The 57,010-nt window shown below is 49.9% G+C and carries 59 protein-coding genes, 1 rRNA gene, 1 pseudogene and 1 riboswitch (1 of these 62 cut by a window edge); of the genes and pseudogenes, 14 read left to right on the forward strand and 47 right to left on the reverse strand.

All coding sequences use genetic code 11. The features are described from left to right. From ACZYR9_RS06185 to ACZYR9_RS06200, 4 genes are all read right to left on the reverse strand, one after another. A 16S ribosomal RNA gene (locus tag ACZYR9_RS06185) occupies window positions 1-125 on the reverse strand; the annotation flags it as partial. A gap of 375 nt (window positions 126-500) precedes the next feature. Continuing rightward, on the reverse strand, window positions 501-1,274 hold the full coding sequence (locus ACZYR9_RS06190) for a thiazole synthase (RefSeq protein ID WP_488977602.1): 774 nt from the start codon (window positions 1,272-1,274) through the stop codon (window positions 501-503). Between the two features lie 32 nt (window positions 1,275-1,306). Further along, window positions 1,307-1,507 carry a sulfur carrier protein ThiS gene (gene thiS, locus ACZYR9_RS06195; protein WP_488977603.1) on the reverse strand — a complete coding sequence of 67 codons (201 nt, stop codon included), beginning with the start codon at window positions 1,505-1,507 and terminating at the stop codon, window positions 1,307-1,309. Window positions 1,508-1,765: 258 nt separating this feature from the next. Then, entirely contained in the window at window positions 1,766-2,641 is an 876-nt protein-coding gene (locus ACZYR9_RS06200; RefSeq protein WP_488977604.1) for a nucleotidyltransferase-like protein, read from the reverse strand. A gap of 137 nt (window positions 2,642-2,778) precedes the next feature. On the opposite strand from ACZYR9_RS06200, the gene ACZYR9_RS06205 reads away from it, so the two are divergent. After that, a complete protein-coding gene (locus ACZYR9_RS06205; RefSeq protein ID WP_488977605.1) occupies window positions 2,779-3,174 on the forward strand; it encodes a DUF2614 family zinc ribbon-containing protein in 396 nt (131 codons plus the stop codon). 76 nt (window positions 3,175-3,250) lie between these two features. On the opposite strand, the gene ACZYR9_RS06210 is transcribed toward ACZYR9_RS06205, so the two are convergent. From ACZYR9_RS06210 to gatC, 8 genes are all read right to left on the reverse strand, one after another. Beyond that, entirely contained in the window at window positions 3,251-4,969 is a 1,719-nt protein-coding gene (locus tag ACZYR9_RS06210) for a glycosyl hydrolase family 18 protein (protein WP_488977606.1), read from the reverse strand. A 112-nt stretch (window positions 4,970-5,081) separates the two neighbouring features. Beyond that, window positions 5,082-5,513 (reverse strand): Fur family transcriptional regulator, encoded by a 432-nt coding sequence (locus tag ACZYR9_RS06215; protein ID WP_488977607.1) that lies wholly within the window; start codon window positions 5,511-5,513, stop codon window positions 5,082-5,084. A 291-nt stretch (window positions 5,514-5,804) separates the two neighbouring features. Continuing rightward, window positions 5,805-6,455, reverse strand: coding sequence for a hypothetical protein (locus ACZYR9_RS06220; RefSeq protein WP_488977608.1), 651 nt, complete (start codon window positions 6,453-6,455; stop codon window positions 5,805-5,807). A gap of 109 nt (window positions 6,456-6,564) precedes the next feature. Next, window positions 6,565-7,257, reverse strand: a complete 693-nt coding sequence (locus ACZYR9_RS06225) for an MgtC/SapB family protein (protein ID WP_488977609.1) — start codon at window positions 7,255-7,257, stop codon at window positions 6,565-6,567. Between the two features lie 259 nt (window positions 7,258-7,516). Continuing rightward, the gene (locus ACZYR9_RS06230; protein ID WP_488977610.1) at window positions 7,517-7,966 is read right to left on the reverse strand and encodes a GNAT family N-acetyltransferase; all 450 of its coding nucleotides are present in this window, start codon (window positions 7,964-7,966) and stop codon (window positions 7,517-7,519) included. A gap of 98 nt (window positions 7,967-8,064) precedes the next feature. Next, window positions 8,065-9,513 carry an Asp-tRNA(Asn)/Glu-tRNA(Gln) amidotransferase subunit GatB gene (gene gatB / locus ACZYR9_RS06235; RefSeq protein WP_488977611.1) on the reverse strand — a complete coding sequence of 483 codons (1,449 nt, stop codon included), beginning with the start codon at window positions 9,511-9,513 and terminating at the stop codon, window positions 8,065-8,067. Between the two features lie 19 nt (window positions 9,514-9,532). Beyond that, window positions 9,533-10,990: an Asp-tRNA(Asn)/Glu-tRNA(Gln) amidotransferase subunit GatA gene (gene gatA / locus ACZYR9_RS06240; RefSeq protein ID WP_488977612.1), complete on the reverse strand. Its 1,458-nt coding sequence runs from the start codon at window positions 10,988-10,990 to the stop codon at window positions 9,533-9,535. Window positions 10,991-11,019: 29 nt separating this feature from the next. Continuing rightward, on the reverse strand, window positions 11,020-11,307 hold the full coding sequence (gene gatC, locus ACZYR9_RS06245; protein WP_488977613.1) for an Asp-tRNA(Asn)/Glu-tRNA(Gln) amidotransferase subunit GatC: 288 nt from the start codon (window positions 11,305-11,307) through the stop codon (window positions 11,020-11,022). 183 nt (window positions 11,308-11,490) lie between these two features. Between gatC and ACZYR9_RS06250 the strand changes: the two genes are divergently transcribed. Beyond that, on the forward strand, window positions 11,491-12,549 hold the full coding sequence (locus ACZYR9_RS06250) for an EAL domain-containing protein (RefSeq protein ID WP_488977614.1): 1,059 nt from the start codon (window positions 11,491-11,493) through the stop codon (window positions 12,547-12,549). Between the two features lie 77 nt (window positions 12,550-12,626). Here the strand turns inward: ACZYR9_RS06250 and ACZYR9_RS06255 are convergent, their stop codons facing one another. The 11 genes from ACZYR9_RS06255 to ACZYR9_RS06305 form a co-directional block, all read right to left on the reverse strand. Beyond that, complete coding sequence (locus ACZYR9_RS06255) at window positions 12,627-13,004, reverse strand: ATPase (RefSeq protein ID WP_488977615.1); 378 nt, start codon at window positions 13,002-13,004, stop codon at window positions 12,627-12,629. 307 nt (window positions 13,005-13,311) lie between these two features. Then, on the reverse strand, window positions 13,312-19,710 hold the full coding sequence (locus ACZYR9_RS06260) for a glycoside hydrolase family 78 protein (protein WP_488977616.1): 6,399 nt from the start codon (window positions 19,708-19,710) through the stop codon (window positions 13,312-13,314). A gap of 12 nt (window positions 19,711-19,722) precedes the next feature. Further along, window positions 19,723-20,829, reverse strand: coding sequence for an S-layer homology domain-containing protein (locus ACZYR9_RS06265; RefSeq protein ID WP_488977617.1), 1,107 nt, complete (start codon window positions 20,827-20,829; stop codon window positions 19,723-19,725). A gap of 148 nt (window positions 20,830-20,977) precedes the next feature. After that, window positions 20,978-21,523, reverse strand: a complete 546-nt coding sequence (locus ACZYR9_RS06270; RefSeq protein WP_488977618.1) for a hypothetical protein — start codon at window positions 21,521-21,523, stop codon at window positions 20,978-20,980. Next, window positions 21,520-21,696, reverse strand: a complete 177-nt coding sequence (locus ACZYR9_RS06275; RefSeq protein WP_488977619.1) for a hypothetical protein — start codon at window positions 21,694-21,696, stop codon at window positions 21,520-21,522. Before ACZYR9_RS06275 ends, ACZYR9_RS06270 begins: the two co-directional genes overlap by 4 nt. A 29-nt stretch (window positions 21,697-21,725) precedes the next feature. Continuing rightward, complete coding sequence (locus ACZYR9_RS06280; RefSeq protein WP_488977620.1) at window positions 21,726-22,643, reverse strand: hypothetical protein; 918 nt, start codon at window positions 22,641-22,643, stop codon at window positions 21,726-21,728. Window positions 22,644-22,657: 14 nt separating this feature from the next. Then, window positions 22,658-23,647 (reverse strand): type II secretion system F family protein, encoded by a 990-nt coding sequence (locus tag ACZYR9_RS06285; protein ID WP_488977621.1) that lies wholly within the window; start codon window positions 23,645-23,647, stop codon window positions 22,658-22,660. Then, complete coding sequence (locus ACZYR9_RS06290; RefSeq protein ID WP_488977622.1) at window positions 23,644-25,062, reverse strand: ATPase, T2SS/T4P/T4SS family; 1,419 nt, start codon at window positions 25,060-25,062, stop codon at window positions 23,644-23,646. The genes ACZYR9_RS06285 and ACZYR9_RS06290 overlap by 4 nt, the downstream gene beginning before the upstream one ends. Window positions 25,063-25,074: 12 nt before the next feature. Continuing rightward, window positions 25,075-26,310: a CpaE/TadZ family protein gene (locus tag ACZYR9_RS06295; protein ID WP_488977623.1), complete on the reverse strand. Its 1,236-nt coding sequence runs from the start codon at window positions 26,308-26,310 to the stop codon at window positions 25,075-25,077. Further along, window positions 26,307-27,191, reverse strand: coding sequence for a CpaB family protein (locus tag ACZYR9_RS06300; RefSeq protein ID WP_488977624.1), 885 nt, complete (start codon window positions 27,189-27,191; stop codon window positions 26,307-26,309). Before ACZYR9_RS06300 ends, ACZYR9_RS06295 begins: the two co-directional genes overlap by 4 nt. Window positions 27,192-27,206: 15 nt before the next feature. Beyond that, complete coding sequence (locus tag ACZYR9_RS06305; protein WP_488977625.1) at window positions 27,207-28,877, reverse strand: serine/threonine protein kinase; 1,671 nt, start codon at window positions 28,875-28,877, stop codon at window positions 27,207-27,209. Between the two features lie 356 nt (window positions 28,878-29,233). On the opposite strand from ACZYR9_RS06305, the gene ACZYR9_RS06310 reads away from it, so the two are divergent. The 3 genes from ACZYR9_RS06310 (at window position 29,234) to ACZYR9_RS06320 (ending at window position 32,447) form a co-directional block, all read left to right on the forward strand. After that, entirely contained in the window at window positions 29,234-30,163 is a 930-nt protein-coding gene (locus ACZYR9_RS06310) for a carbohydrate ABC transporter permease (RefSeq protein WP_488977803.1), read from the forward strand. After that, complete coding sequence (locus tag ACZYR9_RS06315) at window positions 30,160-30,981, forward strand: carbohydrate ABC transporter permease (RefSeq protein WP_488977626.1); 822 nt, start codon at window positions 30,160-30,162, stop codon at window positions 30,979-30,981. Before ACZYR9_RS06310 ends, ACZYR9_RS06315 begins: the two co-directional genes overlap by 4 nt. A gap of 77 nt (window positions 30,982-31,058) precedes the next feature. Beyond that, window positions 31,059-32,447 carry an ABC transporter substrate-binding protein gene (locus ACZYR9_RS06320; protein ID WP_488977627.1) on the forward strand — a complete coding sequence of 463 codons (1,389 nt, stop codon included), beginning with the start codon at window positions 31,059-31,061 and terminating at the stop codon, window positions 32,445-32,447. 58 nt (window positions 32,448-32,505) lie between these two features. Here ACZYR9_RS06320 and ACZYR9_RS06325 read toward each other — a convergent pair whose 3' ends face one another. The 8 genes from ACZYR9_RS06325 to uptA form a co-directional block, all read right to left on the reverse strand. Beyond that, window positions 32,506-33,939: an NAD(P)/FAD-dependent oxidoreductase gene (locus ACZYR9_RS06325; RefSeq protein WP_488977628.1), complete on the reverse strand. Its 1,434-nt coding sequence runs from the start codon at window positions 33,937-33,939 to the stop codon at window positions 32,506-32,508. A 60-nt stretch (window positions 33,940-33,999) separates the two neighbouring features. Beyond that, window positions 34,000-34,100, reverse strand: a riboswitch (purine riboswitch). 465 nt (window positions 34,101-34,565) lie between these two features. Continuing rightward, complete coding sequence (locus ACZYR9_RS06330; protein WP_488977629.1) at window positions 34,566-34,841, reverse strand: hypothetical protein; 276 nt, start codon at window positions 34,839-34,841, stop codon at window positions 34,566-34,568. 64 nt (window positions 34,842-34,905) lie between these two features. Further along, window positions 34,906-35,505: a TetR family transcriptional regulator gene (locus tag ACZYR9_RS06335; RefSeq protein WP_488977630.1), complete on the reverse strand. Its 600-nt coding sequence runs from the start codon at window positions 35,503-35,505 to the stop codon at window positions 34,906-34,908. A 110-nt stretch (window positions 35,506-35,615) separates the two neighbouring features. After that, on the reverse strand, window positions 35,616-36,797 hold the full coding sequence (locus ACZYR9_RS06340) for a YhgE/Pip domain-containing protein (protein ID WP_488977631.1): 1,182 nt from the start codon (window positions 36,795-36,797) through the stop codon (window positions 35,616-35,618). 292 nt (window positions 36,798-37,089) lie between these two features. Continuing rightward, a complete protein-coding gene (locus ACZYR9_RS06345; RefSeq protein ID WP_488977632.1) occupies window positions 37,090-37,398 on the reverse strand; it encodes a hypothetical protein in 309 nt (102 codons plus the stop codon). A 249-nt stretch (window positions 37,399-37,647) separates the two neighbouring features. Continuing rightward, window positions 37,648-38,283, reverse strand: a complete 636-nt coding sequence (locus tag ACZYR9_RS06350) for an MBL fold metallo-hydrolase (protein WP_488977633.1) — start codon at window positions 38,281-38,283, stop codon at window positions 37,648-37,650. Between the two features lie 9 nt (window positions 38,284-38,292). Continuing rightward, window positions 38,293-38,859, reverse strand: coding sequence for a thioredoxin family protein (locus ACZYR9_RS06355; protein ID WP_488977634.1), 567 nt, complete (start codon window positions 38,857-38,859; stop codon window positions 38,293-38,295). A gap of 104 nt (window positions 38,860-38,963) precedes the next feature. Continuing rightward, a complete protein-coding gene (gene uptA / locus ACZYR9_RS06360; RefSeq protein ID WP_430016613.1) occupies window positions 38,964-39,569 on the reverse strand; it encodes an undecaprenyl phosphate transporter UptA in 606 nt (201 codons plus the stop codon). A 214-nt stretch (window positions 39,570-39,783) separates the two neighbouring features. On the opposite strand from uptA, the gene ACZYR9_RS06365 reads away from it, so the two are divergent. Together ACZYR9_RS06365 and ACZYR9_RS06370 are read left to right on the forward strand one after the other, a co-directional pair. Beyond that, entirely contained in the window at window positions 39,784-40,242 is a 459-nt protein-coding gene (locus tag ACZYR9_RS06365) for a cupredoxin domain-containing protein (RefSeq protein WP_174349684.1), read from the forward strand. Between the two features lie 88 nt (window positions 40,243-40,330). Continuing rightward, window positions 40,331-40,645, forward strand: coding sequence for a dehydrogenase (locus ACZYR9_RS06370; protein ID WP_174349683.1), 315 nt, complete (start codon window positions 40,331-40,333; stop codon window positions 40,643-40,645). A 67-nt stretch (window positions 40,646-40,712) separates the two neighbouring features. On the opposite strand, the gene ACZYR9_RS06375 is transcribed toward ACZYR9_RS06370, so the two are convergent. The 3 genes from ACZYR9_RS06375 to ACZYR9_RS06385 form a co-directional block, all read right to left on the reverse strand. After that, window positions 40,713-41,729, reverse strand: coding sequence for a sodium-dependent bicarbonate transport family permease (locus tag ACZYR9_RS06375; protein WP_174349682.1), 1,017 nt, complete (start codon window positions 41,727-41,729; stop codon window positions 40,713-40,715). Between the two features lie 146 nt (window positions 41,730-41,875). Beyond that, entirely contained in the window at window positions 41,876-42,247 is a 372-nt protein-coding gene (locus ACZYR9_RS06380; protein ID WP_174349681.1) for a Na-translocating system protein MpsC family protein, read from the reverse strand. Window positions 42,248-42,367: 120 nt separating this feature from the next. Then, the gene (locus ACZYR9_RS06385) at window positions 42,368-43,165 is read right to left on the reverse strand and encodes a TerC family protein (protein ID WP_174349680.1); all 798 of its coding nucleotides are present in this window, start codon (window positions 43,163-43,165) and stop codon (window positions 42,368-42,370) included. Window positions 43,166-43,311: 146 nt separating this feature from the next. Between ACZYR9_RS06385 and ACZYR9_RS06390 the strand changes: the two genes are divergently transcribed. Next, a complete protein-coding gene (locus tag ACZYR9_RS06390; protein WP_302621089.1) occupies window positions 43,312-43,443 on the forward strand; it encodes a hypothetical protein in 132 nt (43 codons plus the stop codon). 220 nt (window positions 43,444-43,663) lie between these two features. Then, entirely contained in the window at window positions 43,664-44,980 is a 1,317-nt protein-coding gene (locus tag ACZYR9_RS06395; RefSeq protein ID WP_488977635.1) for a hemolysin family protein, read from the forward strand. A 142-nt stretch (window positions 44,981-45,122) separates the two neighbouring features. Here ACZYR9_RS06395 and ACZYR9_RS06400 read toward each other — a convergent pair whose 3' ends face one another. The 6 genes from ACZYR9_RS06400 to ACZYR9_RS06425 form a co-directional block, all read right to left on the reverse strand. Continuing rightward, window positions 45,123-45,713: a DedA family protein gene (locus ACZYR9_RS06400; protein WP_488977636.1), complete on the reverse strand. Its 591-nt coding sequence runs from the start codon at window positions 45,711-45,713 to the stop codon at window positions 45,123-45,125. A 124-nt stretch (window positions 45,714-45,837) separates the two neighbouring features. After that, on the reverse strand, window positions 45,838-46,503 hold the full coding sequence (locus ACZYR9_RS06405; RefSeq protein WP_488977637.1) for an oxidoreductase: 666 nt from the start codon (window positions 46,501-46,503) through the stop codon (window positions 45,838-45,840). A 160-nt stretch (window positions 46,504-46,663) separates the two neighbouring features. Next, window positions 46,664-46,849, reverse strand: a complete 186-nt coding sequence (locus ACZYR9_RS06410; RefSeq protein WP_488977638.1) for a YgaP family membrane protein — start codon at window positions 46,847-46,849, stop codon at window positions 46,664-46,666. 73 nt (window positions 46,850-46,922) lie between these two features. Beyond that, complete coding sequence (locus ACZYR9_RS06415; RefSeq protein WP_488977639.1) at window positions 46,923-47,228, reverse strand: hypothetical protein; 306 nt, start codon at window positions 47,226-47,228, stop codon at window positions 46,923-46,925. 14 nt (window positions 47,229-47,242) lie between these two features. Further along, the gene (locus ACZYR9_RS06420) at window positions 47,243-47,464 is read right to left on the reverse strand and encodes a hypothetical protein (RefSeq protein ID WP_488977640.1); all 222 of its coding nucleotides are present in this window, start codon (window positions 47,462-47,464) and stop codon (window positions 47,243-47,245) included. 161 nt (window positions 47,465-47,625) lie between these two features. Continuing rightward, window positions 47,626-48,249, reverse strand: a complete 624-nt coding sequence (locus ACZYR9_RS06425; protein WP_488977641.1) for a DUF3298 and DUF4163 domain-containing protein — start codon at window positions 48,247-48,249, stop codon at window positions 47,626-47,628. Between the two features lie 275 nt (window positions 48,250-48,524). Between ACZYR9_RS06425 and ACZYR9_RS06430 the strand changes: the two genes are divergently transcribed. After that, entirely contained in the window at window positions 48,525-49,292 is a 768-nt protein-coding gene (locus ACZYR9_RS06430) for a sulfite exporter TauE/SafE family protein (RefSeq protein ID WP_488977642.1), read from the forward strand. A 25-nt stretch (window positions 49,293-49,317) separates the two neighbouring features. On the opposite strand, the gene ACZYR9_RS06435 is transcribed toward ACZYR9_RS06430, so the two are convergent. Further along, window positions 49,318-49,608 (reverse strand): hypothetical protein, encoded by a 291-nt coding sequence (locus ACZYR9_RS06435; RefSeq protein WP_488977643.1) that lies wholly within the window; start codon window positions 49,606-49,608, stop codon window positions 49,318-49,320. 190 nt (window positions 49,609-49,798) lie between these two features. On the opposite strand from ACZYR9_RS06435, the gene ACZYR9_RS06440 reads away from it, so the two are divergent. Together ACZYR9_RS06440 and sugE are read left to right on the forward strand one after the other, a co-directional pair. Continuing rightward, window positions 49,799-50,380 (forward strand): TetR/AcrR family transcriptional regulator, encoded by a 582-nt coding sequence (locus ACZYR9_RS06440; protein ID WP_488977644.1) that lies wholly within the window; start codon window positions 49,799-49,801, stop codon window positions 50,378-50,380. Between the two features lie 32 nt (window positions 50,381-50,412). Next, complete coding sequence (gene sugE / locus ACZYR9_RS06445) at window positions 50,413-50,727, forward strand: quaternary ammonium compound efflux SMR transporter SugE (protein ID WP_488977645.1); 315 nt, start codon at window positions 50,413-50,415, stop codon at window positions 50,725-50,727. Window positions 50,728-50,764: 37 nt separating this feature from the next. On the opposite strand, the gene ACZYR9_RS06450 is transcribed toward sugE, so the two are convergent. Further along, complete coding sequence (locus tag ACZYR9_RS06450) at window positions 50,765-52,594, reverse strand: ABC transporter ATP-binding protein (protein ID WP_488977646.1); 1,830 nt, start codon at window positions 52,592-52,594, stop codon at window positions 50,765-50,767. Further along, window positions 52,591-53,151, reverse strand: a complete 561-nt coding sequence (gene yyaC, locus ACZYR9_RS06455; protein ID WP_488977647.1) for a spore protease YyaC — start codon at window positions 53,149-53,151, stop codon at window positions 52,591-52,593. The genes ACZYR9_RS06450 and yyaC overlap by 4 nt, the downstream gene beginning before the upstream one ends. A gap of 189 nt (window positions 53,152-53,340) precedes the next feature. On the opposite strand from yyaC, the gene ACZYR9_RS06460 reads away from it, so the two are divergent. Next, window positions 53,341-54,618, forward strand: coding sequence for a glycosyltransferase family 2 protein (locus ACZYR9_RS06460; protein WP_488977648.1), 1,278 nt, complete (start codon window positions 53,341-53,343; stop codon window positions 54,616-54,618). A gap of 24 nt (window positions 54,619-54,642) precedes the next feature. Then, window positions 54,643-54,786, forward strand: a complete 144-nt coding sequence (locus ACZYR9_RS06465) for a hypothetical protein (protein ID WP_488977649.1) — start codon at window positions 54,643-54,645, stop codon at window positions 54,784-54,786. A 332-nt stretch (window positions 54,787-55,118) separates the two neighbouring features. Here ACZYR9_RS06465 and ACZYR9_RS06470 read toward each other — a convergent pair whose 3' ends face one another. The 4 genes and pseudogenes from ACZYR9_RS06470 to ACZYR9_RS06485 form a co-directional block, all read right to left on the reverse strand. After that, window positions 55,119-55,436: a hypothetical protein gene (locus tag ACZYR9_RS06470; protein WP_488977650.1), complete on the reverse strand. Its 318-nt coding sequence runs from the start codon at window positions 55,434-55,436 to the stop codon at window positions 55,119-55,121. Window positions 55,437-55,510: 74 nt separating this feature from the next. Next, the gene (locus ACZYR9_RS06475; protein ID WP_488977651.1) at window positions 55,511-56,047 is read right to left on the reverse strand and encodes a dihydrofolate reductase; all 537 of its coding nucleotides are present in this window, start codon (window positions 56,045-56,047) and stop codon (window positions 55,511-55,513) included. Window positions 56,048-56,179: 132 nt separating this feature from the next. Continuing rightward, window positions 56,180-56,461, reverse strand: a pseudogene (thyA, locus tag ACZYR9_RS06480) (thymidylate synthase); the annotation flags it as partial. Between the two features lie 252 nt (window positions 56,462-56,713). After that, window positions 56,714-57,010, reverse strand: the 3' portion of a protein-coding gene (locus ACZYR9_RS06485; RefSeq protein ID WP_488977652.1) for a Mov34/MPN/PAD-1 family protein. Its footprint extends 189 nt past the window's final position; 297 of the gene's 486 nt are visible here — the last part of the coding sequence; its start codon lies off the right edge, out of view — the gene reads right to left on this strand; it ends in the stop codon at window positions 56,714-56,716.

The following is a 57,010-nucleotide window of genomic DNA, read 5'->3' on the forward strand; positions in this document are numbered from 1 at the left end:
CAGGTTGCCTACGTGTTACTCACCCGTCCGCCGCTAACTTATCCCGAAGGATAAATCCGCTCGACTTGCATGTATTAGGCACGCCGCCAGCGTTCGTCCTGAGCCAGGATCAAACTCTCCATTAAAGAAAAGCTGATATAGCTCAAAATTTAAAACTGGCGAGAATCATACGATTCTCTATTAAAACACTCACTCGTTGTTCAGTTTTCAAAGGGCAATTTCTTCGACAAAGTCTTACTGCAGAAGCATTTTCCGACCTTGCCGTTTACTGTCACCTCGTTTAGCGGCGACTTTTATAATATACCACATTCACCTATCTCAATGCAAGCATTTTTTTAACCGTTGTTTTCTGCTCACCATTTGAGATCCTTCAAAACGATAGGCCGTTTGAAGCGGCGAGAATTAATTTAACATATCCTTTGTTTGAAAGTCAAGCACCCGTATGAAAAAAAATAAGGAGCCCCCGCAGCGACCAATGGACCAGGAGCTCCCATGCTCTATTATTCAATCATACCTTCAACCGGACTGCTTGCGGAAGCATACCGTTTCTTAGGGATTCGGCCAGCCATGAAGCCTTTGCGCCCCGCCTCAACGGCCAGTTTAAACGCCTCAGCCATCAGGACGGGATTACCCGCTCCGGCCACTGCCGTATTTAATAAAACGCCGTCTGCTCCTAGCTCCATGGCCAAGGCAGCATCGGCAGGACCTCCAATTCCTGCGTCAACAATAATCGGCACCTTAGCTTCCTCTAGGATGAACCGCAAATTATTCGGATTTACGATACCTTGACCGGAACCGATTGGCGAAGCACCAGGCATCACAGCAGCAGCTCCGGCTTCCTGCAGCTTGCGAGCAAGAATCGGATCATCTGAGGTATAAGGAAGCACAATAAAGCCTTCATCCACCAAGATTTTCGTTGCTTCCAGCGTACCTACAGGATCCGGCAGCAAGGTTTTGGGATCACCAATCACTTCCACTTTAATCATATCGCACAATCCGGATGCTTTCGCCAAACGCGCAATTCGTACAGCCTCTTCAACCGAATAAGCACCAGCTGTATTGGGCAGCAGAGTAAATTTTTTCAAATCCAAAGTTTCGAGAAAGTTGGGTGCATCCGGGTTATCAATCGGCAGCCTGCGTATGGCAAACGTCAATACCTCCGCCTCCGAGACGCGAACAGCCTGGTCTTGTATTTGCAAGTCCGTAAATTTTCCCGTACCCAAAAGCAGCCGGGATTTAAATTCATAAGGGCCAATTTTCAACGCTTCACTCATGTTCATTGTCTCCTTCAATATAAAAAGATATGTTAACCGCCGCCAACAAAATGGACGATCTCCACTCGGTCGCCATCATTCAGACGTGTCTCGTTATAAGTGCCGCGCTCAATAATCTCCTTATTTAGCTCCACTACCAATATTTTGTTCTCCAGCTTGAACGCCGCCAGCATTTCTGCCACCGTAGAAGCGTTATCCACTTCCTTTGGCTCCCCATTCACAATGAGTTTCATCCGCTCACCTCCCCTATATTCCAAGCATTACAAAAAAAGCCAACCCAGAGCGGGTTGACATCATGAGCAAATGCCTTACAACAACTTATGTAAACATTCGTCCACTTCCCTACGCTGGCATGATCCAGTTGTATCCGCGTCCAGCAGACTACCGTAACTCAGGTTCCAAGGGTCAAAGAATACGCTTCTTTTTCTCAGCCCCGCTGCGTTGAGGCTCCCCTAGTGGCTATTCAATTTGCTGCCATTATATCACAAACTTCAGCTCTTGACATCCTTATAACGAAGCTCAAGTACGGATAATTCAGAGTCGATCGTAAAAATAATCTCTTTTGCCAGCGATTTTTTGACCAGCTTGCCCATTAACAGCGGAAGCTCCGCTTTCACGTCCGCCAACTTCGGAACCTGCTGCAGCTCTTGAAGGCTCCAGGCTTCTTCCCTGCTGGCAAGCAAATCAATAAGCGGCTTACAGCAATTCTCCATTTTGGACATCACCGAAAATTCACAAGCCAGCAGGACCAACTGCACCCGCTGCCTCAATGTTTCGTTACTTAAGGTGAGCTCCTCGTACAATTTGTAAACACCGGGATTTATCGTCTTCACTTGCCGCCATACCATAACCTCAGGATGGCGGCCCGATTCAATAATCACGATCCGCGCCCAGTGATGCAGCGCTTCAAGTATATTGTTATAAGCATCCAATAAATGCTCGTTAAGTATGTATTCTTTGCTCTGTAGATAGCACCGCAAAAACTTGGAGAATTCAATAAGCAGCTTGTGCTCCCGCAGCTCTAATGGGAATTCAAGTACCTTATGACGTAAGCTCTCCAAATACGTATTCCGATCCAAAAGTATCTCCCCTTTTAAGATCCAATAAATCAAATTGCGGTGTTCTCCATGCAAGATCCATTGCTCCAACGCATCCGGACTAACCCATCTTTCTTGTATACGCTGGTTGTCTTTTATATAATGAATTTGTTGATAAGTGCGTTCATTGTCACGGCTAATGACAAGAAGAAGAATATCAAATCCATCTGTAACGGAGGAGAACATCGAGGGGTTATCGACGACCGACACACTGATGACAGCTTCATCCTGCCGGAGTCTTTCTACCCAATATTGTTTTACTGATTCCAATGAAGTAAGCCTCCTGACTGTGGGCACAAGAATCAAATAATGCAATATTTATGTTTATTTCTACATTCAACTTCAGTTTCCTGCCAACGTTTTGTGACAAAACTCACATAATTATTAATTTGAAAGAAGTGACGTAAATGAAACTCAAGTCAAGTAAAGTAAATGAATTCCGGTTATGGGGACTGCTGTTAACACTGGGCGGAATGCTTCTCATGATTACCGGACTTGCGGGTATCGTGTTCGAATGGGGAAAAGCAGGACGCATTCTTGCGGCAACGTGCATGGTTCTTGGCGGCATTTCCATGCTGGTCAGCATGGGTATCTATTTTACGGCAGGCATGATGTCAACGAGCGCTACGGTGCTGGCATGTCCCGAATGCGGAAAGCACACCAAAATGCTGGGCAAGACCGACCGCTGCATGTACTGCAAAACGATTTTATCGTTTGACCCCAAACACGCTCCTAATGAAGAAACGGAGGATACCGCCGGCGGCGCTTCAAGCGGCAGAAATGAAACGACCTCCTCTACTTGATTAGGAAGAGCTTTGCCCACACAACAAATAAACTGGCTATGCCGCGCAGCAAGCGTTACGGAATAGCCAGTTTATTTTATTGCTTGGGTTCAAGCGCCGAACGGATCCAGTTCCATGCCTCCGGATTCTCAAAGCCTCTGCGCCAGGAAGCGACTCCGGCAAGCTGATATTTATTTACCAGTGCAATTCTCGCTTTAACCGACGTCTCATCCTCGATCCAGATTTTTTTGCGCTTGCCGTCTTCTTCGTATTCGATATAATTTTGTCCGGTTTCCTCAGAGAAAACAGGGGTCAGATTCCTTTCCCTGATCACCCGCTGCGGCCTATCCATGAACACAGCCCTTGAACTCACGTTGGTTTGGCCATCCACTATCTCCTCCGTCCATTCCCTTGTATAAAAAGGAATGCCCAGAATCAGCTTGGACGGAGGAATATCATCCTCCTCAAGCAGTGAAGTAATGGACTGTTCCACCCATGGCAGCGATGCAACAGACCCTGCCTTAGGACTGCTTGCCCAATGCTCGTCATAAGCCATCAGCATCATGTAATCAAGCGATGCAATAAGCGCTTTACGGTCATAAAAAAGCGACCACATCTCGCTGTTGGATTTGGGTGTAACGTCCATCGAGATGATAAGCCCCTGTTCATGCATAAGCGGTGCCATTTCACGAACAAATTGAACGAGATTTTGTTTATCCTTCAGGTACACATTTTCAAAATCAATATTAATGCCATCCAGCAAGTACATCTGAGCAAAAGCCAAAAGCTGCCTGATCATGGTCATCCTTTTGTCATAGGTGGATAAGGCATCCGTTGTCCTTTTCGGATCAAACCCATTGCTGAACAGCGCCCAAACCTGGTACCCATTCTTATGAGCCCATTGGACATAGGCCGGATCGGCCAGATTATTCAAATTTCCTTCCCCGTCCTCCAAATAAAACCATGTGGGACTGACAACACCTACTCCCGGCATCGGAGAAATTTTGGAGGTGTCCGGATTTTTGGTTACCGCATGCTCCCAAGTCAAATTTACAATCCCTTTGATCGGCTGCTTGGGAACGAAATCGGCTGCAGGCTTTTTCTTGGGAATGGTCTCCTCCTGATCGGCAAGCAGCTGCTCCTTGAGAATGTACCCCATATAACCATTGGTCAGCTGAACACGAATCCACTCTTCTTGTTCCCCCCATGCCATTACCGGCTCTCCCTGCTTTACATCGGCCAAAATCACCGATTTAATCGAGGGATCCCTGCGCATGGGAATCGTTCGGTCCGGTTTATCCGGGTGAAAAAGCGTCTTGTACCAACGAACGGTATCGCCTTCTTTAAACAAAAGCACCGCACCCGTCTCTTCAGACTCACGCAGCTCGATTTCATACAAGTCCTTCAATGGATCCATGGGGAGGTACAGCATATCATCCTTTTTTTCAAGCGGGAACCGGAGTTTGAACGGCTTCTCATTCATCATACCCGTCAGCTCGCTCGTGCGCAGCCGAACAACCCTATATTGAGTAGTAATGATGGTGGATTCCGATGATTTCTCATAAATCATAGAGGGATCAATATGTTCCTTTACAAGGTCATAAGAGAGCTTCAGGCTTTCTTTAGATCCGATGGCCGGATCATGGAGCATCGCCCCTTGATAAAATACCGGTTTCGGATTTCCTTCAAAGCTCGGCTGTTCACGCTTTGAGCTCGGCACATAAACCGACCAATAAAACAGCCCAAAAGCAATACCGCATATAACGGCTAATGTCATAAGCAGCGGGGGCATTCTACGGTTTTTCCTGCGACGCATGGCTTCACTCCCGTATTCCGCATCTTGAAATCGTTTTAAAAAAAGAAAAGACGTGTTCGTTCCGCCTTCAGGCGGAACGAACACGTCCATTATACCTTAAACTATCAATCTATCATACCGTTTGCATCGCGCATTCCGAACATACGCCGTACACTTCAACACGGTGACTCTTCACGTGGAAACCCGTCATTTCTTCAGCGGCCTGTTCCAAATCGTTTAACGGTTTATAGGCAAAATCAACCAATTTCCCGCACTGCTCACAGAGTGCATGATAATGATCGGACAAATTCGAATCAAACCTGCTGGAATGATCGCCGTATGTCATCTCCCGCACCAATCCGGCTTCAATAAACACTTTAAGGTTATTATACACGGTGGCAACGCTCATGCTGGGAAAACGCGGGGATAATGCTTTGTAAATATCATCAGCCGTCGGATGAATCATCGTATCAAGCAAAAAGGACAAAATAGCAAGGCGCTGAGGAGTCATTCGTACGCCCATCGTCTTAAGTTTATTTAACGCATGTTCTAAAGAATGGTTCATGGTATTCACCGCCCACTCGAGAAAGTATATCACTTAATTATACTTGTGCGCCGGATAATATGTCAATTCATCATATGGATATGGAAAGAGACCCCTACGGGCTAGGATCCAGCCGGTAGACGTTGTGTTCTGAAATTTGGAATTCGCCGTTTATAGCTTCCCCGGAAAACCGGTTGTTTTATTGGGAGTCTTGCCGCATTGCCTATCGCACTTTCAAGAATCACGGAGCCGCAGACCGGCACGAGCAAAAGCACTGCCGTATAGCGACATGCTTAAGCCTATGCGCCGTTCCTATTTTTTAGCGGATTCCTTAAAAAACATATAGATTCCCACAGCAATCAGAATCACTGCCACGACCGACGAACCCAAGAACTCCAGCACACGGTCAAGCCAAGCCGGCTTACCGTTGATGAGAATGAGGAGCGCCCCCGCGGCAATCAAGACATAACCCAATCCGTTACCACGCAGCTTTGGCTTCTTAGGCTTTTCCTCCGGGAAAATCATCCCCCCTTGCTCCTGCACATCTAGTCCAAGCCCAAAAGAAAATCCTCTGTAATTGACTTTATCCGCTTGCTGCAGCGCATCAAAGATATTATAGAAATAAATGACAGGCACAAGCAGAGAGAAAAGAACAATGAGCGGGATGCTTGTCACTTGGCTTGTAGCGAAGAAGACAATCGCGAAAATATCCATAATCAGCAGCAGCATGATGCCCATGCCCCGCTGCATGAGACCCAAGTAGAGCTGACCCGTACCAGGGATCAAAAAGGAAAGAATTCCGGCGATCCATTTGTTTTTACGGGGCATTCGGCGATCATAGAACGGGTCAAACGGCTGCTGCCTGCGGGGCTTCCCGTAGCGTTTCATTCTCTCCCGCAAAAAAGCTTCTTCCTCATCGTCTTCATGGATATACGGACCTTTTGACGGATCCTGACCCTGCATTGGTGAACTCCTCCTTAAAAACAGCAAATGCCGTGAAACAGCTTCCCCGTCCATAGGTCAATCTCTTAGATGCAGCGTTTCTAATGCCCCTTCCATTTTTGCAAAGAAATCAGTCGCATGAAACTGAATTCACTCCATCCAGGCTCATGAGATTCTCCACGGTTTGGGCTACCTTAATATCTTTAGCTAACCGAAGTGTCAATGTAATCTGAAGCCGGTTCCCTTTTTCCCCAGGGATTTCTTCTACAGAGAGCTTTTGAATAACGTTGCCTTGTTTGCTCAGCATCGTGACTACGTTGCCAAGCAAACTAGGGCTATCGACGGCCTCCAGCTTAAAAAAACGCGATTTTTTCGTATGAAAGTACTTCTGCTCAACAAGGTTTAGCAAAAATAGGCTGACTAGTGCAAGCCCGCAGGCCAGTATCGCAGCATAATAAAATCCCGCGCCAACGGCCAGCCCAATGGCCGCGACAACCCACAAGGAAGCTGCCGTTGTCAGTCCCGTGATCGATTTGCCTGTAAAAAGAATCGTTCCCGCCCCTAAAAAACCGATCCCGCTGATCACCTGTGCCGCGAGTCGGGCCGGATCCAAACGGACATTATCCAGCTTGGCGAATTCAGCAAACCCGTACATCGACAACAGCATGATAAGCGTAGATCCAAGGCATACGAGAATGTGGGTACGCAGGCCAGCTGCACGGTTATTTTGCTCCCGTTCGAATCCGATGACTCCGCCTAACATTAAGGCCAGCAGTAAACGAAGAGTAATATGCAGCGTATCAATCGTCCACGGATCGTTCATAGACCGTCGCCCCCCTAATCATAGATGAAGAATAATGTTGAAGATTATTGTAACATGGAAAGGTTTGTTTCAGGAGATGTTTGCAGAAAAAGAAAAAACTTGTGCTACCTTTTCTTTACACAAAGACAAGCCGAAAAGAAACAATCGGTCCATCTTGTTATAGCTCTCAGGACAATATCCTAAAAAAACACAAAAAGGCCCGAAACGAATACAGGCCTTTTGATCGGTTTCTCATATTCGGCACGATGAACGGACCATGTTATAACACTTTCTGAAATTGCGTTAGTGTAATCCCCGGCGCCACCAGCTGTGTCCGAAACGGTTGATATCCATGTTTATCATACAGCTGAACAGCTGGAGTATTATTCGTACCCGTATATACGATGATCCTCATTCCCGGCAGCGCAAATTGCTCAAGATGCTCCAAGAGCTTGCTTGCAATCCCGCGGCGGAAGCAGGCCGGATGCACCATCATACGGCTGATCAATAACTCCTTGGCGTTCTGCTTGCATGCGGCCGCGCCTTCCAGCTTTTCTTCATAATAACCAAAGAACGATTCACCGGATTCCTTTAGGCTGAGCGGAGAATCGAACAACGGTGGAATTTCCTCAAAGCCGATCAGCTCCGCTTCCACCCGATATGCGATTTGCTGCAGTTCGAGGAATTCCAGCACCTCGTTCGTATCGGTCAGATCGATGGGACGAATCATGGATTCAGCCTCCTTCTTGTGCACAAAAAAACGGTATGGCCTCCGAAGTCCGACATTCACAATGGGGCAGGACTAAGGGGCATACCGCTTTGGTCACATTATGCGTTAAGGCGTTCGATAATCAGCTTGTTCACCAAACCCGGGTTGGCTTTACCCTTGGTTTCCTTCATGACTTGCCCGACCAAGAACCCGACCGCTTTTTCTTTGCCTGCCTTGTAATCGGCAACCGATTGCGGATTATTCGTTACAATCTGATCGACAACGGCTTTAATGGCCCCTTCGTCGCTGATTTGCACCAGACCCTGTTCTTCTACAATGGTCTGCGGGTCTTTACCCGTTTCCAGCATGGACTTAAAAACAGTTTTGGCGATTTTACTGCTGATCGTCCCTTTTTCCATGAGCCCGATCATTTCCCCCAGACCTTTGCCCGTGATGCTCACATCGGCAAGCTCCAGGTTGTTGGCGTTCAAATATCCGAGCAAATCGCCCATAATCCAGTTGGAAACCGCCTTGGCGTCCTTCGTGAAGTTCAAGCTCTCTTCGAAGAAATCGGCAAGCTTCATGGAAGAGGTAATCACCTCAGCATCGTAGCTCGGCAAACCGTATTCGTTGACGTAACGATGCTTACGCGCATCCGGCAGCTCAGGAATCGATGCGAGAACGCGAGCCTTCCACTCCTCATCAATATGAAAGGAGACCAGGTCCGGATCCGGGAAATACCGATAGTCGTGAGCCTGCTCCTTGCTGCGCATTGTCAGAGTCTTACCCTGGGCCTCATCCCAGCGGCGCGTCTCCTGCACGATATGGCCTCCGCTATCCAGTACGTCTGCCTGCCTCCATTCCTCGTATTCCAGACCGCGTTGAACGCCGCGGAACGAGTTCATGTTCTTGAGCTCTGTTTTCGTACCGAATTCCTTTTGGCCGAAAGGACGCAGACTGATGTTGGCGTCGCAGCGCAGGGACCCCTGCTCCATTTTTACATCGGAAACGTCACAATACTGCATGATTGCCTTAATCTTTTCCAAGTAGGCGCGCGCTTCCTCGGGAGAACGCAGATCCGGTTCAGATACGATCTCGATCAGCGGAGTGCCGACACGGTTAAAGTCGGCCAGCGTCGCATAGCCTCCGTCCACGTGCGTAAGCTTGCCTGCATCTTCCTCCAGATGCACGCGCGTAATGCCGATGCGCTTTGTCTCGCCATTCACTTCAATCTCGATCCATCCATGCTCTCCCACCGGCTTGTCATACTGCGAAATCTGGTATGCCTTTGGGGAGTCAGGATAAAAATAGTTTTTCCGGTCAAATTTGCTCTCTGTTGCAACCTGGCAATTGAGCGCCATCGCTGCCTTCATGGCATACTCTACCGCCTGCTTGTTCAGAACGGGAAGCACGCCGGGATGTCCTAAACAGACCGGACACGTATGCGTGTTCGGCGGAGCTCCAAATGCGGTGGAGCAGCCGCAGAAAATTTTGGACTTTGTGTGCAGTTCTACGTGCACCTCGAGCCCGATGACCGTTTCATATTTCTTATCGGTTGCTGCTGTCACTTGAGGTTGCTCCTTTCTATTACAGCTGCGGACGCTGCTTGTGGAAGTCGGTGTGCTGCTCGTAAGCGTGGGCTACGCGCAGAATCGTGGATTCATCGAGCGCTTTGCCGATAATTTGCAGACCTACCGGCAGCCCGTCCGAGAACCCGCAAGGAACGCTGATGGCTGGAATACCGGCCAAATTCACGGGGATCGTCAGGATATCGTTCAAATACATGGTCAGCGGGTTGTCCACCTGCGAACCGATACGGAACGCTGTTGTCGGAGCCGTCGGCCCGATCACCACGTCATATTTTTCAAACACTTGGTCAAAATCGCGTTTAATTAAAGTACGCACTTTTTGCGCCTTTAAATAATAGGCATCGTAATATCCGGAGCTTAGAGCGTAAGTGCCAAGCATGATCCGGCGCTTGACTTCATTACCGAAGCCTTCGCTGCGGGATTTAAGATACACGTCCAGCAGGTTCTTAGGATTTTCGGCGCGTACGCCATAACGGACTCCGTCGAAACGGGCCAGATTGGAGGACGCTTCCGAGGACGCCAGAAGATAATAGGCGGCAACAGCATACTCCGAATGCGGCAGGGATACCTCTTCAACTATGGCTCCCAAGCCCTCCAGCACCTTCAATGCCGTAAGCACCGCATCCTTCACCTTCGGATCAATTCCTTGGCCCAGGTATTCCTTCGGTACGGCAATACGCAGTCCCTGGACGTCGCCCGTCAATGAACCGATGTAGTCGGGAATTTCCGCGTTCAAGGATGTCGAATCCTTCGGATCGTGGCCGGCAATCGCTTGAAGCAAGTAAGCACTATCCTCCACGTTCTTGGTCAGCGGTCCGATTTGGTCAAGCGAGGAAGCGAATGCTACCAGACCGTAACGGGACACCAGACCGTATGTCGGCTTCATTCCGACAATACCGCAGTATGCCGCCGGCTGCCGAATCGATCCTCCCGTATCCGAGCCTAGCGAGAAATAGACTTCGCCCGCCGCTACCGCGGCAGCGGAACCGCTGCTGGAGCCGCCCGGAACATACTCAAGATTCCAGGGATTGTGCGTTGGATAAAAGCTGGAGTTCTCGCCCGAGCCTCCCATAGCGAATTCGTCCATGTTCAGCTTGCCTACGGAGACAGCTTGAGCTTCTTTCAGCTTGCTCACAACGGTTGCATCATAGATCGGATTGTAATTGCTGAGAAATTGACTCGCGCAGGTCGTCGTTACGCCTTCGGTGACAATGTTATCTTTCACTCCGATAGGCAACCCGAAAAGCAGTCCGCGGGAATCTCCCTCGCCGGATTGCTCGTCCAAAGCCTTAGCCGCTTTCCGCGCGTTATCTTCATCTAACTTAAGAAAAGCTCTTACCTTACCGTCTACTGCGGCAATACGTTTATACGATTCGTCCACCAGATCGGAGACGGTGATTTCTTTGGCATGAAGCTTGTTATGTAATTCTTGCAGACGCAAATTAAGCAAAGACAAGCGAAAATCCTCCCTTCGTAGATCTTACGTTATTCCAGTACCGCCGGAACCTTAATCTGTCCGTCTTCTTCATCCGGCGCGTTCAGCAGAACCTTCTCGAGCGGCAAAGAAGGCTTAACGACATCTTCGCGCATGACGTTCACAAGCGGCATGGCATGGCTTGTCGGCTCGACACCTTCTGTGTCCAGCTGATTCAGCTGCTCGGCATATTTTAATATAGCATTCAATTGCTCGGTGAACCGTTCCTTCTCCTGATCCCCAAGTTCAAGTCTAGCCAACGCGGCTGCGTGCTCCACATCCTTGATGGTGATACTCATTTCCTGCACCTCACTCTTCAGCAATCATTCTTTTTATTATAGCCTAGATGGTTTTTTAACTCAATTATTTGTGTTTAGAGCATAAGAAATACGGGTAATGGTGGTGGTTAAAATATTAGGATAGCAAGACAATATCATAGTATAATAGGATCATAATATAGGACTGGAAGAGGAGACTGATGAATGAGCTGCTCTGGATGCAGGCCAATAGCCCCCATACAAGATCAAGGATGGTTGCTGGTTCAAGCAACGGAACCTTCAGTTGCGGAAAAGCTGCGGGAAGCAAGCATTGCGTCGATGTTTTTGCATGAGACAAGGGAATCAAGCCTGTCCTTTCGTTACGAATCCAAAGAACAGCTGTTTGAATCTTTAACCGCGCTCGAAGCCGCGATCACCGAGAAAGAACAAGTACATGTTAAGATGCGCATTACCGAATCAGAATGTGCCCATGGAAATGCCGATCTGACCGATGCCGTCTCCTTTAAGCCATTTTTTGCGAGAATGAAGCATCAAAATTTAGTACGCATTATACTGGATGGACAGTTCACCAGCTACATGCAGCCGATTTTTGATACGCCGACAGGAAAAATTTTCGGCTATGAATTTTTGCTCCGAGCCTCGGAAACGGGACCCGCATTTAATCCTTACGAATTGTTTACGATCGCTCAGCAAACGGGTTTACATTCATTCCTCGACCGGTCTGCACGGATATCAGCCATTCAGACCAGCGCAATGCATATTCCAAAGGGATACAAACGGTTCATCAACTTTTTGCCTTCATCGATCTATAATCCCAATTACTGCCTGACCCATACCTTCGCGGCGATTGAGAATTATGAGCTGGACCCGCAGGACTTTGTGTTTGAAGTCGTGGAGACCGAGCGAATTGCAGACATCAAACACTTGCAAAATATATTTGAGGTTTACCGGCAGCATGGTGTGAAGGTCGCACTTGACGACGTGGGCTCCGGTTTTTCTACCCTCGATGTCTTGTCTGCACTAAAGCCAGAATATGTGAAAATCGACCGCGGGTTAACCGATCACTGTGACGAAGACAGCGAGAAGCAGAATAAAATTGATGAAATCATCCGCCGTGCCTCTTCTTTTGGGGGCGTGGTATTGGCTGAGGGAATGGAACGCACCGAGGAATGGGACTACTGCAAAGCTTCCGGCATCCAGCTTGCCCAAGGCTATCTGCTGGGTAAACCATCGCCTAGACCACTTCAGGAAATGGAGAATTAATGCAAAAAGGTCAAGAAATCACCGTCATTCCCGGCGGTTATCTTGACCTTTTATTCGTGTAATGAGATCGGCGGACGTTAGATCCACGCTTTCAGATGGATTTGCTTAATAAAGTCTTCGTTCGATTGGATTTCCTTGTTCGTTTCGGCCACCGGTTCTTCTGCATCGCCGTTCATGATGCGGCGGAACAGTTCTTCATTCTTCGTGGCAAGCGCAAAATCAATTAGCGCCTCCCGCTCCACCCGGTCAACCTCCTGCTGCAGCAGCACTTCCTCAAGCTCGACATCCGTTCCGGGCACGAAATAATGCTTGTTCGCCTTCGGTACCCGTACCACATAATCAAATACATTATCCGCATTGCGGTCGTACGCAATGATATATCCATATTCGCCGATCGGCAAATTTTGTTCAAAACTATCCCCGACAATATACACTTTTTGCCCTAAACGCAGCATGGACGCTCCCCCTCTTGGTTCTACCGGCCCTTGCCTATTGATTCATGTCAAAAATTCTATATGGTAAATTTTGATAGAATAGCAACTGCGATGTGTCTCATGAATCGTTGTTGCACTGGTACCAGAAGCAATAATATGAATTCTATTAATATTATCATTTTTTCTAAAGCGAAGCAATGTTACAGAGAATGAACCATCTTCTATAACCCTATCACCCCTATGAAAGGGAAGCCATTCCCATTGTCCAATCCCTTCAGCATAAAAACAAGGGGAGAATTCGCAGCGAATCCCCCCCTTGTTCGGCCGATTAGTGCCGGATATGGTTCACGATGACCTCATACATGTTTCCTAAGATACGTATGGGCACATCCGTTGTTTGCTCCAATCCGTTCGACCATCTGACCTTGAACCGAAAGATGTAATGCTCCCCATTTTGCAGCATCCGGACGTGGTCCGTATTCAACAATTGTCCCGTGAATCGAACGCCGTTATTTCCGGTAAGACGGACGGTTTCTCCCGTTTCGATCAACACCGCGTCCACGTAAACGGGCTTCGTGGCACTAACACCCGTATCCGTCATCTGAGCGGCCAGTTCGAATGCTTCTCCCGCCCAAAAATCCCTTGCCTCTCTCTGCTGCTGAGGGTATTTCGCATTCCAGGTCTGGCGGTAGCTCTCCCACTCCGGAGTATGGCCAATCCACCCTGTAATATCCAACGGAAGGACAACAAAGGAATACGTTTGTTGGTACGTCCCCCCTTTTCCATCATTAAGCGTCAATCGGAAAGTATAGTCCCCCTCGGGCAGAGGGCCGTAAGCAAACACTCTGTTCTGGCCGGAAGGAACGTCCGCCCAGTACTGAATAGAGAAAAATGCGCCTCCGTTAAAGCTGCTTTCCACAGTAATGGATAAAGCATCTCCGTCAGGATCCGAAGATCGAATGATGAACTCAGGCGTGTCGTGTTCATATATTGGATTGGAGTAAGTAAGATTACCGCTCGGCGGCCGATTAATATAAAGCCATACTTGAGGCGACCAGGCGGATTCGGCTCCATATTGATCCCACACCATTACGCGCACTCTGAGTTTTTCGCCTTCCGGCAGATCTCTCGTCACAGTCCAAGATCCGCTAGTATTGGCGGTATTTTGTGCGACCTTCCCGCTATCCAGCACCGTGACCGTATTCGCATCGTTAGTGATTTGAATCCGGAAATGTGTGAATATCGTTCCCGGGTCAGGGTCGGTCTGAGACCAAATGAGCTGCGGGCGCAAAGTACTGACTATCGTCGGATTTGCCTGTGTGCCATATGGATAACTCATAAACGCAGCAGGTGGACGGTTCGTTGTCATCCAACCGATATTACTCCACCCCGACCAGGCTTCTCCATCGCTTACCTGAACCTGCACTGAATACTTACTGCCCATCAGCAGCGTATGATCCATTGTCCACGCCCAAGAGACTGCCGTTGTTTCCATTACCTGATGATTCAAGCATTCGACGCAAAATCCGGCTTCGTCCTTAACTCTGAGGTTGAAGGCGGTGAATAGGGTTCCCGGATTAACATCCGCCTGATTCCATCGTATGGTTGGCTTCAAGCTAACCGGTGTAGGATTGGCTTGTGTACCTGTAGGAAAAGTGAGCGTCACTGTTGGAGGAGCATTCGGCGGCGGTATGACTGTAATCGTGATGGTTTGCTCATACCAATCACTCCATGCGCCATATTCATCCTGAACGGCCATATATACGTTGTAAATTCCGGTTTCAGTAGGTCTAACCAGTTTGGAAGCTGCCGTGTTGCCGCTCGGTGTGATGTAATAGAATTTTTTGGCGTATATCCCATTGTTGTCGGCATAAGGCGCTTGGCAGCTGCCTTTTGCATAACACCGGTCCGGATCGTAGCTATCATCGGTCCAAGCTACCGTTTGATTTGACGAAATGCTTAAAGTGAATTTAGATATCGGAGCCCGGTGTACAATCAATTGCTGATCATACCAGCCGGAGTACTTTGAATAATCCTTGAAAGCTTGGGATCCGTTGGCCAGCCTGTGATAAGGGTGCGGATCGTCAGGCGCTCGGTACTCGATCTTATATACTCCGACCTTATCAAAATTCAAGATCGGCGTTGTTACGGTTTTTCCGTGACGGCTGGACAATCCACTTTTACCGTCGCCAGTGTTCAAGAATATGGTTGTGTCCACATGAGCGTATTTCCATTGGGTCCCGTTGTCATACCTTGGGTCATTTTCAGGATCCGTAAAGGTTGTCGCGTATTCAACAGGTGAATCGACTAAGGCGGTCCCTTCAGTTTTATTCATTAAATAAGGATTTGCTATTAATGCTCCCATGTCTTTAAATTCGGTAGTCTCATGTACGGAGTACGGGCCGTAGGTTCCCGTTGAATAAGCATTATCGTAGACAGTAAACAATGGAGTGGAGCTTTCATAAATTTTGATCTCATTGCCGGACATTTTTATCGAATACTTCATCCATGTTCCTGATGCCAAACTTCTAGCTGATTCCGCCAGGACCGTGCGTTGTCCGTTTACGATCTTCACCAGCCGAAGCCGATTTTTCATGACTTCAACCCGATACATATTCTTATGATCTTGTATTCGGAATGACATTCCGGCAGGGACCTGATCGTACTTCAGGTTGTTGATTCTCATTGTCCAATGGATCGAGCCGTCGGCCACCTTTTGCATACCGGGATTAATGAGCTGACCGAACGAAAAGGCTTCATTTATCCCCGACAACGGAGGTGCTTTTTTGAAGGTGTAAACCTTGCCGCAAACTACGAAAATATTTTCCGAATATACCTCGGGTCTGGGGCATCCTGCTCCAGGCTGCCATATTTTCGCATTGTTCCTATAATCCACAATCCACCAGTCCGGATTATAGTAACCGCCGAAGTTATGAATGCTATAGCCGTCTATTGGATGATTAAGACCATACTTATTTTCCGAAAGACCAGTAAAATCCAAACTTTCGGTCGGATTCTCCGGGATAAAGCATCCCGTACATTGGGTGTACTTGTAAACCTTCTTTTTTGCAAAATCGGCAAATCTGGTCCTATCATCGTAGCCAACTTGTCCACTACTAACATTGGAACCTGCCTGATAGGTGACCAATGTTTCCCTTTCATTGGTATACCAGGGTCCGGCAAAGAAATTAGAATAATGTGACTGCAATGCATCCCGTATGAAGTCTATTGATCCTGTCGTTCCATTCATCCAATACATATCATGATTATCAGTGAATATGCTCATTCCGCTAGGTGCTTTAAAAGCCTCCCAAGCATACACTGGCGTCACCGGTGAGGAAGGAGGCGTACCAAAGGTTACGACCTTATACGGGGTAGATAAATTAGTAAATGGATACGACTCTACCTTTTTATTAGCGCGATCAACCCGTTTGTAGTCTACATTGGTTTTTATGAAGTAGTCCAAATAATGGTGAGGTGTTCCATCACTAAAATAGCCTATTTGATTTTCTGCATACGGCCTGCTAACTTCCGGAGTCGTGTTTCCTCCTTTTAATTGGGAAATTTTATATCTCGACCAAGTCGACCTATTACCACTGCCATACCAAATAATCAATTCCCCAAGATCTTCTCTAAAAAAAGCCTTATGATTATCCCTGAATCTACCCTCAGATAGCTTGATGGGGGCCGGGAAATGCGGAGCCGCTAAATAATATGCCGGGATTTCACTGCCCGTATCATATCTGCCTAATCCCCACAGAAATACATTATCCCCTAAAAAATGCTCGGGAGGCGTAGTTATCGGCTTGTTTGGAGCATAGTTACCCAACCCGCCGATAAGAGTAAGATCCGAGGCTCTGCCCGGAAATGTAAGATTAGGATCTTTAATAGCATAATCATAGTGTCTTTGAATCGGTACTCTGGAATTTGAGGTTAACGTTCCGCCAGGAGTTAGGCTCCAGAACATCTTATTAAAAACATTTTTGTCCAGGGTTGTATTAATCCAAGCGCTTGTAAACAAGCTTGCAGCACTCAACGGAGCAGAGACCATAGGAACCGGCTCATTGGATTGCCCGCTTACTTTGAAAGTTACGTCTGGATTATCATTAGTTACTTCAACAGTAAAGTCCTTTGTGCTGTTTTTCCCGTAATCCTCTTCCGCATACAAACGGAAGCAATATTGACCTGCCTTAGTAGGATGAAATTTGAAATTCTCATTGTCGCTGGATATCAAATTTTCCAGTGGATTACAGACGCCATTATTATTCGCATCATAACCAAACCAGGTCTTGTAGACGACTATATTGTCACCGTCCGGACTGTATGAGCTATTTTTGAAATAACTCGGAGCCATCCGGGAAATCGTACTGGCGTACTGAAAATCAATCACAGGCGGCTGGTCCGGAATGACCGCTAAATCCCATGTATCCGGCTCTAAAGATTTGAGGCCGGTATTGTCATAGACATGCAATTGAATTTTCTCAGTACCGACTACGGAATAACTCCGTTTGGCGTTAATCCATTCATCCTTTGAGTGGTCAATCGTGCGGCCTTTTACCGGCGAATAGCTTTCACTTGAGTCCCAAGGGATGGATAATGGACGATCTACTTTAACGATCTGCTGTCCCTTTATTTGCGGTATGGGGTTAGGCGGTATGACGTCAAGGTTTGCACAAGCGTTAGTGGCTCCAACGCCGTCTGCAGCGTAGGCGCAAACTACCTGCATACCCGGTACATCGGCGGTCATGCCTGAATAGCTTTGGCTGGTATAGGGTGTTCTCCAGTTATATTTGGCAGGAAGTCCTCTGACCCATTCGGTTGTGTTTAGAGGGTCCTCAAAGTCCCAATAGAAAGTAAGTGGGTCGCCGTCAGGATCTTTCAGCTCCGTCACCTTTAAGCCCACCGTTTCTCCGACAATCGCCGTACTGATCGGTTCGCCGGCAGTATCTACAAAGGTAACTCTAAGCTGCGGGGAATGATTAGGCGGCGGCTGCCCGAGCTCAAACGTTTTGGGACCGATGGGCACCTCTGTACCGCAGCTCGTTAAGGCTATAAAGGTTACGGTTACCGTTCCGCTTTTTATATTGGCCGGGTACTGCTTAATCGCATGATCAAAGGAGAACATGAAAGAGTTTGTATTGCCGCTTGTGTTCGGGTACCAACCATCATCAGCGGCACCCGGAGGCGGCATGGTCAACTCCCCGCCGTTTCCGGACATGTGCCATTTAAACTTGTCCAGTTCGCAACCTTGAGGTTTGGTCTCAACCATAAATAGGTTATTTTCCTTCCATGGCAGCAGACTCTTTTGGATCGTTAATTCTCCCGTTAAAGTTCCTGGTGGCTGCGGTGGCGTTGTTCCACAAGTAGCTTGTGGCGTGAACGTTTTATTTATGGTGTTATTAGCTCTGTTGGTATCTCCTACCGTATCACCTGAGTCAACAACAAGTGTGAAGGTTTTCGGAGCGCTCGTGCTAAAGGTATAGGAGTGCGTACCGCCTAATAAAACACCATTACTCGCCCCATCTGAAGCATTCTCCGTTTTCACCACTACACCGTCAACCTTTAACTGCACGGTGAATGCGGTGGAGGTGCTTACGCCAATATTCTTGTAAGAATACCGGATGGTTTGCGTGCTTCCTACTGGAATACAGGCATTGTCGGTTTTTATTTCTTGTGCGGCTAGGTCGGGTGTGGCAGGAGGTTCGTAAGTAACCTCAACCTTCCCCATGCTGTAAATGTAGGTCTTGGCTTGCCAATCCGTATTGACTTCCATTACATAGTTATTGAGCTGACCGGAGCCTGTATTTTTGCTTTCAATTATACAATCTTTTGGATCACCTACAGGTTCAGGGTCTTTCGGATTGAATGTACAAACGGTATTTAATATCCGTCGAACGGCAATTTGATTTGATCCATTAATATATCCCCATGAATATGGTTCGGTACCAATCTTCATCTCTGAAGCACCTGTTAACCGAATGCTGTTTGGATCAACAAGTGGGACCGGATCATTGGGTTCAGGATTAATATTGGTTGGTTGAGTTTTATAAAATATAGATGGAGGAGGGACATTGTAGGCCCTAGTCACCGCAGCTCCATTCATATTCCAGTTTGGGGCAATATCCACCATATCTTTAGGTGGACTCCCATATAAATATCTTAGATCGTTACCCTCCATATTTGGTCCGTTATATTCTGTTGGCGTTGAATTGGCCGTCGAGGAGCTTGACTGCCTTATATAGCCCTCACTAGGGATAACTCCTGGTCTTTGCGTAATGCCTCCAACTGCTACATCGTCCGGAATGAATTGATAAATATTTGTGTTTGCTCCTTTGTGTTCCCATCGTTTTCCATTGGGTAAGCGGTATATTTGATGACCGGGATTTGTATCTGCCCTACCATAAACCGTTAGCCCATTACCATTCGCATTAATAGTAACGGTATTGCCGCTTATGGATCGAGTTGCGCTTTGACCAGCTCCTACAGTGACCGCTACATCTTTTACTGTGCCATCAATATAAGGAGAAAGATCAATGCTTCTTGACCATGTGCTGTTATTAGAATAATGTTCACTAGTGACTGGATGATCGCTTAACGTGCCTGATTGGAAATCGATATACATTGTTTTGATCTTGGCTGCATATGCAACTTGATATTCAATGAAAGGTAGTATGAATTGTGTCAGAAAGACAACTAATATTAATAACGAAAAGCGCTTTTTATTCATCGAAAAGCCCCTTTATTCTTTCACAAATAATGGAAAACGCTTTTGTCCCAAATAATAAGCGCTATTTCTTAATGCTGTACGTTGATATTCGGCCCCTTCGGTACCATCTTTGGTGAGAGCAAAAATCAAGTAACCTTCTTTCGATCCTACTTGATTTGAACCAACGACTAAAGCGCGGCGGCTGCTATCTGACGTCACGGATGGCCACCCTACCATTCTAAAATTATCTGTAACGAGCAAGTGATAATCTCTAGTCGTTTCTGTAATGAATTCAACCTTGTATGCAAAGTAGTAACTGTTATCGAGACTTTTTTGATCATATCGAATGCCATTGGCAAGAAGGTCCCAATAAGGGGACTCCTTATCCGAAGAATCAAAGAAAATGATTTCCTTAATCTTCATCTTGATGTCTTTATTCAAGTCATGCTCAATCGGGAGAGTAACCGCTTGTCTTAGCCCGTATGCCGTTTCGAAGTTCGTGCCGCGTAAAGCGATTTCGGCGTTACCCAAAGTAGTTTTATCTACAGGGAGGCTCTCCCCTTTGTTTAATTTAAGTATCCGTTCGATGATGGTTACGGATTGCGCTCTTGTCGTTGGTTTATCCGGTCCTAGTTCCCCTCTGGACAAGCCTTGAATCAGACCGGTTTTCGCGGCATTAAGCATTACGGAATGGTTGTCCATCAAGACCCCTTCCTTTTGCAAATCCCTCCGAGTTGCACGCAAGGATATAAGCGACATTTCAAGTCTGGAAATTTGAGTGTTTAGATCGCCGCTTGTAAAGTCTGCCGTTTGATGGATATTTTTTTCTTTAGCTGCCGTGACATAAGGCGTGTACCAATCCTCTCCATTCTTTGCTTCAGGAACATTAAGCTTCATGGCTGTAACGACTAATTTAATAAATTCAGCTCGGCTTACATTTTGATCCGGTTTAAAGCTGCCGTCTTCATATCCATCGACGTATCCGCTCGCAACCGCTGCGTTAATGGCAGCTTCGGCCCAATGGCCTCTTGTATCGCTAAATGTTTCACTAGCTAATGAGCCTTGCGAATATACCGTACAACCTGCTGTTGTTAAAACACACAAAGCCAACGTTGTAATGAAACATATCTTTTTATACATACTCCAACACTCCCCTATTTTCTGCTTCACAGCGGCTTACTACCCCATTAGAATATAGGACCTTACTACCTTAAGCCGCCTTCAATCATAGGTATATTGTAGCTTATACACCGTATTTTTACAGGTAATGATATCCAGAAAAGGAGATTTATCGTAACCTAACACTTGCGACACTGCTTAGTACGATCGGCTCGCTGGCCTTGTGTCCAAGAAGTGAACGGTTCACTTCTATGATCGCGACAATGGATGGTCCGTAGATGGTTACGTTCACGCTGCGTGTCGTTTGCTGATCTGTAGAGCTGTGTACGGTGATGCTCCGATTCAGCACATAGGGATACGTTGGACTTGATACGTGCTCCAGCAGATGAACGATAGGGGGTTGCTCCAGATGGCTTCCCGGTAAAGGCGTCAAATCCTGCCCAAGCTTAAGATTAAGCCGCAAATACTTATAAAAATCGTCCGTCCCACGTACCCTGTCCCAAACTAGACGGCCGAGCGCGGCTTCCCTCCGGTCTATATTCAAGGCCGCCGCCTGGGCTGCCCGATCGAGCAGCGGTTTGGTTTTGGTCAGGCTGTGCGTTTGCAGCATCCAGTTGAAAGCCGTTACCCAGAGGAAAGCCGCCGCTGCGATTCCAAAAAGAGCGAAAAGCAGCAGGTGAGCGCTGCCTTCGTCCCTCCTTAGCAGCTCTATCAAGGTGCTGTCGCCGTCACCGCACCGCTCACCTGGTTTACTGTAGCGGTCGATATGCTCGTATTGAGATTGGTGCCTTTAGTACCCACGGCCGGCCCTACCTGCGTTCCTGCAATAAACATGGCGGCGCCCCCCAACAAGACGGTAAGAAGACAAGCAATGACTAATTTACCCATTCAAAATCATCCTTTCTATAATATAGTTGTTATCCCTGAAAGCTCGTCATGAGCTGTCTGGAGATCGTAAGGACCCACGGATACAAAAAAAGGAGTATAATCATGCCGAAAGGAATCATGATGTAAAAGCTGATCCAGACGGGCGCGTTCTCGATTCTCCGATTGATTTCGGCCGATAGCGTAGTTTCAATGCTTGCCGTCTGCTCCTTGAGCACTTGAGCTACTTCCTTTGCCTCGGCTTGACTGATCGCTTCCAGAGCATTAACCAACGGAAACACCTCGGAAATGCCCACGGCCTCCTTGAATCTCCAAATGGAGGCACGCCGGTCCCTGCCCCACATCACCGTCAGCTCCTGAAGATGCGGGTTCAGCAGCTTTAGCGGCCTTCCGGCTCTAATCAGCATGTCGCGAATATCTGCCTTATCGCTTACGCAGACTGAGAGTCGCTCAGCGAGCTTGGCGATTTCCATTAAATACTCTCCTCTCCTCCGGCTTGCCGCAGCATGCACAAACAGCATCGGCATCCACCAACCGACCGCTGCCAAAGCACTTCCTTGAAGCAGCATCCAAATCCATGCTCCGGTGGATTGGCCGTACATCCCTTCCGGATTCGCCAGCTTCGCGATAAAGCCCAACAATAAAAACGTCAATGCCATCCCTGTGCGCAAAATCAGAAACCGATTATAGCTCCAAACGGAAGGCAGTCCGGCCAAACGAGCCTTCTCCGCAAAAGCTCGCGCCTGTGGATGCTCAATCTCTTTTTCCATAGCGAGGACGTCTCGTTCTCTTCTCTTCATCCGTTCCAGCATAAGAGCCAGACGGCTTGCGCGCCCCACCCGCACCTGTCCGAGAAGCGCAAACCAGAATAAGGCGCTGCCTCCCGCAAATAAAACGATAAACACAGCTTTATGAGATGTGAGCCACGCGTTCCAAAATAAACCAAGCATGTCGTTGCCCTCCGTTAAAATGCCTTCCGTCCCGATCGGACCACCAGCAGCATGGATACGAACATGACGGCAAAAGAGGCGATCAGCAGCATTTTTCCGCCGGGATCGAGAAAATAATGGCTGTAGTTCGCCCCATCTGCATAAATGTTGAACCCTACTACAAAAAAGGCGAATCCGATCATAAATGATGTCCCGAGCCGATACACCGTAATCATGGCCAAACGGTTTTCTTCATGGCGCTTTGCCGTTTGCATCCGGCTGACCAGATGATGCAGCGACTCCGTCATATCCGTTCCGTAATGGGCTCCGATCAGCAGCAGATCGGCCAAATCATCGGCCCATTCACTTTGTACACGTCGTGCGAAGCCATAGATAGCTTCATCGGCCGGCTTCATGTGAAGCGCAAGCTCGAGACGCCTCCATTCGCTTTTCACCTCATCCGGCATCGTACGAGAGGAGTTGACGATGATGTCCGCAAGTGTAAGACTGGGCCGGTAATGGCCGATCAGGTTTTGAACGAGCATGATCATCCTGAGCGCAATCCGGTGCCGCTTGCGCTGTACCCGAAACCGGACGTAAAAATAAGGCAGCGATCCGATCAAAATCGCAACAGCCCCGCTCAGCGTCCATACATGGTAGCCGGGTGTACTTGTGCCCCCATAGGCGTAACGCTGCTGCAGCAGTCCCATAGCGGCATCCGATCCAAAAAATCCGGTAAGTGCCAACAATAGCATAAAGGCCAGAATGACCTCTACGCCGAACTTCATCTCCGCCACTTCCATTTCCTCAATCAAATGCTTTACCGGCTTCAACTGAGCGATGGAAGACCACGTCCCCCTTCGAGAATGGCTGCGTATCCCGAACGATCGGAATCTTTTTCTCTGTAAAAGCGCAGTGTTGACCCCTCTTAATAGAAGAGCAAGCAGAAGAAACGAACCGGCGGCCCAGCTTCCGAGCAATAAACCTTTTAGACTGCCATGCAGCAGCTCGGCGGATACACTCAATCTCCCCACACTCCCAGCTCGCGAAATTCCTCCGGATCTGCTCCGTTTGCGATCAAATGCTCCATTAACGGTTTGCTAAAAAGCTCTCCGGTAAAGCGCCAGAGGTGCCGTTGATAATCCCACTCGATCAGCGGCCGGATACATATCTCCTGATGTTCATCCACGGACAGCTCCGTAATTTCTGTAGCTACGCGGACATGCTTGCCGTTTAAACGCATCAGCCGCAGGAAGACCACCACGTTAAAGGCTCTGGCCGCGCGACGGGCGGCATCCTTGTAATCGTGCTGCCGGCCATCCTGCATAATCATGTCTATTACATCGCTGATGAACGAGTCACGGTATTTGGTGTGCATTGTACCCATCATATCGTGTCCACGCAAAGCCCCTTGTACCATCTGGGACACCTCAGAGCCTTTGGCTTCACCTACAATCACCCAGTGGGGGCTCATCACAAGCAGCGGCTTGAACGATTCTTCCATCGTGAGCCCGATTTCCTCCACTTCCCTGACAGCCAGAATGTTCCGTTTGCCGCGCAGACGTTCACGCAAAGCAACCTCAAATTCCTTTTCCAGCGTCCGAATCCGTTCATTCTCGGGAATTTCCTGTGCCAATGCGAACAAAAACGTCGTTTTGCCCGTCGCCGTCCCTCCGCCAATGAGAAAGCTCGCATGGTAGCGAACCAACAGCTGCAGCAGCCGCGCCATCCGTGGATCGAGCGTTTGAAGCTCAACGAGATGCCCGAGCGTCACATCCTTGACAATAAAATTGCGGATATGGATGCTCGGAACGTCGGAATACGGGGGCCGGGTCATCACAAGCCGAGAGCGATTCCACATATAAGACTGGATGAACGGCTGCCTTTGATTGATCGGCTTTTTACCGCAGAGCGACAAACGATCCTGCAGAAGAAGCACATCCGTCAAGGACGCGAATTTACGGTGGTGTCGGGTCATTTCTCCTCCCCGAAGCAGAAAAATATCGCAGCCGATCACCTGTACCTCCTCCACATCCGGCAAACGGTACAGATCCTCAATGAGCCCTGCGCCGCAGGTTTCGGCAAACACACATTCCGTTGGGGACAGCGGGGAAATCAATGTGTCCGGATCCATATCGATCCGATACTCCATTAAGAGGGTATCGATGACGGCTTTCATTCTTGCACCGGCTGCCGGATCGCCGAGTCCAGCCTGCAAAATGTCGTCGTACAGCGCCTGATCCTTTTTGGAACGTTCGCTCAAATGCTCATAAATTAAGGCCGAGGCTTCCCTGAGCGTCATTCTCCGCTCCGAACGGGACGGCAGAACGGCCAGTCGGTTTTGAGTCTGCCGCGCTTGCATCATGTCTTTCAAATAGTGTCCTGCATCAAAACGAATTCTTGGCTGCATGCGGTGAGATGTCCATTGATCCGGTTTCATACGCCGACCCCCTTAACCAAAAAGCGCGGTCCACCGCTGCAGCAAGCCGCCTCTGCGGCGAACCGTTTCCAATGCAGGTGCTGCTCCATCCCGTACGTTATTAGGAACAAGCCGAGCGGCCAAGCCATTGATTTGTGCTGAGAAGCTTTCCGTTCCCGAGCTCAAATAAAGGGGATTCCCTTCATGGACCGCTTTGCGTCCGAGTCCGCCCCCTAGGTTCGGAACGGCAGCGGCAAGGGGCATACGCAGAAGCTCCGCGATCCGTTCGGGCTTATCTTCAGCCACCGTTCGATTCAAAACAAGCGAAATATCCTCCGGTACGAGTCCGGCGTATTTCCAGTAGCATTCATACCACTCCCCCCAGCTCATTTGAAATGAAGCGTAGTTATTCTGGGCGACAAGCCAACGGTGATCGGCTTCGCGTACGGTACAGATGGTCGCTGCATTATCCGGGTAAGAGTTCAAGTCGACGATCGTAATATCAAAAGCCGCTCTGGCGGTTTGAAGAAGATGAGTCATCATTTCCGGTGTCACATCCAGCGCCGTGTCCCGTCTCCGGGAACCGGTCAGAATGTGTAGATTCGGGATTTTACGATACGATACGCACGCATCGATCAAATCGCCTGGGGCAAGCGTCTGGGTCTGAAGCTTGGGCCGCAGCTTGAATCCGCTATGGTTAGAATCGGCCAGATTCAAGAATGAACGGATCTCCGGATTATGCAGATTGCCGTCAATGAGGCCGATGCTCATTCCGCTGGAAGCGGCCAAAGAGAGCGCGGTGCTCACGGCAATCGTAGTGGCTCCGTCTTTGCTCGCCGCAGGCCATACGGCTGCAAGCGATCCGCCCCGATGGTCCGGACTGTCCTTCCGATCCCCATTCACAACAGCGGCGAACGCTTCAAGCATGCCAGTTTCGGTAAGACCGATCGGTACGGTTCTATAATGAAGCAGACCGGCCATCCGGCTGATCGCCTCGAGCATAAACGAATCGTAAACCGATGCGTCCAGCGCAATCGCTGCCTGTGCTTGCGGTTGAGTTCGGCCCAGTTTCTCCATCCACTCCCACGGATACATATCGTAAAATACTCCGGCATGCACCAGCACCCAATCAAAAGACTCCTCGAGCCGGGTCAAGAACAGATCTTTGTTGCGAATATGGCAGATATCGTATCCCCGGGCACTTCCCAGCAGGGCGCTCAGACGGTCTGAAGCATCCGCCCCCGGGTGAACCAGCAATAGTTTGGTCATGAGGAAGGCTGCACCTCCTTGGATTGTAAGCTTGTTCCTGCGTTTTCATTACCGCTGACCTGACTCTGATCAAGCTCTCCGCCGACCTGTATTTGTCCTTTCGTTTGCGTAAACGCATCGGCTGCCTTCAGCTCGCGAAACAGCTCCGTAACTGTCCCGGAGTCTAAACCCGGCTTGGTCAATTCAGGTAAGGCCAGCTTAATCGTGCCGGCAATACTGCCCAGTACGTAAGCCTCGTACACTTCATCGTTCATCAGGTAGGTGTTCAGCTCCGGCTTTCCGTTGGGCTTGGACCGGGTATTCTGGAGCTGTTGACGGTTTGACTGCACGACCGCTTCCACAGCTGTGGTATCGGTTACTTCAGGCCCTTCGGGGGTCTTCACGCCGGTGACCGGGAGCCGCTCGATCACTTTAACCGCACCGACGCTCCATATGGCTCCAGAGGCGGTCTTGATCAGCTTGGGGGCATCAAACTCCACCCATACGTCCACCCGGTCGCCCTTCCGTACCATATTGCCCACATTCGCCGCCGCATCCGTTTTGAAGCTGAAATACCGCTCTCCTTCCTTTGGCACAAGACGTCGGTCCGATAGCTTCCACAGGACCAATTCCTCATTGTCCGCGATAGGAACCATCACCGTCTGACCGATCAGTTCACTGACATCCGTCACGGCCTCCGGATGGTGCGCCGCAACCGGAATGACCGCTTTGCGCAGCATGGTGGCTTCGATCACCTCTCCGCTGTGGAGCATGCGCACCGGCTTCACGGTATCCATGGTTTCAACCTGAAGCTCCGTATGCTTCATGAACTGCCAATACCCCGCTGCGGATCCGGCCATCAGCAGACAGCCCAGCAGGGCGACGATCCACGTTCTTTGCATCGATGTTATCCTCCCTTAAAGACTCCTTTGAAAAAAACGCAGCAGCTTTCCCCCGCTGTTGCCGGAGGTGCGCACTTCGCCCGGCAGAAGGCTTTTTAACCATGGCTGCATCGCATCCCGAAGCGCCCTCCGGACCGATGGCGCATCGTGCGGCAGACGCCCGTTCCATTCGGCCGCCGTTAAAACTCCGATATCCAAAGCAGGCAGCAGGCACGCCGGACGCTGAGGCAATAACCGGCTCCATACATCGGCTTTCATCGTGTGCGGACTTTTGTTGGCAATACAGTGCAGACGTCTGCCGGGGCCGGTCCAGCTTTGCAGCTGCCGCAGCACTCGCAAAACGACGGGAAGCTCCAGCTTATGCACGAACGGATCGGCAGTGTAGACCACATCCGTCGCCGTATCAAGCAGCTGCTGTACGGCAGGATGCTCCCACTGCGCGCCGATATCTGCAATCAGAACCGGGCGGCGGACAGTGTGAAACAGCTTAAACCAGTAGCTCGGATCCCCCGACGGCGGTCCGGCTTCCTCCTCGGGCTCCGCCGGAAGCCACAGCGTATGGCCATCCGTCCACCCATGCTCCACAGATGGCTTGAAGCCTCCACCCGCCGCGTTGTAGCAGCGGTATCCCGGCGGCGCATGCTTGTCCGCCAGCAGCAGCGCGTAGAGCTCCGCACGCGGCGTGGGCGGCTCGATCAAGGCGTGCGGCACGCCCTGATCGTGCAGCAGCCGCGCAAGCGCGAGCGCGGCGAAGGTAGCCCCGGCGCCGGGGTACAGCGCGCCGACGGCGACCACGAGCGGCGGGGTCCACGCCGCTCCCCGCGCGGCTTGCGGCGCTGCCGGCAGCCGCTGTGCCGCGAGCCAGCGCCGCAGCTCGGCCCCTGCCTCGCGGGCGCTCGCGCAGCGGCCCTCGGGGCTTGCACGCAGCAAGCGCAGCACGAGCGGCGCAAGCCCCGAGGGCAAAACCGCTTCGCGGGGAGAGCTTTGAGCGCTGTAGTACTCTCCGCCGCTCAAAAGAAAAAACATCAGCGCTCCAAGCCCGTACAGATCGGTACGCGGGTCGCTCTGCCGTCCCTCCAGCTGCTCGGGAGCGGCAAAGCCGATCGTTCCGATGCAGACGGTGTCCGCCTGCCGGTCCGTTTTGTAGCTGCGCGCCGTGCCGAAATCGATAAGACGAAGCCGCCCGCCGGCGTCGAGCATCAGATTGGACGGCTTCAAATCACGGTGGATGATCGGCTCCGGACGAATCGAATGCAGATAATCGAGCAGATCGCACAGCTGCAGCGCCAGCTCGGCGACCTGCTTCTCCGTCATCCGCTTCCCCTGCTTTTCAAAACGCTGCAGCAGCGTCTCCCCTTCGATATAATCCATCACCAGATAAAGGAAACCATGCCGGGTAGGCGGAACATAATCCACGATATCGGGAAGATTAGGGTGGCTGAGCCGGCTCATCGTCTCCGCTTCCGACAGCAGAATATGCTTGCGCTTGGCCGCTTGCTCCCGGTCTTCTCCAAGAGAGAAAACGTCGCCCACATAGGTTTCCTTCACGGCCCATCGCTTTCCCTTCAGCTTCAAATCGTCCGCCAAAAACACGCTGCTCATCCCCCCTCTGCCAAGCCGTGCAGCAATCCGATAGCGTCCAGCCAGCACATCGCCGGGGTTCAATCCCTTAGGTATCCTGTCCATAATTCACCCGACCTTCCTTTCGCAAGCCGTTCCCGGAACGGCAAAAAACCGCCTTACGCATGCTGAATCAGCATGACATAAGGCGGTTCTTCCGCACGAAGTATGGATTTTTATATAAAATAACATGATTTTCCAAATTGTTCAAGTCTTTTTTTATTTCACATCACTCTTAATCTGCCCCTCAACTTTATTAACACATTGTAAATTCCCCGCTTACCTCAACAAAGGATTTACTTCCAATTAACTCAGGGAAAACATGAACCCGCTACAATGAATCATGGATTTAGAAGCAAACGATCCCGGAAAGGAGTTCCTTCATGTCCATGCTGGAAAACAACGCTTTGGCACGCAGGACCATGAAAAAAAAGAAACTTGCGCTTCCCAAAGGCTTTAAGCTTCAATCACTTCGGTCCGTTCGATTCAAGGAACAGGCATTGGCCTACGGCTTCTTGGCTCCGTCTTTGCTGCTGTTCGGCGTGTTTTTGTTTTATCCGCTGCTTAAATCGGTGTATCTCAGCCTTCACTTGACCGATCCCCGCGGAAGAATAGCGGCATTTGCCGGTCTCGATAATTTCAAAGAGCTGTTCGCTTCGGACGCCTTTATGAAAAGCCTGCAGGTGACGCTCTCGTTTACACTTCTGACCGTGCCCGCCTCCATTTTCCTAGCGCTTCTTTTGGCCGCACTTACACATAACAAGCTGCGTGGGATGCGCGGGTTCCGGTTCATTTTCTCGCTTCCCGTAGCCATCTCCGTCGGCACCGGCTCCGTCATCTGGATGATGCTGTATCATCCGAGCCTCGGGACACTCAATTATTTTCTTACCCTGGCAGGCTTGTACCCCGTAAATTGGCTGACCGACCCGGCCTGGGCCCTGGTATCAGTTTCTATCATGACCGTTTGGATGAATCTGGGCTTCAACTATATTGTCCTGCTCAGCGGGCTTCAAGGCGTGCCGGAGGACATCTATGACAGCGCCAGGATCGACGGCTCCGGACCGCTTCGCACCTTTGTCCGCATCACCCTGCCGCTCGTTTCGCCCACTCTCTTTTTTGTGGGAATCGTTTCCGTGATCGGGGCCTTTCAATCTTTCGGGCAAATTCACATCTTGACCAAAGGCGGACCCATGAGCAGCACCGACGTCATCGTGTTCAATATCTATCAGGATGCGTTCGTCAATTTCCGCTTTGGCATCGGCAGCGCGCAGGCGCTTGTACTGTTTGCGGTCATTCTGATCCTGACGGTGGTACAATTCCGCTTGTTCGAAAGGAAGGTGCATTACCAATGACGTCCCGTCTGCAAAATACGCTGATCTATACGGTTCTGACGATAGCTGCGGTCATCATACTGTACCCGATCATGTACACGCTGTCGGCCGCCATGATGACCAACGCGGAGTCGGCCTCCTATCCGCCCAGGCTGCTTCCCGGTAGCCTGAACTTTGAAAATTACCTGACGGTAACGCAGCTGATTCCGGTGGGACGGTTCATCGCAAACAGCTTTTTCGTCTCCGGCGTCATCATGCTTGGGCAGCTCATTACGGCCAGCATGGCCGCATACGCCTTCGCCTTTCTTCGTTTTAAGGGGAAATCGGCGCTATTCGCCCTTTTTATGTCCACGATGATGATTCCGTGGGAGGTTACGATCATCCCCAATTACTTAACGGTCAAAAGCTGGGGCTGGCTCGATACGTATCAGGGCTTGATCGTTCCGTTTCTCGCCACGGCGTTCGGAACGTTCCTGCTCCGCCAATTTTTTCTGCAGCTCCCGAGCGAGCTGTTCGAAGCCGCCAAAATCGACGGCTGCGGCCATCTGCGAAGCTTCCTGCGGCTGGTCCTGCCTTTGTCCAGACCTGCACTGGCTACGCTCGCCGTCTATTCGTTCCTGACGCATTGGAATATGTACCTGTGGCCGCTGCTTATCACGAACGGTGAAGCGATGCGTACAGTACAAATCGGCATCAGTATGCTTCAATTCGAGGAAATGACCTCGTGGAACCTGGTGCTCGCCGGTGTCGTCATGGTTATGCTTCCAACATTGATTCTTCTGGCGCTCGGTCTTAAGCAGCTGGTACAAGGAATGACCGCCGGAGCGGTCAAAGGGTAATAGAACGCGCCATTGGCCTTCCTTAAGGACCGGCCGGCGCTCAAAATATAAATTATTCAAGGGAGAGATCAACCGTAATGAAGCCTTTTAAACATGTACTGCAGAACAAAAAATCCTCTATTACGCTCCTGCTTGCCTTTGTCATGCTGTTTTTGGCAGCGTGCGGCGGGATGACGACCGGCAGCGGCGACGCCAAGCCTCAAAGCGGCACAGAGACTCCAAAGTCCTTTGAACCGGTAAAAGTCGTCTGGTGGCACTCGATGAGCGGAGAGCTCGGCAAAGCGGTAGATAAGCTGGTCGCCGACTTTAACGCCTCGCAAAAGAATGTCGTGGTCGAAGCGGTATTTCAAGGCACTTACGATGAAAGCTTGAACAAAATGAAAGCGTCCATGGACTCCAAGAGCGGCCCTGCGCTGATCCAGGTGTATGAGATCGGCAGCCGGTTCATGATCGATTCCAAAGCGATCACCCCGATGCAGCAGTTTATCGATGCGGAGAAATTCGACGTATCCGCACTGGAAGAAAACATTCTTAACTACTACACCTTCAACGGCAAGCTGTATTCGATGCCTTTTAACACATCCAACCCGATCCTTTACTATAACAAGGATATGTTTAAAGCGGCCGGTCTCGATCCGGAAAAGCCGCCGGTCACGTATGAAGCAGTAGCGGAAGCCGCCAAAAAGCTGACCAAGGACGGACAAACGGGCGCATCCTTCGCGATCTACGGCTGGTTCATGGAGCAGTTCTTCGCCAACCAGGGGGCCGAGCTCGTCAATAACGGTAATGGTCGGACAAGCCCGGCTATGGATTCGATGCTCGGAAGCGATGCGGGCGTCAAGACTATGACGTGGTGGAAGCAAATGATCGACGACAAAACGATGCTCAATCTGGGCCGCAAAACCGACGATACGAAAAAAGCTTTCGCAGCCGGACAAATCGCCATGACGCTGGACTCCACCGCATCCTTGCGCGGAATCGTGAACGCTGCCGCAGGCAAATTCGAAGTCGGCACCGCCTTCCTTCCTAAGCCTAAAGACGCTAAAGACGGCGGCGTGATCGTAGGCGGCGCGAGCTTATACATCCTGAACAACCGGTCCGAAGCCGAGCAGAAGGGCGCCTGGGAATTCATCAAATTCCTGACCGATCCGAAGCAGCAAGCCTACTGGTCTGTCAATACAGGCTACTTCCCGATTACGAAAAAGGCCTATGACGAACAGCTCGTAAAAGATAACATGACCAAATATCCGCAGTTCAAAACGGCGGTAGACCAGCTTCATCAAACCAAAGCGAACAAGGCCACGCAAGGCGCGGTCATGGGCGTATTCCCTGAAGCCCGCCAGCTCACCGAAGGGGCGATCGAGGAAGTCCTCAACGGCAAAAAACCGCCGAAGGAAGCTCTCGATGGAGCGGCAAAGGAAATCTCCTCCCGCATTCAACAGTACAACAAAACCGTAAGCCAATAGGAAAAGCAAATGACAAGGCCGAGGGAAAATTACCGCCCTCGGCCTTGTCATTTGCTTCCTATATCTTTTCTATTATGCTGCGGGCAGCCCATACGCCTGCCGCGCCCGCCTGCGCCAGCCCCCGCGTAATGCCTGCTCCGTCCCCGCCGCAGTACAGGCCTTCGATCTCCGTTTCCAGCCGCTCAGTCAGTTTAGGCCTTGCCGAGTAAAACTTGGCTTCCACGCCGTAGAACAGCGTATGCTCGGATGCGATGCCCGGAGTCACCTTATCCAGCGCCTCCACCATCTCGATCAAGCTCTTCATCGTATTGTAAGGAAGCACCAGACCCAGATCGCCCGGAACGGCTTCTTTGAGCGTCGGTTCAAGAAAACCTTCCTTGATTCTCGCTTCCGTGGAGCGTCTGCCCCGGATAATATCGCCGTATTTTTGCACGATGACACCGCCGCCGGACAAATCGTTGGCCCGCTCGCAAATTTCCCGCGCATACTCATTCGGCTTATCGAACGGTTCCGTAAACCGGTGCGACACCAGCAGCGCAAAGTTCGTATTGGCTGAACCGAGAGCCGGGTCTTTATAGGCATGGCCGTTAGCGGCCATCACGCCGGAATGATTTTCTACAACCACATGCCCCGAAGGATTGCTGCAGAAGGTGCGAACCCGCGTACCGACCGACGTATTAAAAATGAATTTTCCTTCATATAAATGCTCGTTGATTTCGCGCATCACCACATCGGACGTTTCCACCCGTACGCCTACGTCCACCTGATTGTTGTACATTTTGAGCCGCCGCTTGCGCAGCACCTCGGTGAGCCAAGCCGACCCGTCCCGGCCGGGAGCGACCAGCACCTTGTCAGCTTCGATTTCTTCACCGTTCTTAAGAACGATGCCTTGGATGCGGTGCCCGTCCTTTGTCTTTACGGTCAGCAGATCGGCTACCTCGGTCTTGAACTGCATATCGATTTTGGTTTTCAAGCAAGCGTTGATGGACCGCAAAATTTCCAGGTTTTGCTCGGTGCCCAGATGCCTTACCTGAGCCCGTAACAGCTTCAATCCGGCCGCATAACCCCGCTGCTCGATGGAGCGGACCACTTGGGTCGTCGGATCGGTTACGTTCTCTGTTGCCCCGTGTTGAAGATTGATGTCGTCCACATAGCGAATCAAATCAAGCACGCGCGATGGTGGGAGATAATCCGTCAGCCAGCCCCCGAACTCGGTCGTAATGTTGAATTTGCCGTCGCTGTACGCTCCCGCTCCGCCGAAGCCGCCGGTAATCGAGCAAGCCGGTAAACAGCCGGCGTACTCTTTTTTGCCTGCAGGCGGCGGGCATAATTTAATTTTTTCCTCCAGGATGGGACATCTTCTACTGTCAATATCGTGTCCTTTATCGATCAGCAGCACTTTGAGCCGAGGCGCTTTCAGCGTCAGCTCGTATGCTGCGAAAATTCCAGCCGGTCCGGCTCCAACAATAATAACATCGTAACGGTTATTCATCGGTTCGTTTGCCTCCTTAGCATAATGAACGCAACAAAAAAATCCCGGCTTCGAAAAGGTGCGGCAAAGCGCCCTCTTCGTAGCCAGGAATTTGCGGTTCCTTGGTAGAAACCCTTGACCCGTATTGTCAAGGATATACGATCGGTAAGGTAAGTATAAGATTGTGAACACAAAAAGTATCATAAGTCACTCTTTGAATATTGTCAATGGCATATTCAAAAAATGTTCGTATTCAACCTGTAAAAGTATAAACTTTTACATTTTCAGATATCAACTTTTTACCAAAACACGAATATTCCTATCTCCTTGGAGCAAAAAAACTCCCGCTGCCCTTCCTTCATTGGAAACCGTCTCCGTTCATGAGACTATGCTTTTCGCGCCGCAAGCTGCGTCCTATTAAACCGCTGAAGCATGCAGCATATCGTGGAGGCAAGCCAGTGAATCCTGCTCCGCTAATCTGGTGCAGCGAGTGGTCGTAGGCGATTTCGAATGGTTCAGCTCGGGCTGTGAGTAAATGCGCGATGACTTCGTCCAGGCACTCGTATCTCCCTATCCGAGATCTCAGCTGCCGCAGCCGACTATACGATGAAAAAAGGAAAGTGACCTGTCCTCACTTTCCTTCCGGTTTATATCCAACTTTTCGATTTGGGTCTGCGGCCTGTCTGGCGCTTTCTTTTTCTGGCTGCGGAGACGGAGCTTCTCCCGTTTTTCGCCCCGTTTAACTGCAGCGGTTTTCCTGTTGGCGCTTGGGATTCGTTAATCAGCCGGGCAATTTTTTTTAGGATTGGAGACATCTGTTCCGCCGACTGGTAGATCGAGCTCATTTTGTCCAGCGCGCTGATGACTTCATCAAGGCCTTCGTTCACATTGCGGATTAGCACAGGGAACCTGTTCAACATCATCCATCACCCTCTAATCGTTCCTCCGGATTTCCATTTATTGTATGCAAAAAAACGCCCGAACGATTTAGGCGGATGACCCGGCTGCCCCAAGGGCGCGCAGGATAAATTCCCAGCTATGCTTCCCAATCAAATCCGGATCGTGTTCCATAGTGGAGAGCAGCGGCTGAAACGAATCATATTTCTTGTGGACCAAAACCATGCCGATTACCATCATCAGGGCATGATCCAACGAATCGAATTGAAACCGTCCTTCCTTCCTCCCTTGGTCCAGCAGCTCCCGAACCTTGGACCAAACGGGATAAGTAAACGAGGTCACGATCGGCTTACGCGGAGAATTCATTGTAATTTCCTGCTGTAAAATGGTGCTAAGCTCCGTATCCGTCATGCTGAAGCGGATAACTTCTTGAACGATCAGCTTCAATCCTTCCACCGGATCCTGCAAAATGTCCTCAAACTGAGCCATATGATGACCGGGAAAGAAGGATTCGAAAAGAGCCCGGAACACCTTCTCTTTGCCTCCGAAATAATAAGAGATGAGAGCAACGTTAGCGCCCGCATCCTCACAGATCTGCCGTACGCTGGTACCGTCAAAGCCTTGTTTGGCAAACAGCTTTTTGGCCGAAAGAAGTATGCGGATTTTCATATCGGATTCGGTCTGTGACATCATCATCCCCCTTTCCCGGATTGATTAACTTCATTATCCGGCTTTCTCTCCAACAGTGCAAGTCAAAGACCCGAAGGAGCTCTGTCTTACGTCCCGGTCATAGTCATAGGTTATGCTCCTGTCACTGCGGTTTTCGCCGACTTCGGCTTGTCTGCTGCAGCCAGGACCGCGCCGGTTTCCTTGCGCAGCAATGATGCCAAAAGCCCGACCGCTGCGCAGATCAGCATGATGAAAGTCAATGCAGCGGCATCGCTCCCTGCCCCCGAACCTCCGAATAACAGATTCATCGCGCCTTCCACCGCATAAGTGGCCGGCAGGTATTGGCTGACGGTAAAGTAAAAGCCGCCCAGAAGCTCACGCGGAACCATGGCACCCGAGGATACCAGTTGAATCGACAGCATGGAGATGTTAAAGAGCATGCCGGCCATGCCGAAAACGATGAGAAACATCTGCGAAAAGAACATGAATGTCATCAGGAACAAGGCCTGAAACATCCAAAAAGTCAAAAAGCCGGAAGCCATCTGTCCTCCCAATGCAGCCACCAGCGAAGAACCGATGAGTGCAATCAGGACAGCCGACACCGCATTGATAAAGACGCGCGCGCCGAATTTGCTCCCTTTGGAATAACCCGCTCCGAGCATGCCCGTTGCCTGCTGCAGATTCATACCCATAATCATCGCGCCGACAAAGGAAGCGAGCACCATCATCATCGGAACCATTTGGTTATTCATCCCCTGAACCGGATTCGTAAGCTCGACATTGGAGGCGACTTTATCGGTTAGCCCCTGTGCCATAGCCGCGGCCTCCTGCGCAGGAATATGGGCTTGTGCCAGAATGGCCCGAGCGCCTGTCGCCGTGGTTTCCTTGCTCACCGAGGCGGTCACGCCGCCCGCTACAGTCTGCATCATACTCTTGATCAAAGCCGGGTTGGATTCATTGATGATATAGTTGATCTTCGCTTGCTGACCCGGGGTTTGCAGCTGCTTGGTAAAATCCGCAGGGATATGCAGCACCATCTGCACCTCACGCCCGTTCAGCATGTCCCTGGCTTTATCCTCCGAGCTTTCGCCGATGAGCTGAAACGGCAGCGATTTCGCCAGCTGCTCTTCCACTGTTTGTCCGAAACCCGGATCATCGTTGACGACAGCGATTTTCAGCTGCTTCGAATTCTCAGTCACACCGGCGTACCCGGTCATCCAAATCAGGCTGAATATGACTTGAAACATTACCGCGGTGATGATGCCGATCCTCGTAGCCGGCTTTTTCAAATACGCTTGTAAAGCTTGAAGCATGATGGTTCTCTCCTTCATTTATGTACTGATCTAAACGTTTGTTTTAATTAAACATTTGTTTAAATCATATGGATTCATATTGCTAATGTCAACCCTTTTCTTCATTGTTTTGTATTCCATCCACCCTCGCAAGGCCCCCTGTGCACCTTTAAATGACCGTATGTCATTCATAGTTGGCTGCGGACTCAGCACACGTATATGCATGAGCTGTTCGCTGCCGCAGGGAGCCTTGACGCGTGGCGGTGGAGCCGGTATCCGACTACCGAGCGTTACCGCCTGTGCTCACGAAGCTTCAGAAGCGATACATGCTCCGCAGAACAATCACCAGCAGGATGTAAAGCACCAAAATAATACCCGCTGAAGTATAGCCGTGGCCTAACCAGTGATGGTGATGGTAATGCTTTTTCGGAGCATAGATGTTGATTGTCTCATGGGTTGCGAGCACATTGACCGGCGCGGGATAGGCAGGCATTGCTGCGGGCGATACGGCAGTCGGTGCCGGTATGTTCGGCATCGGAGCAGGCATGGGAGCCGCCATCGGAGCATAAGCCATCGGAGCAACGGTCGCTTTAGGCATAGCCATAGGTTGATACTTTTCCATAAGGTGAACACCTCCGTTAAATTTGACGAGAGCACAAGAATGAAGCATCATTTCTCATATTCTTGTGCTTTCGAGCGTTCCTGGAACCCTTTAAGTGCTCTTATCTGAACACACCATTAGTCTATGGAGAGGTACCTAACGGGAACACGGTGTTCACCTATGCTTGGAAAAATAGACATTCGCCATCTTGGAAGGATAAAAAAAGCGCCCCCACCCTGCTGTTTCCAGCAGAATGAAAGACGCCTTGGTTTATACATACGGATTATGCTCCCGTTCATAGCCAATGCTGGTCTTCGGGCCGTGCCCAGGGTATACGATGGTATCGTCAGGCAGCTCGAACAGCTTGCCGTGGATCGAATCCAGCAGCTCCTGGTGACTTCCGCCCGGCAAATCCGTACGTCCCACGGATAGCTTGAACAACACGTCCCCGCCGAACAAATGCTTGCCGTACAAGAAGCTGACGCTTCCCGGAGAATGCCCCGGGGTATGAAGCACTTTGAAGCTGAGACCCAGCACCGATAAGTTCTGCCCGTCGGCCAGTGCATGCTCGGCAGGATCGGTAGTGATCGGTTCGGTCAGATCAGGCCATCTGGCGGAGCCGTTCTTCTTCGGATTCACCAGCCAATCCGCCTCTTCATCATGTAAATACACTGGACAGCCCTTCAAACGGCGCAGTTCCTCCACACCGCCGATGTGATCAAAATGGGCATGCGTCAGCAGAATCGCTTCAATCTCCATGTCGGCTGCGCGCTTGAGCAGCGGCTTAGGGTTCATGCCGGGATCGATGACCACCGCTTTGTTCTCGCCGGGGAGCGAGATCAAGTAAGCGTTCGTCTGCAGAGGCCCGAGAGAAAACGACTCAATGATAAGTTCCTTTGTTTCCATCGTCATCGCTTAGAAGGAGGACAGCAGCTCGCGCAGTTCTTTTACAATAACCGTCTGATACCCGGTCCCCTCACCGTACCGACGGCCCATTTCCTCACGCGCGATCTTGATGTTATCTTGATAATCGGCCGCTTCGCGGTCCGGATTATTTTGTTTGAACTCAATCATAACCGCCTGTACATGCTCCGGACGCGGTCCCCACTGTCCCAGCACGAATCCGCTGAAATCAGTGAAAATAATAATCGGGATCGCCTCTCCGCCCATGGTCAGAAACTGCTCCATCACATCCGGATGCTCTTCTTTGATCAACACTTCCGTAGGGATACCGGAAATTTCCAATGCCCGGAAAACGGCCGGCACATTGCGTACGACATCGCCGCACCAATCGGCGGCCAAAATAAGGCAGCGGAGGTCATCGCGGTTATTCAGCGATTCAAAAAATTCCTTATCCTCTTCATTTTCCCACTTGAACAGGTCGTACCACTCTTTGAATTTTTCCTGGTTCTTGGTCATCCCGTCCATAAACTGCTGCGGGGACAGCCCTTTGCGAAGCTTGCTGCTTAAATTTTTGCTCATCGGAATCCATTCCTCCTTCAAAGATGTGCTGCTATGGGTTATTGTACCAAAAAAAAAGGGCCCGCTCCAACCGGAACGGGAACCAAACAAACTTGGCCTTTTGCTTATCTTGGTACAGCTTTGTTGCGATTCGTCCATTTGATGATAATATATAACGCAGCCAGAACGACAGCCGCAAAAATAAAAGGTTTCACATACGGACCGGCCACCTGATTGATCTGCTCCCAATTATCACCCAGCGAACGTCCGAGATAAACAAAAATGATAACCCATGGGATGGTGCCGAGCGTGGTGTAGAACATAAATTTGGCCAACGGCATACGCGCCATCCCTGCCGGAATGGAAATCGCCTGCCGCAGCACCGGGATGAAACGGGCCAGAAACACCATGACCGGACCATAGCGATTGAACCAGCCTTCCGCGATGTCCAGGTGCTTTTTTTTCAGATGCAAAAATTTACCGAATTTGTCCAATGCCGGCCGACCACCATAGCGTCCGATCCAATACAAGATCACCTGCTGGATCAAACAGCCGAGGAGTCCGAAAATGATGGCCCCCAACAGCGAAATCTCCCCGCGTGAGATCAAATAACCGGCATACGCAAGCACAATTTCACTTGGAATAACCTCCAGCATCAAGCCGATCAGAATACCCCAAACGCCTAGTCCCTCCACAAACGCCAATGCCGAAAGCACCAAGCCATGCAGCAGCTCACCCATGATTCTCCAGCCTCTTTCTTTTTTTCGCAGATTGTTGTTCTTGTCTATGCAGCCTATTTTATTCTAGCACACGCTTATTCATACCGCATCCTCCCGTGCTCCTGCAAATGCGGTGCCGGGTCGATCCCGCCGGAATCGATGTCATGATCAGACAAGTCCCCGCATACATTGGTACAAACTATCCTTATCCCTATAGGTGATATCCATGACCAAAGTATTCGTGGTAAGCAGGAAGAAAATGAAAGCATTGAAGATCGGAGCCGCCTCCGTACTGTTGGCCGCTGCCGCCCTGCTTTTCTGGGAGCAGGACGATATCCGCACCGTCATGAGCTCCAACGCGCCTGAACGTACCATCAACCTGGTGACAGGCGAATTCAAGACGACCGGGCCGGACGGCAAAACGATTGAAGCTTACCGGTGGGATCCCGGTACCGTTTATGTGAAAAAGGGGGAACGCATCCGCCTGAGCATATACGGTGTGAACGGGGCCAGCCATCCTTTTATCATTGACGGAATGAATATTAAAGGCGAGGTAAAAAAAGGGCAGGAAACCGTCGTTTCCTTCCGTGCCGACAAGCCCGGCATTTACCGGATCGTATGTCTGACGCACCCCGATATCGCTCATAACGGCCCCATGATCGGCTATTTGGTCGTGGACGAATAGCCCGCAAACGGGAACGGCCGGAGCATTCATGAGTACCCGCACCCCCTCCTTGCGCATAGCATAAAGCAAGGAAGGAGTGTGCCGACTCATGAACCCTGACAACAAGTTGAAGCATAACCAGCCCCTGCCGTCCGCGCGGCAAATCCGCCGCACCTGCAGCCGCGAGCTGTACCGGGCACGGAAAAGGATGGGGGGCTATTTTGCTCCCGAGCTGATCAAGCAGGCTGACGAATTGTATTATAAAAAGGTGATGCTGAACCTCCCTTTTATCGCCGAGCACGGCAGCAACCGCAAGGTGCTCGCGGATTGGTTCGATGATAACGTATGCGGAGAAATCGCCGTTATATGGAACGTAGAGCCCGATGTGCTCGGCAGAGCATTCCGGGAGTCCTTCGGGGGCTGACGCGAACAGCGCGTCAGCTCTTTTTTATCTTCAGTTCATTCCGGGGATGGCAGCGGCAAAGCGTGATTTATGAATACAGCGCTTGTGCAAGCCATAGGTAGAAAGGAATGCCGACAGCCAGATTCAAAGGAAAGGTCACGCCTAACGCTAAACCCAAGTAAATCGAAGGATTGGCCTCCGGAACGGAGGACTTTAACGCGGCGGGGGCAGCAATATAGGAGGCGCTGGCGGCCAAAGTTCCCATGAGCATGCTGCTGCCGATCGATAGGCCCACTGCTTTTCCGATCGCTATTCCTAACGTTCCATACAGCAGCGGCGCGGCTAAAGCAAATCCGATAAGCAGGTAGCCGTTCTGTTTCAGCCCGCTGATTTGAGCGCCGCATACGATTCCCATGCTCAGCAAGAACAGCAGCAGGAACCCGCGGTAAAGATCTATAAAAAGCGGTTGAACGATCGGCAGCGCGTCTTGGCCGGACAGTAGGCCGATCATTAAGCTTCCAAGCAGCAACAGAACACTTTTGCCGGAAAGGCATTCCTTAATAATATGGAAATTAATCCCCTTGCGAAAGACCGGCAGGATGCTGGAATATAATTTCGCAGGAGCAACAGAGCTCGACGTGGCAGCGTTTTTGAACATGTTTAGCAGGATGAGTGAAATCACGAGCGCAGGCAGCTCCATAATCGCCACTACCGCACTCATATAGGTCTCATAGGCAGTACCTGTTTTCTCCAAAAAATCTACCGCGGCGCCAAAGGTCACGATGCTCACCGAGCCGTAAGTCGCAGCCAAGGCCACGGCATTATAGATGTCCAGCTTGAGCATCCGCAATACGAATACCGTCAATAGCGGAATCACCATACCGAGCAAAAGACCTCCCGCGATCGGGTTAACCAGCACGGACAACGGATATTTTGAGAGTTCGATCCCCCCTTTTAAACCGATAGCTACCAAGAGATAAATGCTTAGTGTCTCGCTTAATCCTTTTGGAATTTTCAAATCAGACTTTAATTGGGAAGCTATCAGCCCCAGAGCAAAAAACAGAACGGCCGGCGATGTCATATTCGCGATAAAAATATCAAACATTAGTATTTCCTCCACCCATTTCTTGTAGATTAAAAACAAAAAACCGGCAAATGTCCGATTCCACGCAAGCTTTCTTGCATGAATCAGATATTTGCCGGTTATCTTCAACTCGCCGTTATGCGGCGCCTTGTTGATCTCCTGGCTGATTATCGTTTGGCTGGCCAGCCTTCGCCCAGGCTCTCATCTAACATAAACACCATGATCCGTTCGCCTGTACGCGTCGAAATATCGGTGTGAAACGAAACGACTCGACAGCCGGTGATCTCATAAATCAGCGATTCGAGCTGGTTCACTCCCGCTTCCACCAAATCGGACCGAATCTTTTTGACCGAAAGCATACCGTCCTTTTGCTCTGCCAGCAGCTTCTCGGCGGGAGTCAGCACTCCCTTTAGCATGACCACAATCATATTGCGAATGATGTCTGTCCTGACCTCGACGGAACCGCGTCCCAAAAAATCCTTTTCCCACTGGGTTAATGCTCTGCTGACCTCGGCCTCGATCATACCTTTAGTCTTCATAGCATTCTCCCTTGTCCAAATCTTATGCTTATTATAACCGAATCGCACCGCTTGTCAATCCGCAGCCGTAAAAACAGCGAAGGGCACCGGAGTGCCCTTCAAGTATGTGAGGATGGCCGATTAATGTGCAGCTTCTGCAGATTTTGCTTCCTCGTTCTTTTCTTTAGACAAGAACCAGCCGCTGACCGCGATGAATACCAAGACCGAATAAAAAGTGATTTTCCAAGCCGTCGAGCTTGCGAAGCCTTGTGGCAGAATGGCCAATGCCGGATGAGAGAGGGTATACACGGACAGCTTCACCCCTACCCAGCCTACAATGAAGAAGGCTGCGATCTCCAGTCCCGGCTTGCGGTGGAGCAGATTAACGAAGAAGGAGGCCGCGAAACGCATAATGAGCAAGCCGATAAATCCACCTGTGAAAATCACCCAGAAGTGTCCGCCATCCATGCCCCCGACTTGTGGAAGGTTGGTTTTGGGAAGAGCGACAGCGAGTGCGACGGCCGCCAAAATCGAATCTACCGCAAACGCGATATCCGCAAGCTCTACCTTGATGACCGTTGTCCAAAACCCGGAGCCTTTCTTTTCCGTCTTCAACCCAGGCTCTACTGCCGCACGCTCGTTAGCTTTTTTCATGACAAGCTTTCTAAAGATATGGTTTAAAGCGATGAAGAGAAGGTATAATGCTCCGATCGCTTGAACCTGCCACACGCCCACCAGAAAGGAAATGGCGAAAAGGGAAGCGAATCGGAACACGAAGGCTCCGGCCAATCCATAAAAGAGTGCTCTTTTTCTTTCCTTTTCCGGCAGATGCTTCACCATGATCGCCATGACCAATGCATTATCCGCTGCCAAAAGCCCTTCAATCCCGATTAGAATCAATAATACCCATCCATACTCCAACAATACTGAAAATTCCATCTGACCCACTCCCTCATGTTTAAGTTAAGAATTAAAAAAACCTTTACCCGGAAGGTAAAGGTCACAAAAAGAGACCTTTACCTATACCAGGCAAAGGTCTCGCTAACAACGAATCGTTGCCAATAAAGCCGGAGAAGGTTCTCGAAATGACGACTTTATTGTACAGCTACTCCCCTTTGGAGTCCGCCTGCATGAAGGATACCGAATCGGAGTCTTTATCTCATGCGGCTTTGTATGATATTACGGGGCTTCTGAAGAAAGGTTTCATTTTGGAATAATTTATTTTTTGCCTAATTCCGAAAAAAATAAAGAGGGCCAAAATTCTATATAAACAAAGATTTATACCCTATTAAACCGAATTCCGAGTGATTTTCGGTTAAATTCAGCATGTTTTCAGCAAAAATCGAGTTTGAAAGTTTTAATGAACTTTTATAATATGAGTTCATAAGAACTTATTAATGATCTTGTAGTATGAGATGAACCAAAAAGGAGATTGGTATGATTACCCTTAATTTAGTACTCATCGTTGTGCTTATCCTCGCTACCGCTTTATTTGTAGCCACCGAGTTCGCTATCGTAAAGCTAAGACCCAGCCGAGTGAACCAGATGGTCATGGAGGGCAGAAGAAACGCGCTGGCCGTTCAAAAAGTCACAAGTAACCTTGACGGATACTTGTCCGCCTGCCAATTGGGTATTACCGTTACAGCCCTTGGACTTGGCTGGCTCGGAAAGCCAACCGTCGAGAAACTGCTGTATCCTGTATTTTCCGGTTTTCTGCCGGCTGAAATGGTTTCCCTCTTATCCTTTATCGTAGCTTTTTCCTTGATTACCTTTTTACATGTGGTTGTTGGTGAGCTTGCGCCAAAATCGCTCGCGATTCAAAAAGCTGAAATGGGCAGCAGCATTTGTGCTCCTCCGATGATTTTCTTCTATAAAGTCATGTATCCTTTTATTTGGCTCCTGAACGGGTCGGCAAACAAATTGATCCGGCTGTTCGGATTAAGACCGGCTAAAGAGCATGAGGAAGCGCATACGGAAGAGGAGCTGCGCATCATTTTATCCGAAAGCTACAAGAGCGGAAACATTAATCAATCCGAGTATGGATATGTCAATCGGATTTTTGAGTTCGACGAAATGCTTGCCCGTGAAATTATGGTGCCGCGTACGGACATGGTATGTCTGGATGTGCAGAATACCCATGAACAAAACATGGCGATTATCAAGGAAGAACAATTTACCCGTTTTCCAGTCATTGATACGGAGAAGGACAATGTCATCGGCTTCATCAATACCAAACAGCTGTTCCTAAAACGCAGCACTCAGCCTGATATTGAACTGACGACCCTGCTGCAGCCCGTTCTCTCGGTTTCGGAAGCCACGCCAATTCAAAAGCTGTTGAAGCTGATGCAAAAGCAGCAGGTGCACATGGTAATCCTGCTTGACGAATACGGCGGTACATCAGGCCTTATCACTATAGAAGATATTCTTGAAGAAATTGTCGGTGAAATTCAGGACGAATTTGATACCGAAGAAAAACCCGATGTCGAAAAAATCAATGACGAGCATATCATCGTTGACGGTAAAGTTCCTTTGACCGCGGTTGGTGAACTGTTCCAGGCATCATTTGAAGATGATGATTTTGATACGATCGGCGGCTGGTTATACAATCAAAATCCCGCTCTTAAGAAAGGCGGCAAGTGGGAATTCAATGGGTTGACTTTTGTCGTCAAGGAAAGAGACCGTCACCGCATTCGCAAAGTGGAGATTTTCAAAGCCCCTGCCCCTGCTCCGGTCGCGACGGTTGAAGAGGAATAACAAAACGCACATTCACCAATAATTTATCAAAAAAACCATCCCGTACTTGATAAGTGCGGGATGATTTGCTGTCAATGCTATGGATTCCTGAATGCTCGTTTCGGTATAAGCGATATATTTTCTAACAAGGAGACAAGTATTCTTAAGCAGGCCTCAGTTTGCGTTTGATTACAACGTAGACAAGTATTCCTACCACGATCACAAGGGAAATCGGCATCATATATTGCTTGGCCAAAGGAGCTACATGTTCCCATTGAGGGCCTAGTTTATATCCCAAATAAACATATAGGGATGTAATAGGCAGCATGGCCAAAAAGGTATACACTGAAAACTTGATGACATTCATCTTGGCTATGCCGCAGGGGATTGAAATTAACGTCCTTACACCAGGCAAAAATCTTCCGAAAAAGGCTACTCCGCCGCCATATTTCTCAAAAAAACGATCCGATGCGTCCAGCTGGTGGGAGCGAATGAAAAAATATTTTCCATACTTTTCGATAAAAGGTCTGCCGCCGTATCTGCCCAGCAGGTACAAAGTAAGAGGGCCGGTTGTACCGCCGATCGTTCCGGCAAGGATGGTCGGAATCAGCTGGAAGTCCCCCTGAAAGACCCAGTAGCCTGCTAACGGAAGTACGAGCTCTGCGGGTACAAACTCAAAGGTAAGGGCAATAACAATGCCGGAATAGGACAGCCCCTTCAAAAAATGAATGAATTCAAGGATTAACCGTTCCATTAAATGCTCCTTTGATTATATTGGAAACCTATTCTATTATTATAAAAATTGTATCCTCCTGTTTTCAAGTATAAATCGTTTTACGGGTCCGCACCATAAAAAGAAAGAATCTCTAAGGCGTTTCTTATAAGATTTTAATTTCATCGGAGCGGTAGATCCGTACCCCAACCTTCCCCTTTTTTGCCGCTTGAATCATTCCCCGGGCCACCGCGGTTCCGGTTATCGGTTTATATGGACCAAAGCCTCCGATCATAAGAAATGAAAACACGGTACCAAGGATTTCCGCCATTTTTTCACCGAATCGGAACTCATCGCGTTGACCAAGCAAAAGCGAGGGTCTGAAAATATGTAATGATGGCAAATCCAGATTCTTAAGGGATTCTTCCACTTCCCCTTTGACGCGGCTGTAAAAAAATATGGAATTGGGGTCGGCGCCCATCGAGGACACCATCAAAAATGAGGAAGCACCGTATTTCTTGGCCAGTGTCCCAAGCAGTACAGGATAATCAAAGTCTACCTTGCGGAATTGCGCTTTGGTTTTGGCCTTTCGGATTGTCGTCCCTAAAGCACAAAATACATGAGATCCGTTAAGCTTATCCTTCAGCTCCTCCGCAAGCGTTTCCTCTTCCCAATGGGTAAGGATGAGAGTCAACTTGTCATGATGCAGCTCCAACGGACGTCTAACTAAAGCAATGACCTTATCGTACTCGGGGTCCGACAGAAGAAGCCTGACCAGCTCGCGGCCTACCAGCCCGGTTGCCCCGGCTACTATCGCTGTTTTTTTCATCATGATCCCCCGTATATAAGAACTCGTGAACGGCTGACCCACGGTATATTTATAGTAATCGAATCCTTTTACAATCTCAAATTCACCCCCAAAATGAAAAAGCCCTCTGCATTAAGATGTCTAGGGCCTCAATAGTATAATTTGAATGTACGTGTTAAAGAATCTATTTACAGGTGGAAATTCCCAGGGCTTTATTCAACGGACAGTATCGAACTGCACCGGTTATTATAGGCGCTAATCCAATGAGCCCCCACCAGCTTCTATAATAGAGGCCTAATAACAGGATGATAGCTCCAATGGATATCCTTATAATCTGTTCCGTTTTTCCTACGTTACATTTCATTTGCATCAATCCCTCCGGTTATGCAGAATCACCAGGCTATTTCACAGAGGCTTGTTCAAATAAGACTTGAGTTTTAGCATCATAAAATGTGCATGCTTTCAATATGCTTTTTGGTTTCCTCTGTACCTAATTCATAGATCAATGAATAAATATCGTGCAAGACCATGTCATATGCATCGTTCGACGCATCAAAATGATAGGGAACTCCGGCTGCATGGGTCCTGAGAAAATTATCATCTTCAATGTAAGATTGATCCTCAAACAGCGCTTGAAGCTTGGCATACTCCTCCGGTGTGGCTTCGATTTCCAGCTCATAAGCTGCCTCGCCTTGGGCTGCCATAATCGTCCCCGCCTGAACGGAAACATAATATTTGCTTTTGTCCATGAATATCCCTCCCCTTAACGATTTAAATACATGTATAATACCGCTCCTAATACAAGGATGACCGGAAATAATACATATGCGATTAAAATAGGGTTGGCCATAATCGGATGCTTTGCCGTTGTTTCATTCATGCCTTTATCCAATTCGTGATGCTGCTGCTTGCGTATGGCCGATACGGACCAAATCAAGGCCACTACGCACACGACAAGAGCTGATAGGAGTAAAAAAGTAAGCATCTTGGATCCCTTCTTCGTGTTGGATTGGAATGTAAGTTTACTTTTCCACAAGCAGTAAATATCTATTCAAATGACCTTGTTTTCTGACTGAGGATGGCCCTAAAACGGCAAATAACCGGCTATCCCGTTGGGATGCGGATGCCGGTTTAAACAGGACAGTTCTATAACAATCTGCCGATCGGTCCGTTCGTATCCACGATATCCATAATGCTGCGAAAAGGAATTTCGAACGTAGGAAACCCGTAGACATAAGGGGTATATTCGTACAGCTGAAAGTAGATCGCAACCGCTTGTTCGGTCAAATAAAAAGACTGATTCTCATCGATAGCCCGAAACTCCGCAATCATCGGGATATCCCGCTCTTTGAACTCACGTCTGATGATATCGGACAGGCGGGCGATGTAATCGCTCCCCGGCTTAAATAAATCTTTCAGCCTGTATTCATTCCCGTCCTCCAAATTAAAGGTCTGCGAGCCTTGGTACGTTATTCCGTGAGCTGCTCCCTGTGCATAGCCGAAGTTGTCGTACAGCAGACTAAGCAGTCCGCTCCGGTTAAGCTTGACTTGATATCCGCCCGTTAAGGCCTTGGTCGGATCCTTCACATAACCCTGCAGCCGGATTAAATCGTATACCGCATCCAAAATGGAGTTGTTGATCATTCGGCGTACCAGCCCGTTCTTCAATTCCACCACCTGCGGATACTTCAGGTCCAGCCGCGGTTTCACCAGCCTGTGGGTAGTAATCCTCACCATTTCTTTATCCTTCTCCATTTCTGCCTGTTCCATCGTCACACCCCCGGTATATTCATAGGTTGATGTCCCAGTATATGCGGCAAATACCCGGCGGTGTGAAAAAAACGGAACAAAAAGCCTGGCCCTGCTCCCATGCATTTCCTGATAATGTTATATTCTTTGAACCCAGGGTTCGAGCAAAATGTCCTATTTCCCATGTGGAAAATAAAAAGAATAGCTGTTGTCGAAACTATCGATTTCAGCTATACTCTATCTGTTATCCGGAAGTTACGATTCCAACGTTATTGAATTGAAGGAGAATGAGTCTCGTGGAATGGCCAACTTTAGAAATGCTCGTTTTCCTTGTCGCCGCCGGCTTTATCGCCGCTTTCATCGACTCCGTCGTAGGCGGGGGCGGTCTGATTTCGGTTCCCGCTCTGCTGATGACCGGACTTCCTCCCAGCATGGTGCTCGGCACAAATAAATTAGGAGGAACACTGTCGTCCTTGACCAGCACGGCTTCTTTTTTATTTTCAGGCAAAATCAGCATCCGAATGGTTCTCGCGCTGTTTCCGCTATCCTTTATAGGATCGGCATTAGGAACGTATACCGTCCATTTGCTCCCCTCAACCTTCATGCGGCCGCTGGTTGTCGTACTGCTCATTGTAGTCTTGATTTACACTCTGCTTAAAAAGAACTGGAACGGTACGGGAAAGCCCGTACAGCTCACGCTTCTCCACCAGCTGGCGGCAGGCGTCTGTGCATTGGTTATCGGTTTTTACGACGGCTTTTTCGGTCCCGGTACCGGATCGTTCCTGCTGTTTATGTTTCTGCTGATGGGTTATGACTTTATAGGCGCATCCGCGAACGCAAGAGTGCTTAATTTTGCAAGCAATATCGCCAGCTTGGCCTCGTTTTTTGTCTTTGGATCGGTACACCTGGGTTACGGCATTCCGATGGGTCTGGCCATGGTCGCAGGAGCGCTTGTCGGTACGCAGTTCGCGATCCGAAAGGGCTCCCAATATGTTAAGCCTTTATTTATTGTCGTTACCACACTTCTGATCGGAAAGCAGTTGTGGGATTTGCTGTCATCATAGCCAAGAGGTCTTCGGACCTCTTTTTTTAACCGGCAAAAACGACAAATGTAGCCAGGTAATCGGTATTTCCTATTTGCTTCATTTGATTGCTGAGCAGCTCCGCTCCCGGATTTCTCACCACATGGGGATTGCTCACGGGCCGCATGTCCTCCCAGTCGCACTCAACCCCATGCCCGCCCGCATCCCCCGCATACATTCGGCAGCTTCCGCAGAACCCTTGTTTTTGCTCCTCATTGAGCTTTACCACTTTATTTCGCAGGCAGCAATAGACATTGCTGTTCTCATCGGCCAGATTGATATGTCTGATTTGACGCATAAGCATGTGCTCCTTTCCAAATATACTGACGATTTCACCTCATAAGTTATAAAAGAGTAATACCCATTATATATGCGGACGAACCCGTTTATGTTCATTTTTTGAAAGCTGCAGCTTGCTTTTTTATACCAAAGACTCTATAATCAACCTTACCTAATTATCGTTAGTTAGGTTAAGGAGTGAACACTTGATGACGGTACAAAAAATCAAATCCGCCGCCCTTCGTCTTTTTGCCCAAAACGGGTACGATGCCGTTCCCTTGTCGGAAATCGCCAAGGAAGTAGGGATCAAAACGCCGTCGCTCTATGCTCATTTTCGAAGCAAAGACGACTTATTTTTTGCCGTGTTCGAGGACTGTCTGACTGAGCATACCACCCGCATGGCGGCATTGATGAAACGCCTGCAGGGAAGAAGCATAGAAGAGCAGCTGTATACGGTCATTCATGACGCTTGCCGGTCTTACTTGCTCAGCGAGGAGCATATGACCTTCCTCAAGAGAGTGATGCTGTTCCCGCCGGCCCCTCTCCAGGAAACGCTGCGCGAGAGGTTCTCCGCCTCGGAAGACCAGCTTAACGGACTATTGACGGCTCTTTTCACTGAAGGCATGAAATCCGGTCTGCTGCGGCGTGAACGCCCGGAAGATTTAATCGCTTCCTTTTACTGTCTGCTTGACGGTTCGTTTATTCAACAGTTTTATTATAAACGCGAAGACTGGGAGCATCGGCTTGAAACCGTTTGGAAAATCTATTGGAAGGGCATCGCGGCAACGTAGCTTATACACACAAAGAAAGGATAAGAGATATTATGGCATGGATTTATTTGGTTATCGCAGGACTAATGGAGATTGTATGGGCCATGGGACTGAAATATACAAACGGGTGGTCAAGACTTGGGCCCAGCGTACTGACCATCGCCGCCATGGCGGTGAGCTTTTACTTCTTGTCCATGGCGCTCAAAAGCCTGCCGATCGGCACGGCTTACGCGATATGGACCGGCATCGGCGCAGTCGGCACCGTTGTCGTCGGCATGCTGTTTTTCGGAGAACCCCGCGATTTGCTTCGGCTTGGCTTCGTGCTTGCGATCGTCGTCGGCATCGTCGGCTTGAAGGTAACGGCCTAACACCGGCGTCAACCCGCATTAAGCCAACATTGCACCTTCAAACTTCGCCTGCTGCATAAGAGGCTTTCTCAAATTGGGTACGGTACAGCCGCGCATACAGACCTTCCTTTTGGAGCAGGTCGCTATGGCGTCCGGTCTCTACGACTCGGCCTCCCTCGAGCACAACGATACGATCCGCCGACAAAATCGTTGACAGCCGATGGGCGATGACCAGCGTGGTGCGGCCCCGCATCAGCTCATCCAATGCCGCCTGAACGTAAGCCTCCGATGCAGAATCGAGATGGGACGTCGCTTCGTCGAGAATCAGGATGCGGGGATTTTTCAGGATCGCTCTCGCCATCGCCAAACGCTGCCGTTCCCCGCCGGATAAGCGGTGACCCCGCTCGCCGACCGTCGTATCATAACCTTGAGGCAGGGCCGTGATCACCTCATGAATGTAAGCCTGACGGCAAGCCTCCTCTATCTCTTCCGGAGATGCCTCCTGACGGGCAAAGAGCAGATTTTCCCGCACCGTTGCGTGGAACATGAACGACTCCTGCGTAACGAACGCCACCTGCCGACGCAGGCTGGCCAAGGTCACCTCCCGGATATCTTGGCCGTCTACGATAACAGTCCCGGCAGTCGGATCATATAAGCGCGCCAGCATGCCGATCAATGTCGACTTGCCCGCCCCGCTTGGTCCCACGATGGCAATCACTTCTCCGGGACGCGCAGTGAAGGAAACGTCCTGCAAAGCATACAACCCCGGCTGATAAGCGTACGATACGCTGCGGAATTCGATATGCCCACGGACTTCAGGCAGCTCGCGCGCATGCTCGGCATCCCGAACCTCGGGCTCCAAATCCTCATATTCAAACAGCCTTTGAAACACCCCAAGCGCTGTTCCTACCTCGACACGCAGATTGAGCAGCGTGCCCACCGGACCGTATAAGCGCCCAAGATAAGCGGCAAAAGCAATAATACTGCCGACCGTCATGGTGCCTTCAATCACCTTCCAGCCCCCATACAAATAAATGAGAGCTGTACCGACGGGTCCCAACACTCCGATGACCATTCCGTACCAGCGACCGACGAGATTAAGCCTCAGCTCCAGGCCCATCACCTTCTCATTGAGATGTGTGAACTGCTTCTGCTGATTTGGCTCCTGCTGGAAAATGCGGGTCAACAGCGCTCCGGACACGCCAAAAATTTCACCGAGCCGGGCCGACATGTCCCCGCGAACCTTTTGGGTTTCTCCGCGAAGCCGCTTGCGCACCTCCGACACCTTGCGTACAGGCAGGATGAACAAAGGAAGAATGATCGTGGCCAGAATGGCCAAACGCCAGTCCAGCACGAACAGGATGATGATCGTCGTGACTACAATGACAGACTGTGTGACAGCCGAAACGATCAACGTCGTCACCACATTCTGAACCGCCTGGACGTCCCCGGTCACCCGCTGGATGATTTCTCCGGATTTGGCATCCGTAAAAAAGCTCATGGACTGCCGCTGCAGATTGGCAAACAGCGACTGCCTCAGGTCGCGCATAACGCCTTGTCCAACCTTCGTATTTTCGTGATTTTGCCACACCCCAAGCAGACCGCTTAGAAGCGGAAGCAGCACCATCAGAGCAGCCAATAAAAGCAGCTGCCGCAGGTTTCTCTCCGGCAGTGCCGTATCAATGATTTCGCGCATGATAAGAGGGGGGACAAGTCCGAGTACACTTCCTGCAAGAGCCAAAGCAAGAATGGCTGAAAGCTGCAGGCGATATCTTTTGAACAGCCGGTAAATCCGCGCTATCGATACATCCTTAAGACTGGCTTTTTCCCTGTTCTGCGCATACGGATGTCCTCCGCCTTCACCAAAACGCATACCGCCATTCCTCATTCGCTGCCTTCCTTCTTTACCTCGGTTTCGGGCTTTAGCGGAAACACGCTGCCAATGGCCGTCACAATTTCCCGGGCCATCGTCATAACCCTATATAATGAAGTACTTTGTAATATGGCATATTTTTGCCCCTGATCCACATTGACGATCGCCGCAATGGAGTAATTGCCGACATGGGGAAGCTGCTTGCCCACCGATTTGCCCGGCTCGATCGGGCGATTGGATACTTGATACCACCCTAACGAGGCCGGCTGACCCAGACAGGCATCGATGGCTATGATTTTGAGGCCCAGAGGGATCTCTAACATCCGCTCCCGCATATTGCTCGCATCAAACGGAAACATCAGCGTTCCGACCACATACGGATAACCCGCTTCCTGCAGCATGGTGCCGACAAGCGGACCAAGGGCATCGCCGGTAGAGCGATCCGTGCCGATACACAAAAACAAGAGATTATGCGGCCCCATTCCCTGATTGCGGAGCCTTTCCAAAAAATCGGGAAGCTCGTCCGCTTTCAGTTTCTTGCGGTAGATCGGCTCGGCCTGCTCGTTCGTCATCGCTTTTCCCCTTCCGTTTGCAGCATAATGGTTGATAAAAGTGCCAAGCTGACATGATATACACTTGTAGCATACCGCATGGCTGTTGTTTGTTTCAAGATTTGTTGTCCGCTTTAAGCGCGTGATATAATTTGAAATAAACCGTCATTCATTTCATCCAGGTTCAACAGAAAGCGCAGGTGTTGATCGATGCGGATCATAGAGGTCTGGGCGCTTGTTGCGCTGGGTTACTGGGTGTTCATGCTGTGGGATACCGTTCGTTCCAGAAAATGGATGGTCAGCCTTCCCCGTTCCTCGAAGAATACCGGGATTTACATAGAAGGAGCTCACGGCCGTGGAAGCAGAGGAAGCCCGGTCTCTCCTGCGGCCTCCGCGTTCACGGGCTTTGGGCCCGCTTTAGCGGATACACCGCTGGTTTCCGTCATTATCGCAGCCAAAGAAGAGGAAGCCTCCATCGCGGATACGGTCAAGCATCTTCTCGGCCAATCCTATCCGAAGCTTGAAATCATCGCCGTAAACGATCGTTCCAAGGATGCAACCGGCCGACGTTTGGACGAGCTTCGCCGCTGGTCCGAAAGCCGGGAGGGCATCACCGTCCCGCTGCGGGTTATCCATATCACCTCGCTGCCGTCCGGATGGCTGGGCAAGAATCACGCTTTATATCAGGGTTACCTGCAGGCTAGGGGCAAGTACCTGCTGTTTACCGATGCGGATGTGCAGTTCGAGCCCCATACCGTCGCAGATGCGGTGCGATATATGCAGGAGCAGCAGGCCGATCACTTAACGCTTGCCCCGCGGATGATCGCACGAGGGTTCTGGCTTAAGGCCTTCGTGAACTATTTCTTTTTTGCCTTATCCCTATTCATTCGTCCCTGGCGGGTAAACGATGATTTACAGCACAGACACGGCATGGGTGTCGGTGCCTTCAACCTCATTACCAGAAGGGCATACGAAAGAATCGGTACGCATGAGGCAATCGCGATGCGACCGGACGATGACCTTCAGCTCGGGCGGCAGGTGAAGCGGGCCCGACTGCGCCAAAGACTTGCCTCCGGCGCTCGTCATATCTCGGTGGAGTGGTATCCCGGCTTGAAGGATGCCGTGCGGGGGCTTGAGAAAAATATATTTTCCGGCTTCGGCTATCGGATCAGTGTGGCTGTTCTTGGAGTCATCGGACAGCTGGCGCTGTTTTTATTCCCGTTTGCAGGGATGGTATTGGCACCCGGCTGGGCGGCCGCCGTTTTCGCTTTATCCGTCTTTCTGATGCTCTCCGTGTACTTTCTGCTGATCCGTTCGATCGCAGGCGAAGGCGGGGTTGAGGTCTTGGCGCTTCCCGCTACCGTCGTGCTGCTTTGCTATATCGTGACCCGTTCGGTATGGCTGACGATACGACAAGGCGGCATTTATTGGAGGGGCACCTTCTATTCGCTAAAGGAACTCCGCCGGATGAAGGATCCTAATTCATAATAAACATATCTAAAGGGGATCATTATGGATTTCAATAAAATCAGATCCGTACAGGAAAAAGAGAAAACTGTCATGCACAGCTCGTCGAAGCAATGGAAGTATGCTCTGGTCAGCTTGCTGCTCACGTTCGCTCTGATTGTGATTTACCGGCATGTGCAGCAGGTATGAGCAACAAACTATAATAACCTATATACCTTACATTGAATTGGCGGACGCGGCGGTGTGTCCGTCTTTTTGTTTATCGGCCGCTATATCCGCCAAAGCTCGCGGCACCATGTAATGTGATTCCGTCCGAGAATAGTTCCCGATCCTCCTGCCGCCGATAAACACACGAAACATCCCGTTCCGGAATGCGGAACGGGATAGACAACGCGATGGGATGAATGAAACGCTCATTTCAATCTTTCCTTCCAGGCTTCCTGCACTCCGGACATGGGAAAAACAGTCCCCCGGACATACATCGTCAAGGGACAGCACGTGCTTTTTATTCCTCCGCCGCTTCAGCGCACCTGCCTAGGCTGCTCCGTATTCGAAGCGACCACATCCAGGCTTTGCAGTGCCTGCTCCAATTGCTGCTGCACCTGGGCAAGCTCCTGATGATGGTGCTCATGATCCTGCGCTTCCATCTGGGCCTGCGCATTCTCCAAAAGCCGCTGGGCCGCTTTCATCTCGCCAATGGCGGCTGACAGCTTATGCGGGTCGGATTGAAGCTGGGCGTGGCGCACCGCCATCTCTGCGTCTTTAGCATTCTGCATGGCTTTCTCCGCATTGTCGATCACGTGGCGGATCGGCATTTGATGTTGGTTGACCTGAGTCATATTCGGCATCTTCCTCTCGGGTAAACTGGCTGTGCATACGATTCACCCTTTAAGATGCGCATAAACGCCCCGCTTCATTCCGCTGGGCCGGAGTCCCGCTCTGTTTCATCGCTTGCCCGTTCGTAGAGCACGAACTCATAATCGTACGGGTTTTTTTCATCCCGTACGCCCTTCTCCCGCGACACGACCCGCCATTGCCTGCGGTCAACCTCAGGGAAAAACGTGTCCGCTTCAAAGCGATGAGCAATTTCGGTAATATACATCCGGTCCGCATGCGGCAGCAGCAGGCTGAACAGCTCCGCGCCTCCGATCACAAAAAACTCTTCGGTCTCCTTGTCCCCTCCGCGGCTATAGGCCTTCACGGCTTCCTCCACCGAATGCACGACTTCACAGCCCTCAGCCTTAAATGCGCGATCCCGCGTCAAAATCACATTGCGGCGCCCCGGCAAAGGCTTGCCGATCGAATCATACGTTTTGCGGCCCATCAAAATCGTGTGGCCCAAGGTCGTTTTCTTAAAAAAAGCCAGGTCTGCCGGCAATCGCCATGGCAGCTTATTGTCTATGCCGATTCCACGGGCTTCATCCATGGCCAAAATTAACGTTATCGTCACGCGAAACCTCCTCCATATATCACACACCGCAAGCTCCAACGTATCGGAAGCTGCTCACACGATCAGATCGCTGTTGGCGTTTTAACGCCGGGAATGAGGGTTATACCGATATCTTGGTTATTCCGTTTCCGGTTAAATAGCGATCGGCGCCTTGATGCCGGGATGAGACTGATATCCCACGATTTCGAAATCTACATATTGATAGTCGAAGATGGATTCGGGCTTCCGTTTAATGATCAGCTTCGGCAGAGGGTAAGGCTCTCGGGTGAGCTGCAGCTTGGCCTGTTCAATATGATTCGAGTAGATGTGAACGTCGCCGCCGGTCCAAATTAAGTCCCCGACCTCCAGATCACACTGCTCAGCCACCATATGGGTCAACAAGGCGTAGGATGCCAAATTAAACGGCAGGCCAATCAATTTTTCGGTAGTATAATTTTGATGATTTTATTGTAAGATCAAGCCTTCCCAGCTCCATTTTCTGTACTCACCAGTAATTATTTGATTAATATATGCGTCAATGTTTCCTTATTTATGTTAGCATCATAAGTTATAAAATGCTACCCTTCATTCTATCCTACAATCTGCCGCCGGCGACCGCTAGAGGTTTATTCTGTAGCTATCGTTATCATCAAACCAAAAATTCCTTTGAGCAAGTAATTACGTTGTCTATCCATCTTCTTTTAACATTATCCAAAATTTTTTGTTTGGAAATATTGAACAAGATGTCATCCAACCTGCATCGGGGTCGCCCCCTAAGATAAACAAAATAGGCTCTGGACAGTTATACTTAGGATCGCCTGATATTTCTCTTATTTGTTTACGGTCAATAAAACTAGGTGTAGGAAGAGAATTTGGGTGAAAATGCCACTCACCCAAATAATACTGACCATCTTCCCATAAATCTGAAAGTAAAGCTTTTAATTTATGAGTCCCCCTGAAAAATTCGTGTGTCTGATGTTGGGA

This window comes from Paenibacillus sp. F024 (genome assembly GCF_057814255.1).

Coding starts and splice junctions, on each gene's coding strand:
- ACZYR9_RS06190 (WP_488977602.1), bottom strand. CDS start 1,274: ATGAGTGAAGCGTTGAAAATTGGCCCTTATGAATTTAAATCCCGGCTG.
- thiS (WP_488977603.1), bottom strand. CDS start 1,507: ATGAAACTCATTGTGAATGGGGAGCCAAAGGAAGTGGATAACGCTTCT.
- ACZYR9_RS06205 (WP_488977605.1), top strand. CDS start 2,779: ATGAAACTCAAGTCAAGTAAAGTAAATGAATTCCGGTTATGGGGACTG.
- ACZYR9_RS06210 (WP_488977606.1), bottom strand. CDS start 4,969: ATGCGTCGCAGGAAAAACCGTAGAATGCCCCCGCTGCTTATGACATTA.
- ACZYR9_RS06215 (WP_488977607.1), bottom strand. CDS start 5,513: ATGAACCATTCTTTAGAACATGCGTTAAATAAACTTAAGACGATGGGC.
- ACZYR9_RS06220 (WP_488977608.1), bottom strand. CDS start 6,455: ATGCAGGGTCAGGATCCGTCAAAAGGTCCGTATATCCATGAAGACGAT.
- ACZYR9_RS06225 (WP_488977609.1), bottom strand. CDS start 7,257: ATGAACGATCCGTGGACGATTGATACGCTGCATATTACTCTTCGTTTA.
- ACZYR9_RS06230 (WP_488977610.1), bottom strand. CDS start 7,966: ATGATTCGTCCCATCGATCTGACCGATACGAACGAGGTGCTGGAATTC.
- gatC (WP_488977613.1), bottom strand. CDS start 11,307: ATGAGTATCACCATCAAGGATGTGGAGCACGCAGCCGCGTTGGCTAGA.
- ACZYR9_RS06250 (WP_488977614.1), top strand. CDS start 11,491: ATGAGCTGCTCTGGATGCAGGCCAATAGCCCCCATACAAGATCAAGGA.
- ACZYR9_RS06255 (WP_488977615.1), bottom strand. CDS start 13,004: ATGCTGCGTTTAGGGCAAAAAGTGTATATTGTCGGGGATAGTTTTGAA.
- ACZYR9_RS06260 (WP_488977616.1), bottom strand. CDS start 19,710: ATGAATAAAAAGCGCTTTTCGTTATTAATATTAGTTGTCTTTCTGACA.
- ACZYR9_RS06265 (WP_488977617.1), bottom strand. CDS start 20,829: ATGTATAAAAAGATATGTTTCATTACAACGTTGGCTTTGTGTGTTTTA.
- ACZYR9_RS06275 (WP_488977619.1), bottom strand. CDS start 21,696: ATGGGTAAATTAGTCATTGCTTGTCTTCTTACCGTCTTGTTGGGGGGC.
- ACZYR9_RS06280 (WP_488977620.1), bottom strand. CDS start 22,643: ATGCTTGGTTTATTTTGGAACGCGTGGCTCACATCTCATAAAGCTGTG.
- ACZYR9_RS06290 (WP_488977622.1), bottom strand. CDS start 25,062: ATGAAACCGGATCAATGGACATCTCACCGCATGCAGCCAAGAATTCGT.
- ACZYR9_RS06295 (WP_488977623.1), bottom strand. CDS start 26,310: ATGACCAAACTATTGCTGGTTCACCCGGGGGCGGATGCTTCAGACCGT.
- ACZYR9_RS06300 (WP_488977624.1), bottom strand. CDS start 27,191: ATGCAAAGAACGTGGATCGTCGCCCTGCTGGGCTGTCTGCTGATGGCC.
- ACZYR9_RS06305 (WP_488977625.1), bottom strand. CDS start 28,877: ATGGACAGGATACCTAAGGGATTGAACCCCGGCGATGTGCTGGCTGGA.
- ACZYR9_RS06310 (WP_488977803.1), top strand. CDS start 29,234: ATGAAAAAAAAGAAACTTGCGCTTCCCAAAGGCTTTAAGCTTCAATCA.
- ACZYR9_RS06315 (WP_488977626.1), top strand. CDS start 30,160: ATGACGTCCCGTCTGCAAAATACGCTGATCTATACGGTTCTGACGATA.
- ACZYR9_RS06320 (WP_488977627.1), top strand. CDS start 31,059: ATGAAGCCTTTTAAACATGTACTGCAGAACAAAAAATCCTCTATTACG.
- ACZYR9_RS06325 (WP_488977628.1), bottom strand. CDS start 33,939: ATGAATAACCGTTACGATGTTATTATTGTTGGAGCCGGACCGGCTGGA.
- ACZYR9_RS06330 (WP_488977629.1), bottom strand. CDS start 34,841: ATGATGTTGAACAGGTTCCCTGTGCTAATCCGCAATGTGAACGAAGGC.
- ACZYR9_RS06335 (WP_488977630.1), bottom strand. CDS start 35,505: ATGTCACAGACCGAATCCGATATGAAAATCCGCATACTTCTTTCGGCC.
- ACZYR9_RS06340 (WP_488977631.1), bottom strand. CDS start 36,797: ATGCTTCAAGCTTTACAAGCGTATTTGAAAAAGCCGGCTACGAGGATC.
- ACZYR9_RS06345 (WP_488977632.1), bottom strand. CDS start 37,398: ATGGAAAAGTATCAACCTATGGCTATGCCTAAAGCGACCGTTGCTCCG.
- ACZYR9_RS06350 (WP_488977633.1), bottom strand. CDS start 38,283: ATGGAAACAAAGGAACTTATCATTGAGTCGTTTTCTCTCGGGCCTCTG.
- ACZYR9_RS06355 (WP_488977634.1), bottom strand. CDS start 38,859: ATGAGCAAAAATTTAAGCAGCAAGCTTCGCAAAGGGCTGTCCCCGCAG.
- ACZYR9_RS06365 (WP_174349684.1), top strand. CDS start 39,784: ATGACCAAAGTATTCGTGGTAAGCAGGAAGAAAATGAAAGCATTGAAG.
- ACZYR9_RS06370 (WP_174349683.1), top strand. CDS start 40,331: ATGAACCCTGACAACAAGTTGAAGCATAACCAGCCCCTGCCGTCCGCG.
- ACZYR9_RS06375 (WP_174349682.1), bottom strand. CDS start 41,729: ATGTTTGATATTTTTATCGCGAATATGACATCGCCGGCCGTTCTGTTT.
- ACZYR9_RS06380 (WP_174349681.1), bottom strand. CDS start 42,247: ATGAAGACTAAAGGTATGATCGAGGCCGAGGTCAGCAGAGCATTAACC.
- ACZYR9_RS06385 (WP_174349680.1), bottom strand. CDS start 43,165: ATGGAATTTTCAGTATTGTTGGAGTATGGATGGGTATTATTGATTCTA.
- ACZYR9_RS06390 (WP_302621089.1), top strand. CDS start 43,312: ATGACGACTTTATTGTACAGCTACTCCCCTTTGGAGTCCGCCTGCATG.
- ACZYR9_RS06395 (WP_488977635.1), top strand. CDS start 43,664: ATGATTACCCTTAATTTAGTACTCATCGTTGTGCTTATCCTCGCTACC.
- ACZYR9_RS06400 (WP_488977636.1), bottom strand. CDS start 45,713: ATGGAACGGTTAATCCTTGAATTCATTCATTTTTTGAAGGGGCTGTCC.
- ACZYR9_RS06405 (WP_488977637.1), bottom strand. CDS start 46,503: ATGATGAAAAAAACAGCGATAGTAGCCGGGGCAACCGGGCTGGTAGGC.
- ACZYR9_RS06410 (WP_488977638.1), bottom strand. CDS start 46,849: ATGCAAATGAAATGTAACGTAGGAAAAACGGAACAGATTATAAGGATA.
- ACZYR9_RS06415 (WP_488977639.1), bottom strand. CDS start 47,228: ATGGACAAAAGCAAATATTATGTTTCCGTTCAGGCGGGGACGATTATG.
- ACZYR9_RS06420 (WP_488977640.1), bottom strand. CDS start 47,464: ATGCTTACTTTTTTACTCCTATCAGCTCTTGTCGTGTGCGTAGTGGCC.
- ACZYR9_RS06425 (WP_488977641.1), bottom strand. CDS start 48,249: ATGGAACAGGCAGAAATGGAGAAGGATAAAGAAATGGTGAGGATTACT.
- ACZYR9_RS06435 (WP_488977643.1), bottom strand. CDS start 49,608: ATGCGTCAAATCAGACATATCAATCTGGCCGATGAGAACAGCAATGTC.
- ACZYR9_RS06440 (WP_488977644.1), top strand. CDS start 49,799: ATGACGGTACAAAAAATCAAATCCGCCGCCCTTCGTCTTTTTGCCCAA.
- sugE (WP_488977645.1), top strand. CDS start 50,413: ATGGCATGGATTTATTTGGTTATCGCAGGACTAATGGAGATTGTATGG.
- ACZYR9_RS06450 (WP_488977646.1), bottom strand. CDS start 52,594: ATGAGGAATGGCGGTATGCGTTTTGGTGAAGGCGGAGGACATCCGTAT.
- yyaC (WP_488977647.1), bottom strand. CDS start 53,151: ATGACGAACGAGCAGGCCGAGCCGATCTACCGCAAGAAACTGAAAGCG.
- ACZYR9_RS06460 (WP_488977648.1), top strand. CDS start 53,341: ATGCGGATCATAGAGGTCTGGGCGCTTGTTGCGCTGGGTTACTGGGTG.
- ACZYR9_RS06465 (WP_488977649.1), top strand. CDS start 54,643: ATGGATTTCAATAAAATCAGATCCGTACAGGAAAAAGAGAAAACTGTC.
- ACZYR9_RS06470 (WP_488977650.1), bottom strand. CDS start 55,436: ATGACTCAGGTCAACCAACATCAAATGCCGATCCGCCACGTGATCGAC.